The sequence below is a fragment of the Nitratireductor sp. GCM10026969 genome (assembly GCF_042660605.1).
Lineage (GTDB): Bacteria > Pseudomonadota > Alphaproteobacteria > Rhizobiales > Rhizobiaceae > Chelativorans.
The window spans coordinates 1-42,941 of the sequence record NZ_JBHSUM010000025.1; the positions used below are offsets into that span (position 1 = coordinate 1).

The following is a 42,941-nucleotide window of genomic DNA, read 5'->3' on the forward strand; positions in this document are numbered from 1 at the left end:
GCGCCGCGCCGCCCAATCAAGGGATCGGGCGTGCCGCCGGGCAGCCAGCGCTCGGGCACCCAGCGCTCGGGCACCCAGCCCAGCACCGTCTTGACCGAATCTATGACGACATTCTGCATTCTGCTCATCGGCCCTCTCCGGTCAGTTCGGTAAGCACCGCCCCGGCAGTGCGCTTGGCCAGTTCCACCTTGAAGGCGTTGCCGGCCAGGGGCCGGGCGCTCGCGAGTTCGGTGTCCATCGCAGCTGCGATGGCTTCAGGCGTCGCCGGGCCGCCGCGTAGCGCCTTTTCGGCCAAAAAAGCTCGCCACGGCTTCGGCGCAATGCCGCCGAAGGCGAGTCGGATGTCGTCGACCGCCCCATCCCTTGTGGTGATGGCTGCGGCAACGGAAACCAGCGCGAAGGCATAGCTCGCGCGATCCCTCACCTTCCGATAGGTCGAGCGGCCGGCGATCGGGGACGCGGGGATCTCAACAGCTATGATGATCTCGCCTGCTTCAAGCACGGTTTCCAGATCGGGCCGCTCGCCCGGCAGAAGGTGAAAATCGACAAGAGGAACCGTCCGCGCGTCTTTGCCGCCGGCAAGATGAACCTGCGCGCCGAGCGCGGCCAGCGCCACGCACATGTCGGAGGGGTGCGTTGCGACACAAGAGCCCGAGGCGCCGATGATCGCGTGATAGCGGTTGAAGCCCTCAAGGGCGTCGCAGCCGCTTCCCAACTCTCGCTTGTTGCAGCGCGAGCCCGCGGCATCGTTGAAGTAAAGGCAGCGCGTGCGCTGCATGAGATTGCCGGCGACCGTCGCCATGTTGCGAATCTGAGCCGACGCGCCGGCAAGGATCGCGCGGGAGAGCACCGGAAAGCGGGTACGGACCAGCGGGTGCGCGGCGACCGTGCTGTTGCGCACGGCCGCGCCGATGAGCAGACCACCCTGATCCGTTTCCTGGATTTCGGATGAAAGCGCGGTAACATCCACCAGGGCTGTCGGATGCTCGACGCCCTTGCGCATCAGGTCGACAAGGTTCGTCCCGCCACCAAGCAACCTGTGCCCCTCGCGGGTTGAGAACTTTACAGCATCCTCGATCGAGGATGCGCGCATGTAGGTAAACGGGGTCATATCACTTCCTCCCTTGCCACCTGAAGGATTGCCTCGACAATCCCGTTGTGCGCGCCGCACCGGCAGAGATTGCCGCTCATGCGTTCGCGTATCTCCTCGGGCGAGAGCGATGCGCGCGCGGCAAGGTCTGCGGTCACGTAGCTGGGCACGCAATCAGCGATCTCGCGCAGCATCGCGACGGCGGCGCAGATCTGACCGGGTGTGCAGTAGCCGCATTGAAAGCCATCATGCTCAATGAAAGCCGTTTGCAGCGGATGCGGGTCGGCGTCGCTGCCCAATCCTTCAATCGTCGTTACCGAACGTCCATCGGCCTGGATCGCAAGCGTCAGGCACGACAGCACCCTTTCGCCATCGATCAGGACCGTGCAGGCGCCGCATGCGCCCTGGTTGCAGCCGACCTTGGTGCCGGTCAGATGCAGTTGTTCGCGAAGGAGATCGAGCAGGGAAACCCGTGGATCGTCGGGAACGGCTACCTCGGTGTCGTTGATGCGTATCGCCATCGTTTCATCCCGGTGCAGGTTGCTGAAGACACTGTTACGCCCTGCATCAAGATAATACGAAATACGTACTATTCAATCTTCGTAGTACGCGATTTTCGCCATCATCGCGACAAAGTTATCTCTCTCGTCCGGCGAAAGCCTCTCCAGCATCGTTCGAAACATTTTGAGATAAGCCTGCTGCTGGTTGGCGACATAGGTTTTGCCCGCCTTGGAAAGCCGTAAGGCAACGGCCCTCCGATCACCTTCGGGCCGATGCCGCTCGAGAAGCCCGCGTTTTGCGAGGCGATCGGTCGCCGAGGAGATCGTGGTTGTCGCCACAGCGAGGAAGCGCGCAACGTCGGTGGGCCCGCAGTCGGGATGCCTGTTCACATATTGCAGAAGCTGTTTGTCGATTTCGGTGAGCGGCCTGACGGACCCTGCATCAGCCAGCTTGAACCGCCGCGCAAAAGCATCGAGCGCTGCTGCAAGCGCTTCTATTTGTTCATCGGTCGGCATCGTCATACATACACAATATGCCGGCAAGTCACGCGTGACCAGATCACCGGATCGTCCGAAGATGGAGGCTTAAGCCGCTTGCTGCGATCCCTCACATGAATCAATGCATAACATGTCGGCTTCCACGAACGCCTTTCCCAAGCGGACTGTCGCCCTACGGCCCCAAGCAGGACATTCGCAGACCGATTCGACAAGGACGTCTTATGGCGCAACTTTGACGTCTGCCTCCTCGGTTGGAAGGCTCTCCGTGGCGCCCCGAGTGTCAGGCCTTTAGCCTTTTCGTGCTATCGGTAGGTTGGCTAAGCGGCAGGCGACGAGGGGGACAAAGCCCATCCGCTGAACGAGTTGTTAGAAAGCAAGTCTGGACTATCCTGGCCGGTTATGCCGCCGCCTGGAAAAGACCCTGCTGATATCGACGGTTGCGCGCCCCCGCAACCAACTCCAGCTAAAATAATCCAATTTGGGCAAGCGTTTATCCAAGATAGGCCAATTTCACCCATCATTCGCATCACCGAAATTCAATGGCTTAGCTTGCAGGTTCAAATCACCTCGCAACCAATATTAACGCGGGTGACCTTCGCGGGATAACTGTTTTTTACCTGCCGATCAGGGCAAAGTGGGCTCACGCGCCCGCGCAGGTATTGTCTCGGTTGCAACCTGATCCGGTCATTTCATCTGCGACGGATGGAACTATTGAGAGAGAGGCACCCAATGCTGTCCTCACTGGGGCCGCTTCTCCCGCAATCGGGCTCACCGCTCGTCACCTCGATCCTGGGAACAACGTAGAAGTCGAGCGATCGCGTGAACGTTCATGCGCACGTGATTTCGGGACCAAGGCCGGTATCGAAAGATAGTCGCCAGTGCAGGGCGCCGATCGCGGATGATGGCTTCTTGGCGGCATACCGCGCAACGACAGAGGGGAATTGCCGTATAAACAAAAGTCTGCTGAGCCTCCTCTGTCGGCACCTTGCTACGACGCGATCGTTCCGTATGCGGAGAGAGCCCGTTGCAATGTATTGGCAGAAAGCCTGATGTCGCGGTCGCTGTTGACGGCACGGTACGTTCATGGTGATACACACCGGCCTGCAATCTGGGGTAGGGCACGCTTCCGTGGGAAAATTCTACGTCAATACGACCGTGAAGGACGTCAACCATGACGATCTGTTTGCATATTTGAACAGCAAGCACGATGCGTTCGTGGGCCCTGAAGTAGGCGGATGGTCCTGCTACACCGATATGGAGGTTACGCAGGATCCCGGGACCATCGCGCTCCATGTGGGGCGTTTGTCCGAACATTTCCAGGCTATTGCGATCTGTGTTCTCAATCACGATGACGATATTCTGTCGATCGATACCTTCCACAACGGCAGGCAGGTCTCCGAATACAAATCCTGCCCCGGCTATTTCGACGCGAATCCGAGCGAAGAGCGCCTGAAGCCGCGTCTTTCGGGTGCCGAGGTGCTGGCTGGGCTCAAGCCTGGCGTCTCGGAAACGCAGATCAGGGAAATCCTCGCGATCCAAGCCGAGCAGAACGCCTCTGCGATCGAGACGCACGAGGCCATCGTGCACCTGCTCGGCCTGCCGGACTATTTGGTCGGCTTTGGCTATGACTACGCTGCCGCCGGCGAGTTCCCGACGAACGGCGCCCTGATGGGGCGGACCGTCTTTACCGGCGCCTGAACAGCGAGATACCTCCGTAGCAGTCAAGCGGGAAAAGATAGATGAAGCCCTCCGATCCGACCTCGCGTCCGTCCGCCGAGCCCGCCGCGCCGCCGCCCGACAACCGAACGGACGAGGTGGTCACGGCCTTTGAGGACGGCGATTACGGACGGGCGCTCGCCTTGGCGAGGCCGCTCGCCGACGAGGGCAATGCCACCGCGCAAGCGATGATCGTGCGTCTCTGCCGGGAGGGAAAGGGTGTCGAGCAGAGCAGCGAAGAAGCCATCAAGTGGTATCGACGCGCTGCCGATGGAGGCCATGCCGGCGCGCAGAACGGTCTCGGCTACATGTACGACGCCGGCGAGGGCGTGGCACAGGACCTGGGGGAGGCCGCCAAGTGGTACGGTCGTGCCGCCGCGCAAGGCCACAAGGGCGCGCAATACAACCTCGCCCTCATGTACCTGTTCGGCGAGGGTGTTGCGCAGAACAGCGAGGAGGCCGCGAAATGGCTCCGCCGTTCGGCCGAGCAGGGATACGCGCCCCCGCAGAACAATCTCGGCACTCTCTACCACACCGGCGGCGGCGTGGAGCAGGACCATGCGGAGGCGGCCAAATGGTTTCGTCTCGCCGCCGAGCAGGGAAATGCCTCGGCCCAGAACAGTCTCGGCTATCTTCACCGCGAAGGCAAAGGCGTCGAGCGGGACCTTGCGGAAGCCCTCAAATGGTATCGCCTTGCGGCAGAGCAGGGCCATGTGCTCGCGCAGTTCAACCTCGCCACCTTTTATCACCACGGCGAGGGTGTGGAGCGGGATCCAGCCGAGGCCGCCAGGTGGTATCGCAAGGCTGCCGAGGCGGGCGATGCCGATGCGCAGATCAATCTCGGTACCATGTACCGCCATGGCGAGGGCGTAGAGGAGGACCTCGTTGAGGCCGCCAAGTGGTACCGGCTGGCCGCCGAACAAGGCCATCCGCAGGCGCAGAACAATCTCGCCATCATGCATTGGTTGGGCGAGGGCATGGAGGAGGCACCGGTGGAGGCCGCCAGGCTGTTCCGTCTTGCTGCCGATCAGGGCGACGGCGCCGCCCAGAAGAACCTTGGCCTCATGTACCGCGACGGCGAGGGCGTCGAACAGGACATGGCGGAAGCCGCGAAGTGGTTCCGCCTCGCCGCCGGGCACGGCAACGCCATCGCTCAGAACTGTCTCGGTATCCTGTACCGCAACGGCGATGGGGTTGAGGTGAATGACGCCGAGGCGGCCAAGTGGTATCGCCTCGCCGCCGAGCAGGGCTATGAGGTCGCGCAATACAATCTCGGCGGGATGTACAGGCTCGGCGAGGGCGTGGAACAGGACGCCGAGGAGGCGGTCAAATGGTTCCGCCTTGCCGCCGAACAGGGCGACGTGGACGCGCTTACCGATCTCGGCGTGATGTTTCTCAACGGCGAGGGTATGGAGCCGAGCCCCGCCGAGGCGATCAAGTGCTTCCACCTGGCGGCCGATCGGGAGGATCCGCGCGGCCAGTACAATATGGGCCTCATGTTCGATAAGGGCCAGGGCGTCGAGCAGAGCGACGGCGAGGCGCTGAAGTGGTATCGCCTTTCCGCGGAGCAGGGCTACGCCGCCGCGCAGATCAATCTGGGCTTCATGTACGGCGCCGGCCAGGGTGTCGAGCAGGATCTGGATGAAGCGATTAGATGGGTCCGCCTGGCGGCCGATGAGGGTCACCCTGTCGCCCAGTACAATCTCGGCGACAGCTACGAGACGGGCGACGGTGTGGAGCGGAACTATGCGGAGGCGGTCAAATGGTACGGGCTCGCCGCCGATCAGGGCTATCCGCCCGCGCAATGCTGCCTTGCCGAAATGTATCGATATGGCCGGAGTGTGAAACAAGACTATGGGGAAGCAATGCAGCTGCACCGCTTTGCCGCCGAGGCGGGATATGCTAGGTCCCAGAACAATCTCGGCGTCATGCATCTCAATGGTGAGGGCGTGGAGCCTGACCCTGAGGCGGCGGTCAGTTGGTTTCACTTGGCGGCCGAGCAAGGCGAGTCCGGCGGCCAGTTCAACCTCGGTCTCATGTACGACAAGGGCCGCGGCGTCACGCGGAGCAAGGTGGAGGCGCTCAAATGGTACCGCCTCGCCGCCGAGCAGGGGCATCCTGCCGCGCAAGTCAATCTCGGTTTCATGTACGACAAGGGCCAAGGCACTGAGCGGGACGTCGTGGAGGCGATCAGCTGGTTTCGGCTTGCCGCCGAGCAGGACCACCCTGTCGCCCAGCATAACCTCGGCCACAAATACGAGATCGGCGAAGGTGTCGCTCAGGACTACAGGGAGGCGATCAGGTGGTACCGTCTCGCCGCCGAGCAGGGTGACGCCTCAGCGCAGATCAATCTGGGCACGATGTATCATGCCGGCCGGGGCGTGGTGCAGGATTATCTCGAAGCGATGACGTGGTTCTCTCTCGCAGCCGATCAGGGAGAGGCCGACGGCCAGTACAATATGGGGTACATGGACAATAGGGGTCAGGGCGTGCCGGAGGACCAGGCGGAGGCCACCAGATGGTTTCTGCTGGCCGCCGAACAGGGACAACCCGCCGCCCAGTTCCATCTCGGCTACCGGTACGACACCGGCAAGGGCGTGCAGCAAGATTATCAGGAATCGGTCCGGTGGTATCGCCTTTCGGCTGAGCAGGGTTACGCTACCGCGCAGCTCAATCTCGGTTTCATGTACTACAACGGACACGGCGTGGAACGAGACCTGGTGGAAGCCCTGACGTGGTTTCACCTCGCCGCCGATCAAGGCGACGCGGACGCCCAGCACAATATCGGCTGCATGCATCTCGACGGCGAGGGCGTGCCGCGCAATCAGAGGGAAGCCGTCAAATGGCTCAAGGCCGCCGCGGCGCAGGGGCACCGCCAGGCGGACGAGCTCTTGAAGCAGATCCTAGGGTGAGAGAAGGGGCCGCTTCGGGAACTACAGGCCTTCGATGTTCTCAGGTTGCGCAAGATGTCGGGACATCGCTCGGGGGCATTCACCAGGCCCTTCGCGTATCGGCCGAGGGCGATACGAGGCCCCTGTGTGCTCCTGGACATGTGATCGCACCGACTGGCGCCGCTGCATCAGTCCGATACCGCGACCGGTCCTCAAGGCCGGTGCATCGTCAACTCGGCTGCCGTGCCCGACGGGCCTTTGGAATTGGACGCCGCTCCTTGCCGATGCCGCGTGGCTGCTCGGTGACCAGTCCCTTGAAACACATCGCCGGCCCCGTTAACAGTCCCGGGTCTCGTTGCGTACATCGCAAACTGTTTACGCCGAGCGAATGATTACGCCGCAAGGCGATCCTGGCCTGTTGCGGGCCTTCAGGGCGGTGGGGGGCGTTGGCGCTTCGGTGGCCGCAGAGAGAGGGGAGGGCCCGGTTGTGGCGCTTGTCGGTATCGACCTCGGTACCACCACAACTCGCTGATCGCCGTGTTCGGCGAGGGCGGCCCGGATCTGATCCCCAATGCGCTGGGGGAAGTGCTGACCCCTTCCGTTGTCGGCGTGGACGAGGTTGGCGAGATCCTGGTGGGGAAGGCGGCACTGACATATTTGACGACAGCATCGGCGAACGACATCGCAAGGACCGTCAGCACGATCATGGTCACCCCAAGGGCGACGTTCTCGTGACGCTCAACTATGTCGCGGCTCATGCGCTTATTCCCTTCGCTGATACCGTTCGCTTGCCGGCGCATTGACCCACCGGCGGCGGAGGCCCTCGCCTGCTCGATCAGTCTCCACGAAGGGAATGTGGAAAATACACTCACTAGTAGTATGCTTTGGTATGGCTAGAGATTCGTTCCGACAGCTTCAATCAAGATTTTGAGAGATCTATCACAGAATTTTTGAATAGCTGAGGAGTGAGCGCTCCAGCGAACAGCTCAACCTTCATCACTCCAGAGTTCATTTCCACTGAGGGGGACCGTCAAGCATGTATATCAGAACCGCCGTTGCACTCGGCCTCACCGCACTGCTGGCCGGCTGTATGACATTGCCCACGACCGTGGAAGGCTATCGCGAGTTCGCCGCCTCATCGTCGCTTGTCGGTAAACAGGAATATGATGTGAGCCGGCCCGCCTCGGCCGTCGCCGCGACATGGCGCTCGCGTTCCGCCGAATGCCTGAACTTCGGTTCGCAGACCTCGCTCACCCGCCTCGGCGGCAGCCCTGGATCGGGCATGAATGCGGTCTTCAGGGACAGCTACCGCACGCGGGTGGAGACGGTGGGGGGCCACTCGTCGCTCGTCATCGAGCACTACTCTCCGAATAATATCGGCGCGGAGGGATGGTATGTCTATCTCGTCGCAGATGTCGAGCCGGCCGGCGGGGGAAGTCACGTCACTGTCTTTGCGCCGCTTGCCACCGGGGCGTTCACCCGGCCCATTCGCGCCTGGGCGGAAGGCAATACCAAGCCCTGTCCGCTCCTCGACATGTAGTCGCTGAGCCTAGCGGCGGCTGCCGCTATGGCGCGCCCGCAACGGCACGGAGACGCGATTCTCCTACGTGCCGACGACGCGCCGGGCTCGACAGCCTCATGGCGCTGTCGAGGCATACGGGCCGCAGCTTCCAGAAGCTCTCTCATGCATACGACCAGGTGGGCAACATTGTCATCCAGTCCAACGCGGCGAGGCTGCACAACGCTTGCTGATCCTCGCCTGCCTGACCAGAAGCCCGTCGCTCGCCGCGGTGGGCTTTTTGCGTCTATCGCAGCGCGGCTCGCACCGAGCGCCAGCTTCAACCAACGGAGCGCGGCCTTTCCCACTCGGAGGCCGCGCCCGCGAACCAGCCCGTCAGGCTTTCGCGGCTAATGGGTCGGGACCATGCGGGTTCGGACCCACCGTTCCCTTCAGGAAGCCGAGCTCCACAAGCGCCCAAAGGGCGACGGGGAGGCCCAGTAAGGAGATGGTCATGCCCAACATGTTGGGAACCATAATGACCTCACCCTGCGCCTGCATCCTTTCAAAACCGATCCCAGCCAGCTGAGCTAAGATGGTTATCACCGTCGGCGCCCAGAAAATGGCGACGAACCACAGGGGCCGGTTGCGATCCCGCAGCCGCTTCACCGCGATCGCCGTGGAAGGCCATGCGAACAGGGCAGTCGTGATCAGACTTGCGAGCGCCCTGGCCGTAAGGCCGTCGCTGTAGGGCGAGGTGAAAATGGCGGTGCCGAAGAATGGGTATAGAATGGCGTAGAAGATGGCGGAGAGTATGATGAGATACAGCACGCCGATCCAGAGCTTGGAGCGGCTTATGCGGCCTTCAAATGTGGTGAGTAGCGGTATGGGATTCATGCGGCATCGCCTCCTGTCAATCAGGGTGCGGTTGCCTCGCCCGGCTCACGAGAACATTCCGAGAAACACCCCCGGAGATCTTTAAGTATATAATGCAACCGGGGCAACCGACCCGGCTGTTTATCAACAAAGGCGGCGCCGTATGGCCGATCAGATTGAGACCTTGAACCTGTTGGTGGGCCGCGCGAGCTCAGGGAACCCCGTATTCGAGAATCTTCCAGTGATTGCTCTGGGAGATGGGAAGTACGAATTGCGCGCCTCGCCGGGGCTTGTCCTCGGTGTGGCGAAAGCAGATATCATTGAGGTTGCGGAGGAAGGTGCTTTTTCAGTCATTTCCAGAGGCGGAAATGTCTGTGTCCAGATTCTTCTCGAGAGACCGGTAGAAAATCTGCAAAAAATTGAGAGCCGATTGACACTCGCCCTCACCGGATCAGTCGACGGCCTGACCGATCGACAATTGGTACTATCAATTCCGGTCAGCAATGGGTTCCAGAAAATCGAACTGTGCATACAAGAAATTATCGCAAACTTGCCAGGAGCGGATTGGCACTACGGAAACGTATACGACGACGAGAAAGACGGAACGACACCTCTCGACTGGTGGCTTGCGTAGCGGATTTTCCAGCTTCTGACAGGTGCGACAGGCCTGTGGGAGACCCAGTCCAACAAGCCGAGACCTTCCAGCTGTCGATGGCCTACGACACGATCTACAACATCGCGGCGAAGAACCAGCAGCATTTGCGCCACACGCCGGGCGGTTCGGCCATTACGCAGACGAAGATCAGCTACGACTGGACCTATTCCCACGAGGTTGCCCAGGCGCACGCGGCGAGTTTGATCGGCGAGCGCGCCTACAGCTATGACTTAAACGGCAACCACGCCGGCTGGGACCACACGCAGAGCGGCACGCAGCGCACGATCAGCTGGGACGAGGAGAACCGCATCCAGGTCGTCACCGACAACGGCCACCGCAAGTCCTACAAATACAACGATGCCGGCGCGTCATGAAGCGGGGTCCGCAGGGCGAACCGCCTACATCGACCAGTTCTTCACCATGCGCAACCGCGAGATCGGCACGAAGCTCGTCTTCGCCGGCGGTACCGGGCGTGGGCCCGTTGCTGGAGAGTGCGTTCGTCGCCACCGTCGCTGATGCGCACGCGTTCAAGTCGGGGCGCTGCCTCTCGGCCTGGATCGGGCTCGTTCCCAAGCAGAACTCAAGCGGAGGCAAGGAGAAGCTCGGTAGCATCTCCAAAGCCGGCAATCGTTATCTGCGCCAGATGCTCGTAGTCGGAGCAATGGCTGTCATCCGCTATGCCGAGCGGAACGGGACCAGGCGACCGTGGCTGAACTCACGGCCGAAGGGCGCAGAAAGACCGATGTGGAGTTGCTCCCCGTTTCTGTTGCGCTGCGCGGTGCTGCTCAGAGCCTCTTCCAGGCCGTCATAGTGTTTGCGCACGCTCTCGACCCAGTCCCAGCCCTTCATCTGTAAGCCGGACGCCACTGTTGTGGCGCTGGAATATCTGAATGTCCAGTTGCTGCTCGAGGGCTCGGATATTGCGGCTGACGGTGGATTCGCGCACGCGGAAGGTTCGCTCGACTCGGCGCATGCTGCCCAACTCTGCTGCCGCGAGAACATATCTGAGGAAGCGCAGCGCCTCGTCCATTGGGTGCAACTATTGGAGGAGCGTCGCCACGCGGTCATGAGCGCTCGAAAATCCGCTCAGAGAGACGGAGAAGACCATCTCCTGCCCGCCATCGGCGGTAGCATTTACATTGAGCTGGTTGTCGGCTCTGAGCGAGGCGACGGTGCTGGCGTCAAATGCGACATCGACAACGCAGCCGACCGGAAGACAGGTGCGGAAATGTTGCACGGCACCCTCTGCGCCATCTTCGAGTTGGTAGGTAATGCCGTTTTCGAGGGCCAACCCGAATGGTAGAACGAGGGTGCCCCTGACGCCCTCGTTTTCGGGTCTGAGTTCGATCACTAGCGCCCGTTGGCGGGTCTGCTGGGAAAATTGCTGCTGGGAGAACGCGCAGCGCTTGGTCTTGCCAACATCACGCGCTGACACGAGTGCACAGGCGACGGTTCAATCGCCATGGATTTCGCGCAAGGTTGCAGCATTGCCGGGAAGCGTCGCCTCTTGAGCCGAAGCGGGAGCTACCATGGCTAGGGCAAAGAGAACGGAAAGGGTGGTGAATCCAATGGAACGACTTGGCATGGTTCTCTCTTCGGTCATCGGCTGGCGGTATCCGTTGGCCGCGATCATGACGCCGGCCAAAGCTTTACGCCTTCGTCATGGGGTTGGTTCTCAACCCCAATGTCGTGCGCAAGGCCGGGGCCTGGATGGGCCAGCGTGAGGTCCGTGCCGCCTCGCCGCTGATCGTCATCGCGATCATGCCGTTCATCGCCAAGTTCGGCACGATCATCGGCCCGTCGATGGAAAAGATCATCGCTGCCGGACCGGCGCTGATCATGCAGGAGCTTGGAAATCTGGGCACCATCCTGCTGGCGTTCCCGGTAGCCGTGGTGCTCCTTGGCATGGGGCGCGAAGCGGTGGGCGCCAGTTTCTCGGTCGCGCGCGAGCCGAACATCGCCATCATCGCCGACAAATACGGGCTGAAATCCCCCGAAGGCGCGGGTGTCATGGGCGTCTATGTCATCGGCACGCTGTTCGGCACCTTCATCTTCGCCATCCTGGCTTCGCTTCTGGCGACCTCGGGGCTGTTCAGCATCGAAGCGCTGGCGATGGCCTGCGGCATTGGCTCGGGCTCGATGATGGCTGCCTGCTCGGGCGCTCTGTCCCATGCAGTTCCGGAGATGAAAGATCAGATCCTCGCTCTGGCAGGCGCCAGCAATGTGCTGACCTACGCAACCGGGCTCTATCTGTGCATCTTCGTCGCTCTGCCGGTGACCGAGAAGCTCTATGACTTGCTGGGCCGCAAGGAGCCCGCCACCAAGATTGCCGGAGAATGACCATGAGCAATGCTGAACTCCCCGTTGATTTCGAAGCAGAGGCAAAGCCCGATCTGGCTCAGCACGCGGTACTGCTGATCGCCGTCTGTCTGATCGCGCTGGTCGGCAATACGGTGGCGACCGATGCCACGGTCATGCAGGGGCTGGTTGGTTTGGCGATCCTTTATGTGATCGCCATCCTGGGGCTGGTCCTGACCAATATCGTACCGGTGGGGCTTCCCTCGGTCGCGTGGATCTCGCTGGTGGGCATCGTGGTGACTTTGCCCTGGACGCCAGGCAGCGCGTGGCTGCTGGAGAAAGTCAGCCACGTGAACTTCCTGACGCTCGCAACCCCCTGCCTGGCCTATGCCGGCATCGCCATCGCCCGTCGCGAGATCGAGATCGCCAGGTCCTCGGGTTGGAAGCTCTTTATCGTCGCGGTTCTCGTGATGACCGGCACATATGTGGGATCGGCGATCGTGGCCGACCTGTTCCTCTAAGGAAGAACTTGTGACAGCCGCTTCGGTGAGAAGCGGCTGTCACCGGGCTTCCGCTTAGAGTGGCGGCTTCGCACTGCGGAGATCACCCACGATCACGAGCGCAATTCGGCGGCAACGCATCGTCAAGACAGGATGTCTGGAAATCAAGCGCTCTCGGCTCGAAACACCTGATCAGGCATCCCCAGCACGAAATCGCGCGCGCGGCTGATGTGGGCGCGGGCAGCGTTGTCGGCGGCAGTCAGGTCGCCATCGAGGATGGCTCGCGCGATTGCGCGGTGTTCGTAGATCGACGCATCGATCGTGTCGGGCGTCATTGACGTCGCGATCTGCGCCATGATCAGCGACAACTGAAGTTGCCGGTTGAGTTGTTCGAGCGCACTGTTGCCAGCGGCGCTGAAGACGGCCGCGTGAAAGCGCTCGTTTTCGGAGAGGTAGGCTGATGCGGACAGGCGTATCTCTGCCGCCCAGATCGGCGCCACCTCCTTCTCGAACGTGCTGCGAACGACCAAATCCTGCGCATTCTCCGCAGCCAGGCGCGCAGCCAGAGCCTCGAGCTCGATGCGGATCTGGAAAAGTTCGAATGTTTCGGTTCGCGTAAGCCGCCGCACGAGTGCTCCGCGATTCGGAACGATCTCGATGAGCCCTTCGGCGGAGAGGAGCCGAAACGCCTCGCGCAGCAGGCTGCGGCTCACTCCCAGTTCCGCCGTCAGGTCTGCCTCGACGAGACGCTGACCCGGGACGTAGCGTCCGCTCTGGATTGCCAGGCGAACCGCATCGGTCACGCGCTCGCCCTTGACCCCGCGCGGGCTCCTTTCGGTCTCGCCAACCACCTGCACCAGAACGCCTCCAGACTGTCTTGATTGCTTCGGCTTCAAATTATCCGCAACGCCGTCGATTGACAACAACAAGATTGTCCGACAATATTGATGGCGACCAAGGGAGGGGCTGCATGATTGGAAAACGTGGCAGCGCGACGACGTCGATCAGCACAGCCGATGCTGCGTCGATCACCGTGCGGGGCAAGGATCTGACGCGGGATCTCATGGGCCACGTCTCCTTCAGCTCCTACTTCTTTCTCCTTTCCACCGGCCAGGCGCCTACGAAGGAACAAGAATTCTTTCTCGACCTGCTGCTCGTCGCCATTGCCGAGCACGGGCTGGTGCCCACCAACCAGGTGGCTCGCATGACGCTCGCGGCCGAACCCGGCTGTCTGCAAGCGGCCGTCGCCGCCGGCATCCTGGGATGCGGCTCCGTGATACTTGGCACGGCGGAAGCCTGCGGGCAGTACCTGCAACAAGCACGGTCGACGACCGAAAGCGCCGCGGACAAGGATGCCGCCCTGAAAGCGCATGTTCGCGGGATCAGAGACGCCGGGCTCAAGATCCCGGGATTTGGTCACCCGGTTCATAAGCCGGTCGACCCACGCACTGAGCGCATTCTTGAACTGGCGGAACAGCATGGGGTGGCGGGACCCTATGTCGACCTCGCGCGGCGCACGCACTCCGCAGTCCACGAGGTCTGGGGCAAGCCGCTCACGATGAACGTTTCGATGATGATCGCTGCCGTGCTGCTGGATCTCGATTTTCCGGCCGCGATCCTGAAGGGCGTGCCGATCCTCGCCCGCACGGCAAGCCTTCTGGCGCATCTGGCCGAGGAGAAGGAGACCCCGATCGGGTTCCTGATGGCGCATCACGCCGAAGAGGCAATCAGCTACGAGGAAAAGCTTGCATGATGCGGGATCCGGTCTCCGAAACCCGGGATTGGGGCGAACAACAGGCCCTGGACGACGATGCCTACCGCGCCCAGATCGCCTACCTGTTCGAGAACGCGCCCTTCTATCGCGAGAAACTGACCGCTGCAGGTTTTGCCGATGCGGCCAGCGTGGGCGGGCTCGACGCCATCTCGGCCTTGCCTTTCACGACCAAGGACGCGTTGCGGGAAAGCCGGACTGCCGAAAATTCCATCGGCGGGCATCTGGCCGTGCCGCGCGAGCAGATCGTGCGTATCTACTCCACCAGCGGCACCACGGGCACTCCGAGCTATATCCCGCTGACCGCCGCCGATGTCGCCGACTGGGTCGAGATATCGTCGCGCTCATATTCGGCTTCGGGAATCGGTCGTGGTGCCCGGCTGGTCTCCACCTACAATGCAGGACCCTTCGTGGCCGGTGTCACGCTCGATGCCTTCGCGGCACTGGGGCTGACCCATATCCCGGTTGGCGCGGGAAACACCGAGCGCCTGATGGCGGCGGTTCAACTTCTCGCGCCGGACGCACTCGCCTGCACACCCTCCTACGCGCTCCATCTCGCCGAATGGGGCGAAGCGCGCGGCATCGACCTGAAGGCATCGAGCGTGAAGCGCATCCTCGTCGCCGGAGAACCCGGCGGCGGAGAGCCGACGCTGCGCGCCCGCATCGAGGAAGCCTGGGGGGCCAAAGTGACCGAGGCCATGGGCATCGGCGACGTCTCCGTATCCCTCTGGGGTGAGTGCGAGGCGCAGGACGGAATGCATTTCTCCGGCCGCGGCTACGTTCATTTCGAACTGATCGATCCGGAGACCGGAGACGTGCTGCTGATCGAGGACGGGGCCGAGGGCGAACTGGTCTACACGCATCTGCGCCATCGCGCCGCGCCGATCCTGCGCTTCCGGAGCCGCGACCACGTCGTGATCCGTACCGGCACCTGCAGTTGCGGGCGCACCGCGCCGCGCGTTCGCTGCATCGGGCGGACCGACGACATGCTCATCGTGCGGGGTGTGAACGTCTTCCCGACGGCGGTGCGCGAGGTCGTGTCGGAATTCGCCCCGGACGTGACTGGTGTCATCTCGATCCGGCCCGGCCAGGCCGGCGTCAAACAGGAGCCGCCCCTTCAAATCCGCGTGGAACTCAACGAAGGCGTCGCGGGGGAAGACGGTCTTGCGGAGCGCATTCGTCAGCGCATCCGGGACAAGCTGATTTTTACCAGCGCGGTGGAACTCGTGCCGTTCGGAACGCTGCCGCGCACGGACTACAAATCGAAACTCGTCGACAGGAGCGCATGAACCGAGCGCCTCGCGACGCAAGGCATTCATGGAGGAGGAAACCAATGAAGAACCTGATGATCGCCCTGGCGATGGTCTCCGGCGCGGTAACAGGCGCGGCGGCGGCAGAGTACGAACTCAAGATGTCCTCGATGTTCCCCTCGACGCATTTCATCAACACCATGGCCATGCAGCCCTGGGCCGATGAGATCGAGAAGCGCACCGGCGGGCGCGTCCACTTCACGCTCTTCCCCGCCGGGTCGGCTCTCGGTGACGCGACCAAGCAGTTCGATCAGGCGCGCACCGGCGTGGTCGACGTCTCCGTGGGCATCCCTTCCATTCCGCGCGGACGGCATCCGAAATCGGTGCTTGTGGAACTCCCCTTCACCGTACCCAATTCCGAGATCGGTACCTGCGCCATGATGGCGATGAAGGACGAGATGTCCTCCGACTATCCCGATACGCACGTGCTGTACCTGACCGTCACGGAACCGAGCGGCGCGCATACGTCGAAACCGATCAAGACACTCGACGATCTCAAGGGCCTGCGTATCCGTACACCCACTTCGGCAATCACGGCCATGCTCGAGGAGATCGGGGCAGTCCCGGTCGGCATGCCGCCCACCGAAATCTACGAGAGCGTCGAGCGCGGCGTCATCGACGGCAACATCATGCCCTGGGGTCCTGTCGGCGCCTTCAAGCTGCACGAGGTGCTTGGCTATCATTTGGACGCGGCCATCAATCCGGTCGCAATGTACATCGTGTTCAACCAGCGCAGGTTCGACAGCCTGCCCGAGGACGTGCGGCAGGTCATCGACGAGGTCAGCGACGAGGTGTTCTCGAACTGGGGCCGCTGGTGGCACGAGACCGATCAGGAGGCCGTCGAGATGGCCAGGGCAGCGGGCAACGAGATTGTTCCGATGTCCGACGAGGATCGGGAGGCATGGCGTCAGCGGCTCCAGCCGGTGATCGACAATTACCTGGCGAACGAATCCGATATGGATGTCAAGAAGGCCGAGACCACCTATGCCGCCATTCTCGACGCGGTGAAGGACTGCGAGTGACATCGAACGGGGTGACGGAACCGGTTTCGTCACCCCGTTCGAACGCTGAGATCTGATGACATGAAACGAATCTCGCTCGCACTTGCCCTTGCTGGAACGTCGGCTTTTCTCGTCGCCGTCTTTCTTACCGTGACCGACATCATCCTTCGTTCCTTCAGCGGCATGACGGTGTATGGGCTGACCGACATCGTCACGCTCTGCACGATGATCGGTGCAATGCTCGCCATTCCTCGCGGCTTCGCGGCCGAAGAGCATGTCGCGGTCGACGTTTTCACCGCGAGGATGCCTTTGCGGGCGCAGAACGTCTGCGCGCTCGTTGCGGCGCTGCTCGCCCTGATATTCCTCGCGGCCGTCGCCTGGTTCGGCTGCCAGCAGATGATGCGGGAATATGCCTATGGAGACCGCAGCCAGTCCATCGGCATCCCGATGATCTTCTACTGGTTGCCGCTCGTCACGGGCATGGCCGTCGCCGCCCTGGCCAATCTATGGCTCGTCGTCCGATACGCACGCGCCGTGTTCGGGGAATAACATATGTCTGCTCCACTCACTGGAGTTGTCGGCCTCGTTGCCCTGCTGGCCCTGATTTCCATCCGCGTTCCCGTCGCCATCGCCATGGGCGTGGTGGGTGTGGTCGGAGGCATCTACATCAACGGCTGGTTCAGCCTGGGTTTTGTGCTCGGCTCGCAGCCCTTCGTGACGTCATCGAGCTACTCGCTCTCGGTCATTCCCCTCTTTGTGATGATGGGCGCCTTTGCTTCCCGCGCGGGGCTCTCCGCCTCGCTCTACCAGGCGCTGCATGCCCTGATAGGTCACTGGCGCGGTGGGCTTGCCTCCGCCACGATCGGCGCCTGCGCCCTGTTTGGCGCCGTGTGTGGCTCCAGCCTCGCGACCGCCGCGACGATGGCGCGTGTCGCGGTGCCGGAAATGACCGGGATCGGCTACGACCGCCGCCTGACATCCGGCGCCCTTGCGGCGGGAGGCACGCTCGGCATCCTGATCCCGCCTTCCATCATCATGGTCATCTTCGCCCTTCTGACCGAGCAGTCCATCGGGCGGATGTTCCTGGCGGGTATGATACCCGGTGTGCTTGCAGCCCTTCTCTACATCGCCACCGTGACGATTCTCGCCACGCTTCGTCCGGACTGGGCGCCCCGCATGCAGCGCGTTCATGGCGAAAACCGCCTTGCTGCCCTGCGCATGATGAGCCCGATCCTTGGTCTCTTCCTGGTCGTCATGGGGGGCATCTATGCGGGCATCTTCTCTCCCACGGAGGGGGCCGGCGTCGGAGCTTTCGGTGCAATCGTCCTCGCCGGGCTGCGCGGTTCGCTCAACCGGCAGGTCATACGCGACGCGCTGGTCGAGACTGCCTCTACCACCGCCATGCTCTTCATGATCCTGATCGGCACGTCGGTTCTGCAATTCTTCATCGAAACCTCCACGCTGCCCCGCGTCATCGTGGACTGGATCGGCACCCTGGGGCTCTCGGCCACCGGGGTCATCGTCCTGATCCTCGTGATCTACATCATCCTGGGATGCTTTCTCGACAGCCTGTCGATGATGCTCATAACATTGCCGTTGGTATTCCCGATCGTCCAGGAAATGGGAATCGATCCCATCTGGTTCGGCGTGCTGGTCGTTTCCGTCGTCGAGGTCGGCCTCATCACACCACCGCTCGGGATGAACCTCTACGTCATTGCAAGCTCGGTGCCGAATCTGCGCTTCGAAACGGTCGCCGCGGGCGTCGTGCCCTTTCTGCTGGCGGATTTCGTGCGTATTGCGCTTCTTGTGGCGGTACCCGCCCTGTCGCTTTTTCTCCCAAATTTGCTGATGTGAAGCGTAGAGCTACAGATCCATTCGGCTAACCGCCTCGCTTTGGAAGGGAGGTGCGGCGAAGGTCCGCTTCTGTGATGGGTTTTGGATGCCGACGCCTTGCCATCTACGCCCTCACCGTCGAAGAAACCCGGCGTCAATCGGAAAAGCATAGCCGGGCCCGGCAGCCGGCCGGCCGCCGGGCCCGCATTGCGTCATGCCGCTTTCACCTCGATCTTGCGGACCTTTTCCTGCGCCTCCGGCGTCTTGGGCAGGGTCACGGTCAGGACGCCGTTCCTGAACCGTGCCTCGGCCTTCTCGGCGTCCACCCCGGCGGGCAGGGGAATATTCCGGTAGAAGGCGCCGTAGCTGCGCTCGGACAGGTAATAGCCCTTCTTCTTCTCCTCGCGCTCGTTCTTCTTCTCGCCCCGGATGGTCAGGACGCCGTCGCTCAAGCGGACGTCGATGTCCTTTTCATCCATGCCGGGCAATTCGAACGAGACCTCGACCTCCTTGTCGGTCTCCGATACGTCCGTGTGCGGGGACCCGAGGGAGAGGAAGCCGTTCGCAGCGCCGGATGAGTGCTCGAACCGGTTCCAGAACTCGTCGAAGACACGGTTGATATCCCGCCGCAGGGTCACAAGCGGATTGTCGGCGCCGTCCTGCGCTTGCGGGAGGGTGCTCCGCGTTCGGTTCCAGGGAATGAGATCCTTGATCTGCATGTTCGACCTCCTGGTATCTCAAAACTCTTACGCCGCCTTCACGTCGATCCTGCGGGTCTTGGCGGTCTCGGCCTTCGGCATCTTCAAAGTGAGCACGCCGTTCTTGTGGCTGGCTTCGATATGGTCGCGGTCCACCTCCTCGGAGAGCGTGAACACACGCTCGAAATCGCCTTTGCCGCACTCCGCGTAGACCCGCCGATAGCCCTCGTGAGCTTCCGCCGGCACCTTGCCGCGGATGGTCAGGACGCGGCGCTCGAGAGTGACGTCGACATCGCCGGGCGCAACGCCGGGCATGTCGGCGACGAGCACCACGTGATCCTCGGTCTCATAGATATCCGTACTTGGCAGGTAGATCGCCGTCGGCCGGCTCGGCTCGCCGCCATTGTCGCGCGCGACCTCCCGCTTTCTCGTGGTGGTCACTTCCTGAGCCATGACTGCATCTCCCTTCCGTTCAGTGCTTGCTGATCTGGATCTTGCGCGGCCGGTCGACCTCGGGTCGCTGCATCTCGATCTCCAGGACCCCGTTCTGGAACCGGGCCTGTACCTGGTCCGGGTCGACGCGATAGGAGAGCGAGACGGTGCGCGAGAATGCACCCAGCGGCCGCTCGCGGCGGTGCCAGCTTGCCTTCTCCGCCTCGTCTGCCGGCTTGCGCTCGCCGCGGATGGTCAACGTGTCCTCGCGGATGGTGAGATCCACGTCCTCGGCCGACAGCCCCGGCAGTTCGGCCGTGACCGCGACGCTGTTCTCGCCGAGCCAGAGATTGACCGGCGGATAGAGCCTGGTCGCAGGAGAGCCGGCGAAATCGGCAAACAGCCGGTTCATATCCTCCTGAAGACGTTGCACCTCCGCGAACGGATCCCTGTCGAAGCCTCTTGTTCGTCCCAGCAGCATTGTTGCTATCCTCCTTGTTTCAAACACAGCATTTCGTCCGCACGCATCTGCACCGCGCACGCCAGCGCGTGCTCAGCGTACGACGCTGCGCTCTGCGGAATTCTAAGGTGCGGAGAAGTACTGCCGAGCCAGAGGCATCGAGAAAGAAGAGCCCGGTAACGACCGGCGCGCCCGAAGGAGGATCGTGCCGGATGACAAACAATGGCTAGGCGCACATCCCTTCGTCGCCAAGCGACGTGCAGCGCCCGCCCTTTGGGCCGGACTCGCCATTTCTTGCCTCGGGACCCGTCAGTGGCATCCCGCGGCAATCGATTTGGTAAGGCCTCGCCGATTTTCAAGTGGGGCACGGGCCTCACCAGCCGCGATGCTTTCTCGGGCGGCGGTGCGCGGATCGTCGGCCTGCGCGATGTCGTCGCCACGCCATTTCAGGAGGCCACGGCAGGCGTGCGCGTGCACGCCGAGATCATCGACCAGATGGCGATCGAGGAGGTCGACCGGCTGATGACGGCAGGCGTGCGGCGGGATGCTCCTTGCCGATGCCGCCATGGACTCTCGGCGCAGTTTGACATCGCCCGCTGGACGTGTGCGTCGCATTGCGAGACGAACCGGGCTATATTCCGGGTTGACAATGCGTGCGAACTAGGCAAGCCTATTATTTAGGCGCGAGCAGCGTTGCTCATTCGAAGCGCCGCCTGAACGTCAAATCGATAATGTCCAGATGCCGTTTCGGCATTCCGGGACAGGCAGTGAAGCCCGCGGCAGCGTTGCCGGCGGGCTTTTTACGTTTCGGGGTACGCATAAGGGGACAAGCCGTCGTGGCGCCGAAGTGTTACCAAGTTGGCCTGCTGTTCTCGACCTCCGGTCCGTATTCGGTGGTCGCCCAGTCGATGCTAAACGGTGCGCTGCTTGCCCTTGAGCAGGTCAATGCGGAACCGGAAGCCGGGGTGAGGCTCGAGCCTGTGATGGGCGACCCGGGTGGCGCCAACGCCGAATATGCCCGCCTTGCCCGCGAGATGCTGAATGACGGAATCCGCCACGTCGTCGGCTGCTATACCTCGTCCAGCCGCAAGGAGGTGATCCCCTTCTTCGAGAAGCACGATGCGCTTTTGTGGTACCCCTCCCACTACGAGGGTTTCGAGGCATCGGCGAATGTCGTCTACACCGGTGCCGCACCGAACCAGCACATCCTGCCGCTCACCAGATACCTGGTCGAGGAGTACGGAAAGCACGCCTTCTGTGTCGGCTCGAATTACATCTGGGCATGGGAGAACAACCGCATCCTCCGTGAGACGCTGCTGGCCAATGGCGGCGAGGTTATTGCCGAGCGCTATTTGCCCGTTGGCGAAACGGACTTCGACCCTCTCATCGAGAAGATCGTCGATGCGCGTCCGAGCTTCGTCTTCAACACCCTGATCGGCACGAGCGCCTACCATTTCTTCCGCACCTTCCGCGCCGCATGCCAGAAGCGCGGTATCGACCAGGCGCGCGAGATACCGGTCGCCAGTTGCAGCCTTTCCGAACCTGAGTTGGAAGAGATCGGCCCCGACGCCGTTGACGGGCATCTGAGTTCGAGCGTCTATTTCTCGACGATCGACAGCGCGGCGAACGCCCGGTTCATCGAAGCCTACCGCGCGCGCTTTCCCGCCGGGCCCACGATGTCGGCGGATGCAGAGGCGACCTTCATCGCCGTCCGGCTGCTCTCTGACGCGCTTCGCAGCGCCGGGAGCGATGCCATCGACCCGGTGCGGGAGGCTGTCGGTGGCGCGGCCATCACTGCGCCGCAGGGCCGGGTCTCCATTGATCGCGATTCCCGGCACGCTTGCCTGACGCCGCGCATCGGCCGCTCCAATGGGCAGGCGCGCTTCGACATCATCCTGGAAAGCAGCCGACCGGTGCGACCCGACCCCTATCTGATCGAGTCTGCCCCGCGTTACACGCTCGTCGCCCGCCGGCCCAATCTGAGGATCGTCTCATGAACGCCTTGAGGCTCCAGCAGAATTTCCGCGGCTCCCGCGCGCACCTCGTTCTGCAGGATGCCGGCGTCTCGGACATTCTCGCCATCGCATTGAAGCGTCTGGGCGTCGAGGTCGCCAGAACGAGCGTGCAGACCGCCACGGTGTCCCTGCCGGAGTTGGCGGCCGATCGTGACATCGTTTTCCTTGATGGCGATGTGGATTTTTCCTTCGATCCGCCCCTGTTCCGCGCCGGTCACCTGCCACCCGCGCCGATCATCGGGATTGTGGGGATGGAGGCACCGAGCCGCCTCAAGGGACTGATTCATGCCGGTGCCACGGCATTCCTGCGCAAACCGGTGCACACGGGCTCGGTCTACTCGGCACTTTTCATGGGCATGAACGGATATCTGCGCTGGCACGATCTGGAAAGCCGGATCGCGGCCCGGGACCAGCGGCGGCGCGGACGGCGCTCCGTGGTGAAGGCGATCTTGCTCGTGATGGACCAGAACGGCGTCGACGACGACGAAGCCTACGCGATCCTGAGGCGCGCCTGCATGAAGGCCCGCGTGAGCCTGGAGGACTATTGCGAATCCCTCGTCGGGACCACGCAAGTGGAGACGATCCGGAGGCTCACCGCTTCCGCCGCACGGTCCGGACGGGCCAAATAAAAAAGAACCAGAGGAGAACAGGAATGAACGTCAAGCAAGCATATTTGCAACCACTCGCCGTGAGCGCGGTCCTTCTGTGCCTGGGCGCCGGCACCGCACAGACCCAGGAAGCGATCAAGGTGGGCGTACTCGAGGACCAGTCCGGCGACTTCGCCGCCGCGACCGCGGTCAAGGTCCATGCCATCGAGCTGGCGGCCAAGGAGATCAACAATGCGGGCGGAATCGACGGCCGCCCGATCGAGTTGGTCGTCTATGACACGCAGTCCGACAATACCCGCTATCAGGAATTCATGCGCCGCATATTGCAGCGCGACCAGGTGGACGTCGTCTTCGCCGGCTTCTCCTCCGCATCCCGGGAAGCCTACAGGCCGATCCTCAACCAGTTCGACGGCTTTGCCTTCTATAACAATCAATATGAAGGCGGGGTTTGCGACGCGAACATGGTCATCACCGGCGCCGTGCCCGAGCAGCAGTTCTCCACCCTCGTTCCATGGATGATGGAGGAATACGGATCGAACGTCTATACGATCGCCGCGGACTACAATTTCGGTCAGATCTCGGCGGAATGGGTGCGCAATATCGTGGAGGAGGAGGGCGGCACAATGGTGGGCGAGGAGTTCATTCCGCTCGGCGTCTCGCAGTTCTCCCAAACCATTCAGAACATCCAGGACGCCGATCCGGATTTCGTCGTGACGCTTCTCGTGGGCACCGCCCAGGCCTCCTATTACGAACAGGCCGCCGCGGCCAATCTCGGACTGCCGATGGCCTCTTCGGTCAATGTCGGCCAGGGCTACGAGCACAAGCGCTTCAATCCGCCGAGCCTCGCCGACATGTATGTCACCACGAACTACATCGAGGAGGTCGACAGCGGGGCGAGCAACGACTTCAAGGCCCGTTTCCACGAGATGTTCCCGGACGAAGCCTATATCAACCAGGAGGCGGCCAACTCGTACATTGCGCTCAATCTCTACAAGCAGATGGTCGAGCGTACCGGCGGTTCCACGGATCGAGAGGACCTGCGCAAGGTGATCGCCCAGGGTGACGTGTGCTTTGACGGCCCGTCCGGCAATGTCTGCCTGGATCCCAAGAGCCAGCACATGTCGCACACCATCTATCTGGCGAAGGTGGGTGAGGATCATTCGATTTCCTTCCCGAAGGTCTGGGAGAACATCCAGCCTTACTGGCTGGGCGAGGTCGGCTGCGACCTGACGCAGAACGATCCAAGCGCGCAGTACACGCCGTCCAGCCCGCCACCGGCCGAGTGAGCCTTGCACCACGGCGGCGTGCGTGAATGCGTTCGCGCACGCCGCGCAAATCTCGCGCTTGCGGACGATGTCGCGAGCGTTGTCCGGCTTTCCCGCCTCGGAGACCCGCCTTGGACCTTTTCAGCGCAGCTTTCGCTCTGCTCTACCAGTTCGGCGACGCGTTCGCCTTCCTGGTGCTTGCCGCCTGCGGCCTCGCCATCATCTTCGGCATGATGGGTGTGATCAATCTTGCCCATGGCGAGTTCATCATGTGCGGCGCCTATGTGACGGTGGCGGCGGCGCGTGTCGGCATTCCACTGCCTGTGGCGGTCGTCTCCGGCGCGGTCGTTTCCGGGCTCGTGGGAATGCTCGTCGAGCGCATTGTGGTTCGCCCCCTCTATCGCCGACCCCTGGACACCATCGTTGCGACCTGGGGCGTCAGCCTCATCGCCACGCAGGGAACGCTCATCCTGCTCGGCTCGACCATGGCGGGCATCGGTACCCCGTTCGGCAGCATCGATGTCGGGGGATATTCCTACTCGGTCTACAGGCTGGTCCTGATTGCCGCCGCCATCGCCGTCCTGGTCGGTCTCTACCTGGTCTTCAATGCCACTCGTTTCGGGATTATCGCCAGGGCCACCATCCAGGTTCCCCACATGGCCGAGGCACTCGGCGTGAACACCGGCCGCGTCTACGGCATCACCTTCGGCCTCGGCACTGCACTTGCCGGGCTTGCCGGCGGGCTCTACGCGCCGACCATGACTCTCGTGCCCACCATGGGTTCGACCTTCCTGATGGAAGCATTCGTGACCGTCGTCGTCGGCGGCGCGGACGTTTTCCTGGGTACGGCGCCGGCGGCGGTGGTGCTGGGCCTCGTGAAGGCACTCCTGACGTCCTGGCAAGGCCAGCTCTTCGGCCAGATCGGACTTCTCGTCGCCGTCATTATCGTCATCCGGATCCTGCCCAAGGGCTTTTCCGGTTTCTTTCTTCGCGAGCGTGCCTGACCCATGAAGAACGTTTCCACCTTGCCTGATACGGCAATCTCGGCCCCAAGGGTGCTGCGCCTGCTCGAAGGACCCCAGACACTGGGCAGTGGACCGGTTTTCTGGAGCGGGTTCGCTGGTGTGGTCGTCCTTGCCTTCGCCTATCCGTTCTTCACCGACGGTTACACGGTCGGCAACACCGTCTACTTTCTCAACTGGACCTTCATGGCGCTGGGCCTCAGCCTGATCTGGGGGTACGGCGGCGCGCTTTCGTTTGGTCAGACCGCTTTCTTCGGCATTGCCGGGTACGGCTACGGCATCCTCACCATCAACGTCGGCGACGCATACGGGTTCACCTTCGCCGCCCTCTTCCTGAGTGTCGGAATTGCGGGGCTGGTTGCGGCCGCGCTCGGCTATTTCCTGTTTTTCGGCCGGATCAGCGGTGTCTTTCTCGGGATCGTTACCCTGTCCGTGACGCTGGTCCTGGAGCGTTTCATGGCGCAGACGGCCGGGCCGGAATGGACCGTCGGCACGGCACGTCTGAACGGCTACAACGGGATGGGCGGAATGCCGCCATTGACCCTCCCCTGGCCGGGTGGCGATATCATCCTGTTTCCCGACCGGCTTCTCTACTGCCTCGTGCTCGCGCTCCTGGTGCTCGTCTATCTGGGGCTCCGCATACTCGTGAACTCCCGCTTCGGAAACGTGCTCGTGGCCATTCGCGAGAACCCCGAGCGGGCCGAGATGCTGGGCTACGACGTGCGCAAATACCAGCTCGGGGCGTTCGTCATCGGTTCGTGCCTGGCCGGACTTTCCGGCGGTCTCTACACGAGCTGGGGGCAGTACATCACGCCATCTTCCATGTCGATTACGTCGGCTGCCTTGCCCGTGATCTGGGTCTCCGTCGGCGGCCGCTCCGACCTGACGGCCACGTTGATCGGCACGCTCGCGGTGATCGCCGGCTTTCAGTGGCTCACGATCTACGGCAGCCAGTACGCGCTCGTGGTGATGGGGCTGCTTCTGGTCGTTACCGTTCTTCTGGCGCCGGATGGCTTCATCGTCACGCTCGCCCGCCATCTGGGGCGTCTTTTTCGAAAGGGGGCGGGCTGATGCCGTTGCTGGAAACACGCGCACTCAACAAGCATTTCGGCGGCCTGCACGTGACCGCGGATGTAGACTTCGCCGTCGCGGAAGGCGAGGTTCACTGCCTGATCGGCCCCAACGGTGCCGGCAAGAGTACGCTGTTCCGGCTCATGCTCGGCGAGCACGCGCCATCGAGCGGCTCCATTCACTTTGCGGGCGAGGACATTACAGGGCTGAAGCCTTTCCAGCGCATCCATCGTGGCATCAGCGTCAAGTTTCAGGTCCCCGGCATCTTCAAGACGTTGTCGGTGCGCCAGAACCTGGAGATCGCGTTGCAACATCACCACGGACGGGAGTCGCTTGACGGCGAAATCGACCGCCTCCTGGCCTTCCTGAAGCTCGAACAAGCGCGCTCGCAGCCCGCCGGCGACCTCAGCCACGGTCAGAAGCAGTGGCTGGAAATCGGTATGGCGGTCAGCCTCAAGCCGCGGCTGCTGCTGCTCGACGAGCCAACCGCCGGCATGTCCGAGGACGAAACCCGCGCGACCGGCGACATGATCTGCCGGCTTAATCGGCAGGGAACGACGGTGCTGGCCGTGGAGCACGATATGACCTTCGTGCGGCAGGTGGCGGATCAAGTCACCGTTCTCCACCAGGGCCGTGTTTTCGCGCAGGGCTCGATGGACGAGATCGTCAGCGACGAACGCGTCACCGCGATCTATCTTGGACAAGGACATGCCCATGCCTCGTGAGGTGCTCCTGAACACCGTCCGCCTCTGGTCGGGCTACGGCGGGAAACCGGTACTGCAGGGCGTCGATATGGAGGTCCGCGAAGGCGAGATCGTCGCCGTGATCGGCCGCAACGGCGTCGGCAAGTCGACACTGATGAAGACCATCACCGGCCTGCTGCCGACGATGGAAGGCGACGTCGTTTTCGCAAGTAAGAGCGTTCGCGCGCTGCCGGCGCACCGGCGCGCCCGTCTCGGGCTCGGCTATGTGCCGCAGGGCAGGGATGTCTTTCCGCGCATGGACGTGGTCGAGAACCTGAAGGTCGGCGAAATGATCCGCGGCGAGCGCCACGTCAAAGCCGATGTCGACGAAGCATATGACGCCGTCTTTGCAACCTTTCCCATCCTCAGGGAACGACGGCGGCAGCGCGCGGGGACCCTGTCGGGCGGGCAGCAGCAGCAGCTCGCCATCGGCCGGGTGCTGGTCGGTGGCCCTAAGATCATTCTGCTCGACGAGCCCTCGGAAGGCATCCAGCCCTCTATCGTTCAGGAGATTGCCCGCTCGATGGTTGCCCTGAACCGGGCAAGCGGCGTCACAGTCGTCCTGGTCGAGCAGAATCTGGACATGATCCAGGCGATGGCCGAGCGCTGCTATGTCATGGACAAGGGCCGGATCGTCGCCGAGATCACGGCCCGCGAGCTCGACGACCGGGAGCGCGTCCGCCAGTACTTGTCGGTCTGACACCCGTGGCGGCGGACACTTCATAACCAAAGGGAGAACCACATGTCCTGGCTGGAAACCTCAATCCTGGCAACGCGCGGCGAAGCCGCCGGCAAGGCGCTTTCAGAGCACACCATCACCGAAGCCGAGCAGGGGACTTACCACTATGTCTACGGTCCCTATGTCGATCCGGTGATCGAGGTCGATCCCGGTGCCGTCGTCACCGTGGAAACCCACGACGCTTTCGAGGGCCGCATAAAGCACGAGACGGACAAGCCGAGCGAGATTCTGAACTTTCCCTACCTCAACCCGCAGAACGGACCGATTTACGTCAACGGAGCGGAAAAGGGCGACTGTCTCGCCGTCTACATCAAGTCGATGGTGCCGCGCGGCCCCCAGCCCGCCGGCACCACCGTCATCATGCCCGATTTCGGCGGGCTGGTTTCCACCGGGGACACCGCGCTCCTGAACCCGCCGCTGCCGGAGCGAGTGCGCAAACTCCACGTTGACCCCGACACTGGGGTGAAATGGAACAGCCGGCTCACCATCCCCTACCAGCCTTTCATCGGCACGATCGGCACGTCACCGGAAATCGAGGCGATCACGTCGCTGCAGCCGGACTATTACGGCGGCAACATGGACCTGCCGGACGTGCGCGTCGGCGCGGTGATCTACCTGCCCGTCAACACAGCCGGCGCGCTTTTATATCTCGGAGACTGCCATGCCGCCCAGGGCGACGGCGAACTGTGCGGTGTGGCCGTCGAGCACCCGACCGTGACGACGATACAGATCGATCTCATCAAGGGCTGGACGCTCAAGTGGCCGCGGTTGGAGACGGAAGACTTCATCATGACGATCGGCTCGGCCAAACCCATGGAGGACGCGGCGCGCATCGCCTATCGGGAACTGGTTCGGTGGATGGCGTCCGACTACGGATTCGAGGAGATCGACGCGTATATGTTTCTCACCCAAACCGGCCGCGTGCGTCTCGGCAACATGGTCGACCCGAAATACACGCTGGGTGCATCGGTGCAGAAGCACTACCTTTGACAGTGGAATGGATTTCGCTGTCGTCCTCGGCGCTTCACCGTTCTAGCGAAAGCCCCGCGTCTTTCCGGTCTCGATCTCTCGCTGGCGCAGGGCCGTGCGGAATGAAACCGGGTACTATCGCGACATCGTCGGGCTATGACAGCCTTGAGTTCATGAAATCACTTTAGAAACAGGCTGTGTTTGCGTCCGTCTACCGGCACGCGCACGCTCGGTCCTGCACACTGCAAAGGTTCGTCGTCCATCACTGCGGACCAGGCATCCGAACCGCGGCGCGTCGCGTTGTCCACGCGGATGTCGTAGCGGGTTGAACCCAGTCGTAGAGTGGCTTCGAAACCCGGCCAAGCCGCCGGGATACACGGGTCGACGATGAGGAATTCACCCTCGCGCCGGATACCCAGAACGCCCTCGATGCCGGAGCGGTACATCCAGGCGGCGGAGCCGGTGTACCAGGTCCATCCGCCCCGACCGACATTTGGTGCGACGGAATAGACGTCCGCGGCAACGACATAGGGTTCGACCTTGTAGCGTTCGATCTCCTCGGGCGTGAGCGCATGGTTGATCGGGTTGAGCAGCGAAAACAAATCGTGTGCCTTGTCGCCTGCACCCGATTTCGCAAGGGCCAGGATCACCCACATGGCCGCATGGCTGTATTGCCCGCCATTCTCGCGCAGGCCCGGCGGATAGCCCTTGATGTAGCCGGGGTCGTGCGGCGTGTTGTCGAAGGGCGGCGTGAACAGAAGCGCCATGCCGTCTTCACGGCGGATGAGATGCTTCTCCAGTGATGCCATCGCCGTTGCCGCCCGCGCCGGGTCCGCGGCGCCCGACAGGACGGCCCAGGACTGGGCTATGGAGTCGATCCGGCACTCCTCGCTCTCCTTCGAGCCAAGCCAGGTTCCGTCGTCGAAGGTCGCGCGTCGATACCATTCACCGTCCCATGCATGCCTCTCAAGCGCCTCGCGCACGGAGGCCGCATGAGCCCGCCAGCGTTCGGCGCGGCTTGGATCACGCCCTTCCGCTAGAGGCGCGAACAGCTCGATCGCCCGCAGCAGCAGCCAGCCGAGCCAGACGCTCTCGCCCTTGCCGCCCTCGCCGACGCGGTTCATGCCGTCGTTCCAGTCGCCCGTGCCCATGAGCGGCAGGCCGAGCTCGCCGGTGAGCTCCAGGCACTGGTCGAGACCACGAGCGCAGTGTTCGAACAGCGAGGCGGATTCGGCCGCTTCCGTGGGATGGAAGAAGGCGTCGTGCTCGCCGGCGTCAAGCGGCGGACCCTCGAGAAACGGGATGATCTCGTCCAAGATCGCCGCATCACCCGTCGCATTCACGTAGGTCGCCGCCGCGAATGCGAGCCAGACCCGGTCGTCCGAAATCCGCGTGCGGACGCCTTGCCCCGACCGAGGCAGCCACCAATGCTGGACATCGCCTTCGACGAACTGCCGGGCGGCCGCGCGCAGGAGATGGCGCCGCGTCTCTTCGGGTTTTGTCAGCGTCAGGGCCATTCCGTCCTGAAGCTGGTCGCGGAAACCGTAGGCGCCACTCGCCTGATAGAAAGCCGAGCGCGCCCAGATGCGGCAGGCGAGCGTCTGGTACAGGAGCCAGCCATTGAGCATGATGTCCGTCGCGCGGTCCGGCGTCTTGACCTGGACCGCCTGCAGAAGGCCGGTCCAGTGATCCGTCACCTCCTGGAGAACGGCATCGAGATCGGTGGTACGATAGCGCGCAATCAGCGCCCGGACCTCCTCCTGCGAGCCGCACTGCCCCAAAAACGAGACGATTTCGACCGTCTCGTCCGCGCCGATCTCGATTGTCTGCTGCAGGGCCGCGCAAGGATCGAGGCCGGCGCCGGTGATCCCCGACAGCGGCATATGACCGGTGAGCGCACGAGGTGCCGACGGGTTGCCGTAGCGGCCAAGGAACTCGGCTCGGTCGGCCGTCCATGCGGTCTGCCGCCCGCCAAGATCGGCAAAGGCAATCCCACCGGAGGAATTGATGCTCCAGGGATTGCGCGCCAGCATCGCGCCGGTGGTCTCGTCGATCTCAGTCACCAGGAAGGGCGCCGTGGCGCTGCGCGAGGTGCCGAGCACCAACTCCGCATAGCTCGTGACCGACAGGCGGCGGGGACGGCCGGAAAGATTTCGAAGGGTCAGGCGCGAGATCTTGATCGGATCGGACAGAGGAACGTATTGCAAGAGATCGAGAGCGATGCCGTTTGCCTCGTGCTCGAAACGGCTGTAGCCGAAACCGTGGCGCGAAACATAGGTGCCGCTATCGCGGATCGGCTGCGCGGTCGGGCTCCATAGATCCAGGGTCTCTTCGTCGCGGATGTAGATCATCTCGCCGCTCGGATCGACCACGGGATCGTTCGACCATGGTGTAAGCTGGTTCTCGCGGCTGTTTTCCGCCCAGGTGTAGCCGCTTCCTTCCGCCGAGACCTGAAAGCCGAAATCTGGGTTGGCGATCACATTGATCCACGGCGCGGGCGTGACGGCGCCGCCCTCGAGGATCGTCACATATTCCCGTCCGTTCTTGTCGAAGCCGCCGAGCCCGTTGAAGAATTCGAGCGGCGGCGCGTGCGGCGCGGAGAGCTGCCGCACAGCCCTTTGTGGGAGGGAGGCTGAGGGGCGATCGACAGATGGGGTTAGCAGACGATCGAGTTGCTCGGCTATCGGTCCGCGACGTGCCGAACATGTGACACGGGCGATCGAATGGAGCCGGTCGCGCGCCTTGGCGCTCATCAGATCCGCGCGAAGTGCGTAGACGGAGCCCTGCGCGAGTTCCGCGCCAAAGCGCGGTCGCGACTGGCTGCTGCGCACAGCCGTTTCGATGCCGACCTGCAGGTCCTGTGTATAGGAGGATGCTCGCTCGTTGACGATTACCAGGTCGACGGCGAGGCTCTTCATCCGCCAGTACTCATGGGCGCGCAGCAACTGCCGAACCTGAGGCATGTCCTGGGGATCGTCAATGGTCAGCAACACGATCGGCAGATCACCGGAAATGCCGAGATGCCAGAGGTCGGATTGCGAACCGGCACCGTGGACGATCTCATCGGAGGGCGCCCGGTAGCGTGGATCGGCGTAGAGGATGGGTGCGGCCAGGCGCTGAAAATCCGCGGCCTCCGCGGCATCGACATCGAGATGGCGGAGCTGGACCTGCCCCTGGGTCCACGCCAATGTTCTGGCACGTTCGAACGCGCTGCGATCGTGGTGTTTGTCGATGAGGTCCATGAGCTCTGCGCGCGACGATGCGACGACGGTCCAGTATGCGATGCGCGCAACCTTGCCAGGTGCGATCTTCACGCGCTGCCGCAGCGAGAATATGGGATCGAGGATCGTACCCACCGTGTTCGAGAGTGGCCCCGCTTCCGCCACCGCCGCTGCCGTGCGTATTGTGCGGCCGCGCCCGATGAAGCGGGCACGGTCGGTCTCGTATTGTGGATCGGCGACTATCTCCCCCTCGACCACGGCGAGATGGGCAGCCCAAACGTGCGGTTCGGCGTGCGAGCGCCGACGGCGCGTTGCAATCAGCGCGCCGAATTCGGCGGCATGCTCGGTCTGCACGAACATCTTGGAGAAGGCGGGGTGTGCCCGGTCGGCGGCGGGTGGCGCCAGGACGATCTCTGCATAAGACGTGATTTCGATCTCGCGCGGCCGCCGCCCGCCATTGCTCAAGCATATGCGCCGGACCTCGCAGTCGTCCTCGCCGGAGACCAGAACATCCATCCGGGTCGTCAGGTTGCCGTGGCGGCAGGTGAACTGGGCGCGATCCTCATCGAACACCACCTCGCGATTCTCCCCCTCGGCACCGAGGGGCTGAGCCCCGGCGGACCAGATATCCCCGCTTTGGACATCGCGCAGGAAAATGAAAGAGCCCCAGTCGTCGCGGGTCGCATCCTCTTGCCAGCGCGTGACGGCGATGTTGCGCCAGCCGCTGTAGCCTGCGCCGGCGGCTGTCAACATCACCGCGTAGCGACCGTTCGACAGCATGTGAGTGACCGGCGGACCGGCCATGGTGGCGGTAACGCGGCGCGAGGTCGGGAATTCGGCATCCGCCGTGGCTGGGGAGACCTTCACCTCCTCGGCCTTCGGATGGCCGGTCACAATGTTGCGGGGCATACGTTCCTGCAACAGGAGTTCGCACGCCTGGATCATCGGCTCACGATGGAAACGGGCACGCATCTCGCCATCGTGCAGCGTATTGGCGATGGCGAGGATCGTCATGCCCTGGTGATGGGCCATGGATGTGCGGACGACCGCCACCATCGTCTTTTCGGGAAGCCGCGAGCGGGTGAAATCGAGCGCTTCGAAAAAGCCGTAGCGGCCACTGGCACCCAACCGCGCGAGGCGGGCGAAGTTATCGCGAGCGCCGTGCGGGTCTATCATCACCGCGAGCCCGGTGGCGTATGGCGCGATTACAATGTTTTCGGAGAGGCCGCGCTTCAGGCCGAGACCCGGAACGCCGAAATTGGAGTATTGATAGGTCAGCTCCATGTCGCGTGCGTTGTAGGCGGACTCGGAGATCCCCCATGGAATGTCGAGCGACCGCGCGTAGGCCTGCTGGCGCTCCACCACCAGCCGGTTGGTCTGTTCGAGCAGGCTGCCGGCAGGCGCGCGCATGACGAGCGACGGCATCAGATATTCGAACATGGAACCTGACCAGGAGATCAGCGCCGACGCGTTTGCGAGCGGTGTTGCCGCCCGTCCCAAGCGAAACCAGTGTCGTGTTTCGACGTCGCCCTTGGCGATGGCGAAGAGGCTCGCGAGCCGGGCTTCCGAAGCGAGCAGATCGTAGCAGCTTGGGTCGAGACTGTCGTCGGCGAGGGAATAGCCGATCGACAACAGTTTGCGTTCGGGATCAAGAAGAAAGGCGAAGTCCATCGCCATCGCCATCTCGCGCGCATCCGCGGCAAGCGCCTGCAGTCGGTCTTTCAAAACGTGGTCAGCGGATCGATCCCGCGCGTGCTCGGCCACGGTCTTCTTGAAGGAATCGATCCAGAAGACGAGATCCGGGGCGCTGTCGTCGATCTCCGTGGGAAGCATATCGCGCGCCGTGGCGGCGGCCTTGTCCGCCAAGCGCGTCAGGACGGGTGATAGCACCTCGAGCGTCTGCGGGCCATTCAACTGAGTTTCGATGTCATCAAACATCAGGGAGAGTTGAGCTATGCGGTGGTCCCCGGAGAAGGCATCGAGCGCTTGACGTGCAAGTTGGATACTGTCCGTCATCCCGAGCCGGGCATTCGGCGCGACGCTCTCGTTCACCCATGCCTCGCATGCGTTGGCGAGTACGATCAGATGTCCGGCGAGGTTGCCGCTGTCGACCGACGAAATGTAGGCGGGTTCGAGGACACGCAGGTCCTGGGTCGCATACCAGTTGAAGAAGTGGCCTTCGTGCCGCGCGAGCTTGCGCATGGTCTGCAACGCAGCCTCCAGCCGCTCCACGGTCTCGACCGTACCCGCCCAGCCGAAGTCGCGGGCGGCAACCGCGGAGACGAGATAGAGCCCGATATTGGTGGGCGACGTCCTGTGCGCCAGGGCGGGCTTCGGATCCTCCTGGAAATTGTCCGGGGGCAGCATGTTGTCCTCGGGCGTCACGAAGGTTTCGAAGAAGCGCCAGGTGCGGCGCGCGATGAGACGCAGTTCGGTCGCATCCGGATCGGAAATCGCAAGGCGCGGTCCGGCCTTCGGCGACCGGCTCGCCCACAAGGCGAGCGCCGGCGCGGTCAGCCACAACAGCGCGAAAGGCAGGACCAGGGGCCAGGACGACGGCGCCAGGCCGATGGCGGCCACGGCCAAGACAAGCCCGAGCAGCGTGCCGAATGCCATGCGGCGATAGAAACCGGCGAAGTTCAGGCGCGGGCTTCCCTTGGATTGCGCGGCTGTCGTCCATTCCAGCAGATGGCGGCGGGACCCGAAGAGGCGCACCAGCGTCCTGATGATGGCATCGACCATTCGCCACGCCTGGTCGGGCAGGAAAACGATGGAAAGGACGCTCTGAACGGCTGCGAGCCGCACGTCAGCGGCGAGCGTTGCAACATGACTGCGCAAGCGAATGCCGGCCCGGTGCGGCACGAGTGTGAATAAAATCGGCAGGAACGCAGGGATCGCGACGGCAACAAGGAGAAGCAAAGTTCCCGTCACCGCGGCTGGCAGCGGCATCAGCCATGTGAGCCCCAGAGCCAGGAGCGTGAACGGCGCCAGCAGTGACCGCCTCAGATTGTCCAGCATCTTCCCACGGCCGACGGAGGGAAGCCCAAGATGTCCGCTGCGCAGTCCCGTTACCCAGGGAAGAAGTTGCCAGTCGCCACGAGTCCAGCGATGCTGGCGTTTGGCGGCAACGTCGTATCGGGACGGAAATTCCTCGATCACCTCGACATCGGAAGCGAGACCGGCGCGGGCGAACACGCCCTCGAAGAGGTCGTGGCTGAGCATGGTGTTCTCCGGCACGCGGCCGGCAAGGGACGCCTCGAAGGCGTCGACATCGTATATGCCCTTGCCGGTATAGGTGCCTTCGCCGAAGAGATCCTGATACACGTCCGATGCGGCAGCCGCGTAGGGGTCGATGCCGCCGGGGGCCGAGAAAACGCGCTGATAGAAGGATCCTTCGCGGCCGACCGGAAGCGAGGGGGTGACACGCGGCTGGAGAACGCCGTAGCCGTCGACGACACGCTGCTCGGCTTCGCTGAAGCGCGGCCGATTGAGCGGATGCGCCATCTTGCCGATCAGGCGGTGCGCCGCATCGCGCGGCAGCCGCGTGTCGGCGTCCAGCGTGATGACGTAGCGCACATCGGCCGGCACCTGCGGCGGCCGTCCGCCTATGGGCATGAAGGTGGTGTCATCGGCGCCGCGCAGGAGCCGGTTGAGTTCGTGCAGCTTTCCGCGCTTGCGTTCCCAGCCCATCCACTTGCCTTCGCCCGCGTTGAAGATGCGGCGCCGATGCAGGAGGAGGAAGCGGTTTCCGCTTGGGGCGGGTTCGTGACGCCGGTTCAATCGAGCGATCGCCTCGGCGGCGCTATCGAGCAGTCGGGCATCTCCCTCCATGACTTCCTGATCCGCATCGAGCCCGTCCGTAAGGAGGGCGAAGACGAGGTCACCGCCGACGCCGGAAAGGTGGTGAACCTCGAGGCGCTCCACTTGCTCCAGAAGGTCCACTTCACTGGTAAGAAGCGTCGGCACGGCGACGAGCGTCCGCATGGATTCCGGAACGCCCTGCTTGAGTGAGAGACCGGGCAGGATCGTCGCGCCGAAACTCCAGGTCATCGCACGGTTGACGAGGGAGGTCGCAACCTCGGTCGCGGGGAGAAATCCGATCAAGGCGAACAGTACGAGCCAGATGGTGTCGAGATCGGAGCGCGAAAGCGCCCACAGGGCGACGGTCAGCACCATCGCCGTGACAAGCAGGATCAACCCGATATAGCCGCCAATGCCAAGTCGCGTGTTGAAGCGGCTGATCCGCAGCCGCGGCGGTGGCCGGAACCGGATCGCGCACTCAAGTGCCGCGCGGCCTTGCGCAATCAGGTGATAGCCCGGGTCGCCGGCACGCTCCGCGCCTGGTGTACCGTCCGCTTCGGCATCTGCTTGGCGCGCGGCGTCAAGCGCAATGTCCGAAACCTCGAGCTCAGAGAGCGAGGAGCCGCGGGCCAGTTGCTCGATCGCGTTCCTGTAAAGGTCGCGGGTCGGAAAATCCATGTCGGCAAAGGCGCTTCCCGCCCGCAGCCGCTCGTCGACCAGGCTCACGCTCTCGAAAAGCTCCGCCCAGTCGATGTCGGAAATCAGCCGGATGCTGGTGATGATGTTGCGCACGGTGACATTGGAGGCGCCCTGCCTTTGCTGGGCGTGCTGCACCACGGCGTCGACCGACACGCCCTGGAGAACAAGGCGCTCCTCCAGCCAACCGAGCGCCGGCGTTGTTTCGGGATCCTGATTCCGCAACTGTTTGGCCAGTTGCGCAGCAAAGAGTTCAGACAACGGCTCCGGTGAGCGCGAGGCGATATCCGTCTCGAGCGCGGTCTTGCCGCAGTTCGATGCAAGAAGCCGCCCGGCAAGCGCCGCCGCATCCGCGCGCGCCGCGCGGCCCACGGTCATCTGATCTGCCAGCCGGCGCAGGTTCTCGATGAGGACAATGCGCAGGGTGATCGCTACTGCCCACAGCTCGCCGATCGTCAGGGGCTGAACCCGCTGATAGGCCACCAGAAACCGCCGCAGCCTCTCTCGATCGAAAAGGCTGTCGGTATGTGCGACAAAGGCCCAGGCGAGCCCGAGAACCCTCGGATAGCCCGCAAGTGGTCCTTCGCTCAGCTTTGGCAACTGGCGATAATAGCCGGGAGGAAGGTCGTTCCTGATCTCGCGAATCTGCTCTTCGACCAGATGATAATTGTCCAGAAGCCATTCAGCGGCAGGGACCACACCCCGGCCGCTCTCCAATTCCGCGGCACTCGCCCGATAGGCGGCGAGCAAAACGGCGGCATTGTCGTTCAGCCTCGTGTGCAGGGGTAGGACGGCTGGAGGCCGGTTGCTCACCGGTTGCGCGACAGCGAGGCTTTCCGCGTGCTGCTCGAGCCGCTCCACGCTGAAAAGCTCCTCCCTCACCGGCGCCACATCGTTCCATGGCGATGATGAGGAGCGAAGCCCCAGAAAATTAAGGATCGATTTCAAGAAGGGCCTTTCCAGCCTGCGCGCTACTCGCGCTGAACAAGCTGATTTGTTGAAACCCCGGCCCTTATTCAGACAGAGGCAGAGTCCTGGCGCGATCGATAATCGCGGCAACTGAGTCCGACCGTCAGTGCCGCCACTCCGTCTGCGGCGGCAGGTCGCCGGCAACGTCCACGTGAGCGGCGTCGCTGGCCTCAGGCAGGTGCTTATCGGAGAAGCGGAGAGTCAGCAGCCGCCCCTTATCGGTCAGGAACTGCAGATCCTCGCGGCCGAATACCTGCCGCAGCGTGTCGGGAAGCATCCGGATTTCGCCGCTGCCGATCACTTCGCCCGGCTTCCGCAGGAAGCCGTCAAAATCATAGTCCGCGCGGCCAAGTGTCTTGTCTCCGCACTTCAGGAGGCCGGTACCGTGGATTCCACCAAGGTGCTGCACGAACGGCTACTCCCCGACAGTCCGGCTTGCGAGCGCATCCGCGTCCAATGCCGCCGCCAGTTCCTCCGGGTCGACCTCCACCGTCTGATGTCGGCTGCTTGTCACGGAAATCGCCGGAGTTTGCAGCGCCGTGGCTGTGCGCCGGTAGGCGAGAAAGGAAAGACCGAAGATTTCTTCCTCGTCGACCAACAGGCGATAGGTTCCTGCCGGCTGCCGAGCGTCAAAGGCGCTCAGCATGAATGGTCGCTTGAACGTGATCTCTGTATGCGTGGTGCGAACGGTCATAGCAGAATCCAATCTTTAACTCCCATCCGGGGTGAGCCAGGGGAGTCCCGGCTTAACGAAAGTCCGCCGCCGTCAGCACATATTCGGTCTTGCGGGCGTTCCTGTAGATTTCCCGAGCGACATCGTGGATCGTGGTGCGCGCTGCATCGAAGGCGGCCAGATAATGCGCTTCGTCGTCGGCTGCGGTGGAGAGCGCGTTGGTCTCGACGGAGAACCGCACCTCGAACATGCCATCATGGCCGATGAAACGGACACGCTCTCTGGTCTCGTCATAGCTGCGGCTTCTATTGGGGAATGTGAGTGTCATGATTGATACCTCATTGGCATTGGGAGGAGAGAAACTGCTGTTCGCCGCCCTGCCGTTTCTGCAAAGGGCGAGCGGCGACAGCGCCGCCTTCATTCACGCAGACGCTGATCTCGCACGCGTCACGGTCCATCGGGCAAGATGGCCGGACTCGACTGCTGCGCAAAATGCTGTTGCTGGCCCGCTGGACCTGAGAGCCGAGTGGCGCCCTCCACCTTCGGTCCTCACTTTGATGTGAGAAGCCACACTCAGGCCGCCAGCGCGACCGCGCAGCCTTCAGCCGCACGGCGGGTGGCGGACGTGTTGCCGGGCATCGTCGCCCAGCCGCCGGCCTCGATGAATTGTCGCTGCCTGTAGGTGCTGTTAAGTGCCTTGAGCTCGACGAGGCGGGCCCTTGAATCGGGGGCCGCGTTGAACCTGTCCACGCATATGAGCGCGGCCAGTTCTCCGCGTGCGACGTCTCCCGCCGTCGATGCCAGCGTGCGCGACGTGCCGCCCGTGACCCAGCCGCCCCAACTGAATCCGACGACCATGGTGGCTACGGCCGTGACGGCGCATGCCCACACGAGTGTCGATTTCGACGGCTGATAGTTGTTCCAGCGTTGGGCGATGGATGTGCTGTTGTTCTGCGTTCCCATGGAATTAATCCTTCCTGGATGTTGCTCCGGCTATGCGCGGTCGTCTCCGACAGGCTTTTCAGGCGCTGCTCAGTAGCCCATCCCGCCCATGCCGTTGGCGCCCGCCATGGCAGGTGCGCCCTTCTGCGGGATCTCGGCGACCATCGCCTCCGTCGTGACAAGAAGCGCTGCGATGGATCCGGCATCCTGCAGGGCCGTGCGAACCACCTTGGCGGGATCGACGATGCCGGCTTCGATCATGTCGACATAAAGTTCGGTTTGTGCGTTGAACCCCGTATTCGGGTCCTTCGCGTCCATCAGCCGGCCGACGACGATCGAGCCTTCGACACCGGAATTGTCGGCGATTTGCCGGACCGGGGCTTCAAGGGCTCTCAGAACGATCGAGATGCCAGCGGACATGTCCGCGTTCGTTCCTTTAAGGCCGGTTAGCGCCGCCTTGGCGCGCAAAAGCGCCACGCCGTCGCCAGGCACGATGCCTTCCTCGACCGCCGCACGGGTGGCATTCAGCGCATCGTCGATGCGGTCTTTCTTTTCCTTGACCTCGGTCTCGGTCGCGCCGCCGACGCGAATAACCGCAACGCCGCCCGCCAGCTTGGCCAGCCGTTCCTGCAGCTTCTCCTTGTCGTAGTCCGAGGTGGTTTCCTCGATCTGCGCCTTGATCTGCTGGATACGGGCCGAAATATCCGCCTTTTCGCCGGCACCGTCGACGACGGTGGTCGTATCCTTCTCGATCAGAACCCGCTTGGCGCGGCCGAGCATATCGAGCGTGACGTTCTCGAGCTTGATGCCGAGATCCTCGGAAACCAGTTGACCGGCCGTCAGCACCGCGATGTCCTCCAGCATGGCCTTGCGGCGATCCCCGAAGCCTGGCGCCTTGACGGCAGCGACCTTCAGGCCGCCGCGCAGCTTGTTGACGACGAGCGTGGCGAGCGCTTCACCCTCCACGTCCTCGGAGATGATCAGGAGCGGCTTGCCCGTCTGGACGACAGCTTCGAGGATCGGCAGCATCGCCTGCAGATTGCCGAGTCTCTTCTCGTGGATGAGGATGTAGGGATCCTCGAGCTCCGCCCGCATCTTCTCGGCGTTGGTGACGAAATAGGGAGAGAGATAGCCGCGGTCGAACTGCATGCCTTCGACAACGTCGAGCTCGGTATCGGCGGCCCGGGCCTCCTCGACCGTGATCACGCCCTCATTGCCGACTTTTTCCATCGCCTTGGCGATCATTTCGCCTATCGAGACATCGCCATTGGCGGCGATCGTGCCGACCTGAGCGATCTCGCCGGAGGATTTGACCTTCTTGGCGCGCGCGGCGATGTCCTTGACGACGGCGTGGACCGCAAGGTCGATGCCGCGCTTCAAGTCCATTGGATTCATGCCGGTCGCCACAAGCCGGGTGCCTTCGCGCAGGATGGACGCGGCAAGTACGGTCGCGGTGGTGGTGCCGTCACCGGCAAGGTCGTTGGTCTTCGAGGCCACTTCGCGCACCATCTGTGCGCCCATGTTCTCGAACTTGTCTTCAAGCTCGATTTCCTTGGCGACGGTGACACCGTCCTTGGTGATGCGCGGCGCGCCATAGGCCTTGTCGATGATGACATTGCGGCCTTTGGGGCCGAGCGTCACCTTGACGGCGTTGTTCAGGAGCTCGACGCCGCGCAGCATCCGCTCGCGCGCATCGATGCCAAACTTGATTTCCTTGGAAGACATGATTTTCTCGATTCGTTCGTTCTTGAAACTGGGCCCGCAGAAATCGCCTGTCAGGCGGCCTTCTCAGCAAGCACCGTCTTTTCGACGATGCCCATAACGTCGGCTTCCTTCATGATCAGCAGATCCTGACCGTCTATGCTGATCTCGGTGCCGGACCATTTGCCGAAGAGAACGGCGTCGCCCGTCTTCACGTCGAGCGGGGTCAGTTTGCCATCTTCGCCGCGAACGCCCGGGCCGACGGCGACCACTTCGCCTTCCTGCGGCTTTTCTTTCGCATTGTCGGGAATAATGATCCCGCCCTTGGATGTATTATTGCCTTCGGCGCGCCGAATGACGACGCGGTCGTGGAGGGGCCGGAATTTCATGAGTGTTCTTTCTGCGGCCGGGTGTAGGGGGCCACGTCCCTTCATATAGGCCTATTGGCAGTCGATTAACAGGAGTGCCAGAAACAATAGTTCAGGGGCGAGGCTCTTCTGATGACGGTCCCGATAACCAGGTTTCTTGGTCGCAGCCTTGTTTTGGACGCCGGACATGCCTATGTAGGGGCGGATCGATCTTGTTTGATGAACTTTGTTATGCGCCACAGCGCTCTGACGATCTTCCCTCTCAAATTCGACCTTGACCGCTTCTCGCGTCATGCGCGGCAAGCATATTCATAATGACTGATTGAAAGGAAATCGTCATGACCGTTGGAACCGTAAAGTTCTTCAATGCTACCAAAGGCTTCGGCTTCATCCAGCCCGATGATGGCGCTGCGGACGTTTTCGTCCACATCTCTGCCGTCGAGCGTGCTGGCATGCGCACCATCGTGGAAGGCCAGAAGCTGAGCTTCGATGTTGTCAAGGACAACCGTTCGGGCAAGAGTGCTGCGGAAAACCTGCAGGCCGCGTAAACTTCGTCTTCGAGACGTGACCACGGATGGACTGGCACGGATCGTCGAGACGAGGAGGAGGTCGGGCTTCTGCCCGGCCTTTTTGCTTTCAGGCCAATCCGTGAGGAGAGCAATGATATGACAGACACCATCACGAGAAACAATCTGTTTCGGCCCGTGCCATCGAAGGCGCAGAGCAAAGCGGATCTGACTGACAGTACGGCGCGCGCGCTCATCAAGGCGGAAGCCGACAGCCGACAAGCCAAGAGCCAAAGACTGAGGCAGGCGCGTCTGGAAATGGAGGCGCGGCAACCTAAACCCGCGCCGACCAAGGCTCGCGCTGCAAAGAAAGCGAAGGGAGTTGCTTCCCGCCGTGCAGTCTGAGTATCCGAAACGACGTGACCATCACCACGCGTCCCGCTGGGCGCAAATGTTAAGTTGGATAGCTTGTGAAAAGTAACTTCGCCGCTGACGACCCCGCTCAGAGGAAGGAGCGCTCCTGGACTGCGGTTCTCGCCCAGTACAAGCAGCCGCACCCGGCCCGCAGCACGCTCGAGATAGCCGTCACGGCCCTGCCTTTTGTCGCGTTGTGGGCCTTGTCGGCGGCCGCCGCCGTGTACGGCCACTGGTGGGGCCTCCTGCTGACGATCCCCGCAGCCGGCTTTCTGGTCCGCCTTTTCATCCTGCAGCATGATTGCGGGCACGGGGCCTTGTTCGCCCACCGCTCCGCCAACGACTGGACGGGCCGGGTCATCGGCGTCTTCACCCTCACGCCCTATGACTATTGGCGTCGCACCCATGCCGTCCATCATGCGACGGCAGGCAATCTCGACAAGCGCGGAATCGGCGACGTCAATACCCTCACGGTGGGGGAGTATCATGCATTGCCCTGGTGGGGCCGCCTGCGCTATCGGCTCTATCGCCATCCCTTGGTAATGTTCGGTTTCGGCCCTGCCTGGCTGTTCATCTGCCAGTATCGGCTGCCCCTCGGCCTTATGCGCGCCGGCGTGCAGCCCTGGACCTCGACGATCGTCACCAATCTCGGCATCGCCCTTCCGGTCGCGAGCCTGATGTGGCTGATGGGGGTCGGTCCCTTTCTCATGGTGCAGGTGCCGATCACCCTCATGGCGGCGACGGCGGGCGTGTGGCTTTTCTATGTTCAGCATCAGTTCGAGGAGACGCACTGGTCCGAGGACGACGACTGGAGCTTCCAGCACGCCGCTCTGCACGGCAGCTCGCATTACGATCTTCCCTTTCCACTGCGCTGGATCACCGGGAATATCGGCATCCACCATGTGCACCACTTGTCGGCCAAGGTGCCGTTTTATCGTCTGCCGGAAGTGCTGCGGGACCATCCCGATCTGCGCGACATAGGCCGCATTACCCTTCTGCAGAGCCTGAGATGCGTCAAACTCGTGCTGTGGGACGATAGTGCCAAACGCCTTGTCTCTTTTCGCGAGGCAAGGGCGGCTTGAGTGCAGTGAACGCGGCATGATCTTGCGTCGTCCATTGACCGTGAGCACCTGTCGCGGAGGACGCAGAGACATCGGCTTTGCGGAGGTGGCGCGTGACGACATGGCTGCA

The 42,941-nt window shown here is 62.8% G+C and carries 42 protein-coding genes and 2 pseudogenes; 26 read left to right on the forward strand and 18 right to left on the reverse strand.

Annotated elements, in window-relative coordinates; all coding sequences use genetic code 11:
• Window positions 1–124: 124 nt before the first annotated feature.
• From ACFP9U_RS08150 to ACFP9U_RS08160, 3 genes are all read right to left on the reverse strand, one after another.
• Window positions 125–1,111 carry an FAD binding domain-containing protein gene (locus ACFP9U_RS08150; RefSeq protein ID WP_378620464.1) on the reverse strand — a complete coding sequence of 329 codons (987 nt, stop codon included), beginning with the start codon at window positions 1,109–1,111 and terminating at the stop codon, window positions 125–127.
• Window positions 1,108–1,611, reverse strand: a complete 504-nt coding sequence (locus ACFP9U_RS08155; RefSeq protein ID WP_378620466.1) for a 2Fe-2S iron-sulfur cluster-binding protein — start codon at window positions 1,609–1,611, stop codon at window positions 1,108–1,110. Before ACFP9U_RS08155 ends, ACFP9U_RS08150 begins: the two co-directional genes overlap by 4 nt.
• A gap of 72 nt (window positions 1,612–1,683) precedes the next feature.
• Window positions 1,684–2,112 carry a MarR family winged helix-turn-helix transcriptional regulator gene (locus tag ACFP9U_RS08160; RefSeq protein WP_378620467.1) on the reverse strand — a complete coding sequence of 143 codons (429 nt, stop codon included), beginning with the start codon at window positions 2,110–2,112 and terminating at the stop codon, window positions 1,684–1,686.
• A 1,059-nt stretch (window positions 2,113–3,171) separates the two neighbouring features.
• Between ACFP9U_RS08160 and ACFP9U_RS08165 the strand changes: the two genes are divergently transcribed.
• The 4 genes from ACFP9U_RS08165 to ACFP9U_RS08180 all read left to right on the forward strand — a co-directional run bounded on the left by ACFP9U_RS08165 (window position 3,172) and on the right by ACFP9U_RS08180 (window position 8,235).
• Complete coding sequence (locus ACFP9U_RS08165) at window positions 3,172–3,786, forward strand: hypothetical protein (protein WP_378620469.1); 615 nt, start codon at window positions 3,172–3,174, stop codon at window positions 3,784–3,786.
• A 41-nt stretch (window positions 3,787–3,827) separates the two neighbouring features.
• Window positions 3,828–6,716 (forward strand): tetratricopeptide repeat protein, encoded by a 2,889-nt coding sequence (locus tag ACFP9U_RS08170; RefSeq protein WP_378620470.1) that lies wholly within the window; start codon window positions 3,828–3,830, stop codon window positions 6,714–6,716.
• Window positions 6,717–7,232: 516 nt separating this feature from the next.
• The gene (locus ACFP9U_RS08175; RefSeq protein ID WP_378620472.1) at window positions 7,233–7,430 is read left to right on the forward strand and encodes a hypothetical protein; all 198 of its coding nucleotides are present in this window, start codon (window positions 7,233–7,235) and stop codon (window positions 7,428–7,430) included.
• 301 nt (window positions 7,431–7,731) lie between these two features.
• The gene (locus ACFP9U_RS08180) at window positions 7,732–8,235 is read left to right on the forward strand and encodes a hypothetical protein (protein ID WP_378620474.1); all 504 of its coding nucleotides are present in this window, start codon (window positions 7,732–7,734) and stop codon (window positions 8,233–8,235) included.
• Window positions 8,236–8,589: 354 nt separating this feature from the next.
• On the opposite strand, the gene ACFP9U_RS08185 is transcribed toward ACFP9U_RS08180, so the two are convergent.
• Window positions 8,590–9,090: a DUF805 domain-containing protein gene (locus ACFP9U_RS08185; RefSeq protein WP_378620475.1), complete on the reverse strand. Its 501-nt coding sequence runs from the start codon at window positions 9,088–9,090 to the stop codon at window positions 8,590–8,592.
• A gap of 142 nt (window positions 9,091–9,232) precedes the next feature.
• Between ACFP9U_RS08185 and ACFP9U_RS08190 the strand changes: the two genes are divergently transcribed.
• The 3 genes and pseudogenes from ACFP9U_RS08190 to ACFP9U_RS08200 all read left to right on the forward strand — a co-directional run.
• Complete coding sequence (locus ACFP9U_RS08190) at window positions 9,233–9,703, forward strand: DUF4265 domain-containing protein (RefSeq protein WP_378620477.1); 471 nt, start codon at window positions 9,233–9,235, stop codon at window positions 9,701–9,703.
• A gap of 35 nt (window positions 9,704–9,738) precedes the next feature.
• Window positions 9,739–10,098: a hypothetical protein gene (locus tag ACFP9U_RS08195; protein WP_378620478.1), complete on the forward strand. Its 360-nt coding sequence runs from the start codon at window positions 9,739–9,741 to the stop codon at window positions 10,096–10,098.
• 92 nt (window positions 10,099–10,190) lie between these two features.
• Window positions 10,191–10,400 (forward strand): annotated as a pseudogene (locus ACFP9U_RS08200) (transposase); the annotation flags it as partial.
• Between the two features lie 129 nt (window positions 10,401–10,529).
• Here the strand turns inward: ACFP9U_RS08200 and ACFP9U_RS08205 are convergent.
• Genes ACFP9U_RS08205 through ACFP9U_RS08215 form a run of 3 tightly spaced genes read right to left on the reverse strand, consistent with a single transcriptional unit; the run spans window position 10,530 to window position 11,357 of the window.
• A complete protein-coding gene (locus ACFP9U_RS08205) occupies window positions 10,530–10,754 on the reverse strand; it encodes a helix-turn-helix domain-containing protein (protein ID WP_378620480.1) in 225 nt (74 codons plus the stop codon).
• 9 nt (window positions 10,755–10,763) lie between these two features.
• On the reverse strand, window positions 10,764–11,159 hold the full coding sequence (locus tag ACFP9U_RS08210) for an invasion associated locus B family protein (RefSeq protein WP_378620482.1): 396 nt from the start codon (window positions 11,157–11,159) through the stop codon (window positions 10,764–10,766).
• A gap of 18 nt (window positions 11,160–11,177) precedes the next feature.
• Complete coding sequence (locus tag ACFP9U_RS08215) at window positions 11,178–11,357, reverse strand: hypothetical protein (protein WP_378620483.1); 180 nt, start codon at window positions 11,355–11,357, stop codon at window positions 11,178–11,180.
• Between the two features lie 20 nt (window positions 11,358–11,377).
• Between ACFP9U_RS08215 and ACFP9U_RS08220 the strand changes: the two are divergent.
• Window positions 11,378–12,064, forward strand: a pseudogene (locus ACFP9U_RS08220) (DUF3100 domain-containing protein); the annotation flags it as partial.
• 2 nt (window positions 12,065–12,066) lie between these two features.
• Window positions 12,067–12,543, forward strand: a complete 477-nt coding sequence (locus ACFP9U_RS08225) for a hypothetical protein (RefSeq protein WP_378620485.1) — start codon at window positions 12,067–12,069, stop codon at window positions 12,541–12,543.
• A 143-nt stretch (window positions 12,544–12,686) separates the two neighbouring features.
• Here ACFP9U_RS08225 and ACFP9U_RS08230 read toward each other — a convergent pair whose 3' ends face one another.
• The gene (locus ACFP9U_RS08230) at window positions 12,687–13,379 is read right to left on the reverse strand and encodes a GntR family transcriptional regulator (RefSeq protein ID WP_378620486.1); all 693 of its coding nucleotides are present in this window, start codon (window positions 13,377–13,379) and stop codon (window positions 12,687–12,689) included.
• 20 nt (window positions 13,380–13,399) lie between these two features.
• Between ACFP9U_RS08230 and ACFP9U_RS08235 the strand changes: the two genes are divergently transcribed.
• Genes ACFP9U_RS08235 through ACFP9U_RS08255 form a run of 5 tightly spaced genes read left to right on the forward strand, consistent with a single transcriptional unit; the run spans window position 13,400 to window position 18,458 of the window.
• Window positions 13,400–14,275, forward strand: coding sequence for a citryl-CoA lyase (locus ACFP9U_RS08235; protein WP_378620488.1), 876 nt, complete (start codon window positions 13,400–13,402; stop codon window positions 14,273–14,275).
• The gene (locus ACFP9U_RS08240; RefSeq protein ID WP_378620490.1) at window positions 14,272–15,582 is read left to right on the forward strand and encodes a phenylacetate--CoA ligase family protein; all 1,311 of its coding nucleotides are present in this window, start codon (window positions 14,272–14,274) and stop codon (window positions 15,580–15,582) included. Before ACFP9U_RS08235 ends, ACFP9U_RS08240 begins: the two co-directional genes overlap by 4 nt.
• Window positions 15,583–15,626: 44 nt before the next feature.
• On the forward strand, window positions 15,627–16,625 hold the full coding sequence (locus tag ACFP9U_RS08245) for a TRAP transporter substrate-binding protein (RefSeq protein WP_378620491.1): 999 nt from the start codon (window positions 15,627–15,629) through the stop codon (window positions 16,623–16,625).
• Between the two features lie 60 nt (window positions 16,626–16,685).
• Window positions 16,686–17,153: a TRAP transporter small permease gene (locus tag ACFP9U_RS08250; protein WP_378620493.1), complete on the forward strand. Its 468-nt coding sequence runs from the start codon at window positions 16,686–16,688 to the stop codon at window positions 17,151–17,153.
• 3 nt (window positions 17,154–17,156) lie between these two features.
• Window positions 17,157–18,458, forward strand: coding sequence for a TRAP transporter large permease (locus ACFP9U_RS08255; protein ID WP_378620494.1), 1,302 nt, complete (start codon window positions 17,157–17,159; stop codon window positions 18,456–18,458).
• 191 nt (window positions 18,459–18,649) lie between these two features.
• Here ACFP9U_RS08255 and ACFP9U_RS08260 read toward each other — a convergent pair whose 3' ends face one another.
• From ACFP9U_RS08260 to ACFP9U_RS08270, 3 genes are read right to left on the reverse strand one after another with little or no spacing between them, the layout of a single operon-like run.
• A complete protein-coding gene (locus tag ACFP9U_RS08260; RefSeq protein WP_378620496.1) occupies window positions 18,650–19,156 on the reverse strand; it encodes an Hsp20/alpha crystallin family protein in 507 nt (168 codons plus the stop codon).
• A 27-nt stretch (window positions 19,157–19,183) separates the two neighbouring features.
• On the reverse strand, window positions 19,184–19,588 hold the full coding sequence (locus ACFP9U_RS08265) for an Hsp20/alpha crystallin family protein (RefSeq protein ID WP_378620497.1): 405 nt from the start codon (window positions 19,586–19,588) through the stop codon (window positions 19,184–19,186).
• Window positions 19,589–19,607: 19 nt separating this feature from the next.
• Entirely contained in the window at window positions 19,608–20,048 is a 441-nt protein-coding gene (locus ACFP9U_RS08270) for an Hsp20/alpha crystallin family protein (protein ID WP_378620500.1), read from the reverse strand.
• Window positions 20,049–20,339: 291 nt separating this feature from the next.
• Between ACFP9U_RS08270 and ACFP9U_RS08275 the strand changes: the two genes are divergently transcribed.
• The 9 genes from ACFP9U_RS08275 (at window position 20,340) to ACFP9U_RS08315 (ending at window position 28,480) form a co-directional block, all read left to right on the forward strand.
• A complete protein-coding gene (locus ACFP9U_RS08275) occupies window positions 20,340–20,708 on the forward strand; it encodes a hypothetical protein (protein ID WP_378620501.1) in 369 nt (122 codons plus the stop codon).
• Between the two features lie 155 nt (window positions 20,709–20,863).
• The gene (locus ACFP9U_RS08280; RefSeq protein WP_378620503.1) at window positions 20,864–22,024 is read left to right on the forward strand and encodes a transporter substrate-binding domain-containing protein; all 1,161 of its coding nucleotides are present in this window, start codon (window positions 20,864–20,866) and stop codon (window positions 22,022–22,024) included.
• Window positions 22,021–22,671 carry an ANTAR domain-containing response regulator gene (locus ACFP9U_RS08285; RefSeq protein ID WP_378620504.1) on the forward strand — a complete coding sequence of 217 codons (651 nt, stop codon included), beginning with the start codon at window positions 22,021–22,023 and terminating at the stop codon, window positions 22,669–22,671. Before ACFP9U_RS08280 ends, ACFP9U_RS08285 begins: the two co-directional genes overlap by 4 nt.
• Before the next feature lie 23 nt (window positions 22,672–22,694).
• Window positions 22,695–23,936, forward strand: coding sequence for an urea ABC transporter substrate-binding protein (locus ACFP9U_RS08290; RefSeq protein ID WP_378620506.1), 1,242 nt, complete (start codon window positions 22,695–22,697; stop codon window positions 23,934–23,936).
• Window positions 23,937–24,046: 110 nt separating this feature from the next.
• Window positions 24,047–24,919 carry an ABC transporter permease subunit gene (locus tag ACFP9U_RS08295; protein WP_378620507.1) on the forward strand — a complete coding sequence of 291 codons (873 nt, stop codon included), beginning with the start codon at window positions 24,047–24,049 and terminating at the stop codon, window positions 24,917–24,919.
• Between the two features lie 3 nt (window positions 24,920–24,922).
• Window positions 24,923–26,008: a branched-chain amino acid ABC transporter permease gene (locus ACFP9U_RS08300; protein WP_378620509.1), complete on the forward strand. Its 1,086-nt coding sequence runs from the start codon at window positions 24,923–24,925 to the stop codon at window positions 26,006–26,008.
• On the forward strand, window positions 26,008–26,733 hold the full coding sequence (locus tag ACFP9U_RS08305) for an ABC transporter ATP-binding protein (RefSeq protein ID WP_378620511.1): 726 nt from the start codon (window positions 26,008–26,010) through the stop codon (window positions 26,731–26,733). The genes ACFP9U_RS08300 and ACFP9U_RS08305 overlap by 1 nt, the downstream gene beginning before the upstream one ends.
• On the forward strand, window positions 26,723–27,451 hold the full coding sequence (locus tag ACFP9U_RS08310) for an ABC transporter ATP-binding protein (RefSeq protein ID WP_378620533.1): 729 nt from the start codon (window positions 26,723–26,725) through the stop codon (window positions 27,449–27,451). Before ACFP9U_RS08305 ends, ACFP9U_RS08310 begins: the two co-directional genes overlap by 11 nt.
• Window positions 27,452–27,493: 42 nt before the next feature.
• Complete coding sequence (locus ACFP9U_RS08315) at window positions 27,494–28,480, forward strand: acetamidase/formamidase family protein (protein ID WP_378620513.1); 987 nt, start codon at window positions 27,494–27,496, stop codon at window positions 28,478–28,480.
• Between the two features lie 158 nt (window positions 28,481–28,638).
• Here the strand turns inward: ACFP9U_RS08315 and ACFP9U_RS08320 are convergent, their stop codons facing one another.
• The 7 genes from ACFP9U_RS08320 to ACFP9U_RS08350 all read right to left on the reverse strand — a co-directional run bounded on the left by ACFP9U_RS08320 (window position 28,639) and on the right by ACFP9U_RS08350 (window position 40,851).
• Window positions 28,639–37,125 (reverse strand): GH36-type glycosyl hydrolase domain-containing protein, encoded by an 8,487-nt coding sequence (locus ACFP9U_RS08320; RefSeq protein WP_378620515.1) that lies wholly within the window; start codon window positions 37,123–37,125, stop codon window positions 28,639–28,641.
• A gap of 124 nt (window positions 37,126–37,249) precedes the next feature.
• Window positions 37,250–37,555, reverse strand: coding sequence for a hypothetical protein (locus ACFP9U_RS08325; protein WP_378620516.1), 306 nt, complete (start codon window positions 37,553–37,555; stop codon window positions 37,250–37,252).
• Window positions 37,556–37,561: 6 nt separating this feature from the next.
• Window positions 37,562–37,840 carry a hypothetical protein gene (locus ACFP9U_RS08330; RefSeq protein WP_378620518.1) on the reverse strand — a complete coding sequence of 93 codons (279 nt, stop codon included), beginning with the start codon at window positions 37,838–37,840 and terminating at the stop codon, window positions 37,562–37,564.
• A gap of 52 nt (window positions 37,841–37,892) precedes the next feature.
• Window positions 37,893–38,147, reverse strand: coding sequence for a DUF1488 domain-containing protein (locus ACFP9U_RS08335; RefSeq protein ID WP_378620520.1), 255 nt, complete (start codon window positions 38,145–38,147; stop codon window positions 37,893–37,895).
• Between the two features lie 245 nt (window positions 38,148–38,392).
• The gene (locus tag ACFP9U_RS08340) at window positions 38,393–38,782 is read right to left on the reverse strand and encodes a hypothetical protein (protein WP_378620521.1); all 390 of its coding nucleotides are present in this window, start codon (window positions 38,780–38,782) and stop codon (window positions 38,393–38,395) included.
• A gap of 69 nt (window positions 38,783–38,851) precedes the next feature.
• Window positions 38,852–40,486 (reverse strand): chaperonin GroEL, encoded by a 1,635-nt coding sequence (gene groL, locus ACFP9U_RS08345; RefSeq protein ID WP_378620524.1) that lies wholly within the window; start codon window positions 40,484–40,486, stop codon window positions 38,852–38,854.
• 50 nt (window positions 40,487–40,536) lie between these two features.
• On the reverse strand, window positions 40,537–40,851 hold the full coding sequence (locus ACFP9U_RS08350) for a co-chaperone GroES (RefSeq protein WP_378620526.1): 315 nt from the start codon (window positions 40,849–40,851) through the stop codon (window positions 40,537–40,539).
• 317 nt (window positions 40,852–41,168) lie between these two features.
• Between ACFP9U_RS08350 and ACFP9U_RS08355 the strand changes: the two genes are divergently transcribed.
• The 3 genes from ACFP9U_RS08355 (at window position 41,169) to ACFP9U_RS08365 (ending at window position 42,832) form a co-directional block, all read left to right on the forward strand.
• The gene (locus tag ACFP9U_RS08355) at window positions 41,169–41,378 is read left to right on the forward strand and encodes a cold-shock protein (RefSeq protein WP_322451346.1); all 210 of its coding nucleotides are present in this window, start codon (window positions 41,169–41,171) and stop codon (window positions 41,376–41,378) included.
• 117 nt (window positions 41,379–41,495) lie between these two features.
• Window positions 41,496–41,741: a hypothetical protein gene (locus ACFP9U_RS08360; protein WP_378620528.1), complete on the forward strand. Its 246-nt coding sequence runs from the start codon at window positions 41,496–41,498 to the stop codon at window positions 41,739–41,741.
• A 65-nt stretch (window positions 41,742–41,806) separates the two neighbouring features.
• Window positions 41,807–42,832 (forward strand): fatty acid desaturase, encoded by a 1,026-nt coding sequence (locus ACFP9U_RS08365; protein WP_378620531.1) that lies wholly within the window; start codon window positions 41,807–41,809, stop codon window positions 42,830–42,832.
• The last annotated feature ends 109 nt before the right edge of the window (window positions 42,833–42,941 follow it).

Coding starts and splice junctions, on each gene's coding strand:
- ACFP9U_RS08255 (WP_378620494.1), top strand. CDS start 17,157: ATGTCTGCTCCACTCACTGGAGTTGTCGGCCTCGTTGCCCTGCTGGCC.
- ACFP9U_RS08180 (WP_378620474.1), top strand. CDS start 7,732: ATGTATATCAGAACCGCCGTTGCACTCGGCCTCACCGCACTGCTGGCC.
- ACFP9U_RS08355 (WP_322451346.1), top strand. CDS start 41,169: ATGACCGTTGGAACCGTAAAGTTCTTCAATGCTACCAAAGGCTTCGGC.
- ACFP9U_RS08305 (WP_378620511.1), top strand. CDS start 26,008: ATGCCGTTGCTGGAAACACGCGCACTCAACAAGCATTTCGGCGGCCTG.
- ACFP9U_RS08315 (WP_378620513.1), top strand. CDS start 27,494: ATGTCCTGGCTGGAAACCTCAATCCTGGCAACGCGCGGCGAAGCCGCC.
- ACFP9U_RS08260 (WP_378620496.1), bottom strand. CDS start 19,156: ATGCAGATCAAGGATCTCATTCCCTGGAACCGAACGCGGAGCACCCTC.
- ACFP9U_RS08215 (WP_378620483.1), bottom strand. CDS start 11,357: ATGATCGCGGCCAACGGATACCGCCAGCCGATGACCGAAGAGAGAACC.
- ACFP9U_RS08250 (WP_378620493.1), top strand. CDS start 16,686: ATGAAACGAATCTCGCTCGCACTTGCCCTTGCTGGAACGTCGGCTTTT.
- ACFP9U_RS08290 (WP_378620506.1), top strand. CDS start 22,695: ATGAACGTCAAGCAAGCATATTTGCAACCACTCGCCGTGAGCGCGGTC.
- ACFP9U_RS08245 (WP_378620491.1), top strand. CDS start 15,627: ATGAAGAACCTGATGATCGCCCTGGCGATGGTCTCCGGCGCGGTAACA.
- ACFP9U_RS08165 (WP_378620469.1), top strand. CDS start 3,172: ATGGTGATACACACCGGCCTGCAATCTGGGGTAGGGCACGCTTCCGTG.
- ACFP9U_RS08335 (WP_378620520.1), bottom strand. CDS start 38,147: ATGACACTCACATTCCCCAATAGAAGCCGCAGCTATGACGAGACCAGA.
- ACFP9U_RS08310 (WP_378620533.1), top strand. CDS start 26,723: ATGCCTCGTGAGGTGCTCCTGAACACCGTCCGCCTCTGGTCGGGCTAC.
- ACFP9U_RS08330 (WP_378620518.1), bottom strand. CDS start 37,840: ATGACCGTTCGCACCACGCATACAGAGATCACGTTCAAGCGACCATTC.
- ACFP9U_RS08265 (WP_378620497.1), bottom strand. CDS start 19,588: ATGGCTCAGGAAGTGACCACCACGAGAAAGCGGGAGGTCGCGCGCGAC.
- ACFP9U_RS08185 (WP_378620475.1), bottom strand. CDS start 9,090: ATGAATCCCATACCGCTACTCACCACATTTGAAGGCCGCATAAGCCGC.
- ACFP9U_RS08155 (WP_378620466.1), bottom strand. CDS start 1,611: ATGGCGATACGCATCAACGACACCGAGGTAGCCGTTCCCGACGATCCA.
- ACFP9U_RS08350 (WP_378620526.1), bottom strand. CDS start 40,851: ATGAAATTCCGGCCCCTCCACGACCGCGTCGTCATTCGGCGCGCCGAA.
- ACFP9U_RS08270 (WP_378620500.1), bottom strand. CDS start 20,048: ATGCTGCTGGGACGAACAAGAGGCTTCGACAGGGATCCGTTCGCGGAG.
- ACFP9U_RS08300 (WP_378620509.1), top strand. CDS start 24,923: ATGAAGAACGTTTCCACCTTGCCTGATACGGCAATCTCGGCCCCAAGG.
- ACFP9U_RS08240 (WP_378620490.1), top strand. CDS start 14,272: ATGATGCGGGATCCGGTCTCCGAAACCCGGGATTGGGGCGAACAACAG.
- groL (WP_378620524.1), bottom strand. CDS start 40,486: ATGTCTTCCAAGGAAATCAAGTTTGGCATCGATGCGCGCGAGCGGATG.
- ACFP9U_RS08160 (WP_378620467.1), bottom strand. CDS start 2,112: ATGACGATGCCGACCGATGAACAAATAGAAGCGCTTGCAGCAGCGCTC.
- ACFP9U_RS08225 (WP_378620485.1), top strand. CDS start 12,067: ATGAGCAATGCTGAACTCCCCGTTGATTTCGAAGCAGAGGCAAAGCCC.
- ACFP9U_RS08170 (WP_378620470.1), top strand. CDS start 3,828: ATGAAGCCCTCCGATCCGACCTCGCGTCCGTCCGCCGAGCCCGCCGCG.
- ACFP9U_RS08190 (WP_378620477.1), top strand. CDS start 9,233: ATGGCCGATCAGATTGAGACCTTGAACCTGTTGGTGGGCCGCGCGAGC.
- ACFP9U_RS08340 (WP_378620521.1), bottom strand. CDS start 38,782: ATGGGAACGCAGAACAACAGCACATCCATCGCCCAACGCTGGAACAAC.
- ACFP9U_RS08360 (WP_378620528.1), top strand. CDS start 41,496: ATGACAGACACCATCACGAGAAACAATCTGTTTCGGCCCGTGCCATCG.
- ACFP9U_RS08285 (WP_378620504.1), top strand. CDS start 22,021: ATGAACGCCTTGAGGCTCCAGCAGAATTTCCGCGGCTCCCGCGCGCAC.
- ACFP9U_RS08205 (WP_378620480.1), bottom strand. CDS start 10,754: ATGGACGAGGCGCTGCGCTTCCTCAGATATGTTCTCGCGGCAGCAGAG.
- ACFP9U_RS08150 (WP_378620464.1), bottom strand. CDS start 1,111: ATGACCCCGTTTACCTACATGCGCGCATCCTCGATCGAGGATGCTGTA.